Raw genomic sequence first — 57,004 nt, forward strand, 5'->3', positions numbered from 1 at the left:
GCCGCCATCCACGGACTCACGACGGACTGATCTTGAACACGGCAAAGGCCCCCGAGGTGGTCCCCGAGGGCCTTCCGCCTGAGTCGCGCGTCACGCTTCGAACAGACCTTCGATGGTCTTGTTCACGGTCTCCCGCTGCCCGTCGATGCACTTCGCGTAGACCTTCAGGAGCACGTCCACCGAGTGACCCGCACGCTCCGCGACTTCGGTAGCCGGGACGCCTCCGTTCAGCCAGAGCGACACTGCGGCGTGCCTCAGGTCGTACGGCCGTGCTGCCAGCGGAGACGCCACCTGAGCAGGTGTCAGGGCGTACTGACGGGCCTCCTCCCACACCCGGTAGTAGGTGGACGACGACACCACCCCGCCACCCAGCGACCGGAACAGCCGCCCGTCCGGGCCGACCCCATACCGGTCGAGGTGCTCACGCAGGATGCGGACGAGAACCGGCGGGATCGGCACCGGCCGCACCTCCTTCCGCCCCCGGTGCTTCAGCCCACGCCGGTCGTGAACCTCCCCGGAGTCCGTCCACCGCTTCCCAGCCGCCGGCCGCGACTCACCGAGCATCAGGAGGCCCCACCCGTCCTGAGGCAGGGTGCAGTCATCCTCTCGGAGCGCCAGGCCCTCAGCGGGCCGAGCAGCGGCGTAGTAGCCGGTGGCGAAGAAGGCCGCCAGGTGCGCGCCCCGGTCCAGGTTCCGCCGCCCGACGTAGGTCACCGCCGTCAACAGCCGCGCCACCTGACCAGGGTTCGCCACCACTCGGGGGTCAACCTGTTCGACCACCTTCGCGGCCTTCCGCTTCACCCTGGTCAGCGGGTTGTCCGGGATCAACTCCCGCTCGACCGCGTAAGACAGCAGGTTGAACAGCACAGCCCGTTTCCGCTGGTAGACCGTGGCCGCAGCCGCCTTGCCGTCCAGCTTCGACGCCAGCGCGTCCAGCAGCCCCCGCAACAGGACAGCGTCCGTCACCTCGAACAACGGCCGCGAGTTCCGCACGAGCCAGTCAACGATCTCCCGCTCCTCCCCCGACAACTCAAGATCACGAGTCGTCGGAGGCAACAGGTTCCGCGACAGCACACCCCGCAGCTCCGTGACCGCAGGCCGCCCGACGCCGTCCTTCACGAACGCAGCAGCCGCAGTCGCCAGCGCTTCCACGGTGCTACCCCGAGTCGTAGCGGCAGAATCCGGCCACTTCAGATCCATGTAGGACTGCGAGAACTCCAAGAACGACAACGAGTTTCGCCGTCGAAGCTCCGAGACGGGAAGCCCTGTCTCCACATCGAACGGTTCGCCCGCACGCGCAGCACGCATCAACTCGGACAGCCGTCCAGTGGCCAACGGCTTGTTGGCGTACCACTCGGAGTGTTCCTGCTTGTCCGTGAGCCACCGGACTCCCCACGGCCGCTTGCGCCCAGCCCGCTTCTTGATCTCCCAGAAGGTGACCTTGAACGTCGTTGTCATGCCGCCGCCCCGTACAGCGACTCCAGCCAGGCCACGAAGTCCACTCGTCGGCACCGCAGCTCCCCGTTCGGGAGCGAGAAGCAGCGCGGCCCCTTCCCGGTCTGCCGCCACTTGTAGAACGTGTCCCGCGAGACCCCACCTAGGGCCTCCAACATCTCCGGAACGGTCATCAACTGCCCCAGCTCACGCCCCTTGCCGTTCATCCCATCCCCCTGTTTACGCAGCTTGCGGAGTCGCCGAACGATCTGGCGGATTGGCCGAGGCGAGCAGCGCCGCCGTGTATTCGGCCTTCCATCGACGCCTCTCCGCGACCGCCCGCAACAGCAGGTGTGGCCTTGTGGGCACGTTCGGGTCACCGGGCTGCACGTTGTTCCAGACGACCCGTTTGGGCTGGTCGTCCCCGGTGATCCCCACGTCGGCAAGCAGTTGCCGAACGAATTCCTTGCGGTCGTGCTTGTGGTCCGCCAGCGACTTCCCGGACCACTTCCGCGACACCAACACCCGCCGCCCAGCAACGCCGAGCGTGGACCGCTTGTGCGCCTTCCCCTTGCACTTCCCAGGCTCCATCGAGACCCGAGCCCCACGCGGCTGAACCCCGTAGAGCAGCCACACCGGGCACTGCGGCGAGCACGGCGTGACAGCCAGCTCCGCACAGAGCCGCTCGGCGTGCTCCTCCTGCCGGGCCGTCTGGGCGTCGAAGCACTCGCCGATGCTCTTGGTCAGGTACTTCGTCAGGTACCCGATGTGCCGGCCAGCCTCGTCAGTCCCACCGAGGATGCCCTTGGAGTGCACCTGCACCCCGAACCTCGCGACGTGAGCGGGCGCATCCACCTGGTCCAACGCCTGCTCCCACGTGGGCAACGGCTCCCTCGTGGCCGGGTCCACGAACCCCTTGACCCGTGCATCCCACATCGGCAGCCGATCCCCGCCGTACTTCATCTCGTCGTGGCGGGGCCACCACACCTGGTGGTACGTGGCCTCAGCGACCGCCCGCAGCTCCGCCCGCGAGATGGACCCCCGGATAGCCGCGTGCCAGTGCGGCGCCAGCCGACGCTGAGGCTCGACGGTGGAGAAGTACTGGACATCCCACCCGACGCACCGCCGCAGGTTCTGCACGAACCGGTCCAGCAGCGCCGCGAAGTGCACCGCATCCCGAGCCGCCCGCCGGTAGTCGTAGGTCTTCGGGTCAACCGGCGTGCCATCGCTGCGCACCTTGCCGTAGCTGTCCAGCGTTAGCGTGAGGAAGGTCGAGGGCTGGTACTTGCCCCCGAACACCCGCCCGACCGTGCGCTTCTGCACGGGCCGCCGAGGCAGGTTCGGCGCATCCTGCCGCCGCCGAGTAGACCGCTTCCGCACAGCCCGAGGCCGAGCATCCAGCGCCGGAAGCTTCCCGCGGACTCCCATCAGCCGCAGCTCAGCATCAACCCCGGCAACCTCCTCCCGAACCTCCTCCGCTCCGACTTCGTCGTCCTCTTCGACGGCCTGGCGGTACGCCTTGACCAAGTCGGCCCGATAGGCCGTCATCGCCCGCTGATCCTCGCTGGGAGCATCCGGCGTGAAGTCGGGTTCCTCGGTGAGGTGCCAGCCCTCCCGACACTGGGCCATCCGCAGCCGCCGGTTCTTCTCCGCGCACGTGGGGCACACGCTGGCCACGGTCGAGCCGCACGCGACGGGCACGATGTCCACCCGCCCCGTGTCCAGGTCAACCCGCTCCTTGGCCAACGGCCGGACACACACGCCGTGCTCCTCAGCCACGGCCCGAGCCACATCCAGCGCCGCCGGCTGCTTCATGCGGTCCGCACGAGTCAGGTACTCACTCATGCCGCCGCCTCCCCCGCACCGTCCGGCCGAGTCGGGAAGTCGTGCACGGTCGCCGGGGCGAGGAACAAGCCCAGCTCGACCAGGTCCGCGTCCGTGACGTGGAAGGCCCGAGCCCGGTCCGGCTCCCGCTGCCCATCCACTTTGACCCAGGCCACACCGGGCGTGTTCTCGCTGATCTCGTGCGCCGCCGCGCCACGCTGCCGAACGCCGTCCCCCAGCACCATGTCCACCTGTTGCGGCTCGTCCAGCCGCAGCGCCACCCGAGTGGTGAACAGGTGCCGGAAGCTCACGACCTCCTTGCGCGGGTCTTGCACCAGCCCCACGACCGCGTATCCCGGTGCACGGCCCTGCGAGGTGATCGTCTGGATAGCCCGAGCCGCCCGCTCCCGGAGCTGCTTGTCGGGCTGGTAGGCGATCAGGTCCGCCAGCTCGTCCACCACCAGGACCGTGAACGGCTCCCCGGTGGACCGTGCCCACAAGCGTCGGATGCCCCGGTAGCGGGTGGCTCGTTCCTTGACCTCAGCGGCGATCTCTTCCAGCAGGGCGACGGCGTCCGGTCCGTTGTCGTAGACGACCCGGTCGAAGGCGTCCGGGCACTGCCCGAGTTCCATCCCGCCCTTGGGGTCAATCCCGACGAGTCGCACCAGCCCGGCCCTGACCGCCGGGGCGAGCTGCCACACCAGCGACCACAACACCGAGCCCTTGCCCGCGCCCGGCACTCCGACCACGAGCACCTGCGAGCCGAGCAGCCGCAGCCGCCACGGCTTGCCATTCTCCGTCCGGCCGACCGTGACGCGCCGAAGGTCCACGTCCGCCGAGTCCGCCAAGGCCGGGACCGGCAGGGGCCGCAGCAGCGGGTCACGGTGGACAAAGTCCAGCTCAACGACCCTCGGACGCAGCACCCGCACCCGGCACGACCGAGCCCCGAACGAGTGCGCCAACCCGTCCCGCCGCAGCTCCCACGCTTCCGGCGACTGGGCCGGGATCATCCGCACCCGAACCCGGTCCCGCCACCCCTCCGACCGCACCCGCCGCAGCGCCGGGCGGTGCTCACGACCCCTCGCGTCCTTGGACAGCTCAGCCAGCCGCACCACGGTCCGCCAACGAGGCACGTACACGGTCGCCCGCCGCCACTCGGTGAGCAGCCGATACCAGCAGTGCCGCAGGAACGACTCCCGCGCCAGCCCGTACCACACCGTCAGGGCACAGACCAGCGACAACAACGCCAGCACCAGCGGCGAGAGCCCGAACCGCAACCAGCACCAGGCCGCCAACCCCGGCACCAATGTGGCCACCGGGTACCGGACGACGACGAGCACCAGGCGCACGACCAACGCGACCGCCAGCCACACCAGCGCCAGCACGCCCGCGAGCCACTTCACCCTGCCCGGCAACAACATCCACCACGGCACCCGAGGCCGAGCACCCTCGAACGGAGCCGGGTCCACCCACTTCCCGCCGTTCATCGGACACCGCCGAAGTCCAGCTCCAGCGCCCCGACACAGCGGTCGCACTCCGTCTGCCCCACCAGCAACCGCGCGAACCTCTTGCACTTCGCGCACCGCATACGGGTGACCCACTCTGGCGCACGCTTGCGCCCATGCTTTACCGTCATCGCTGTTCACTCCGAGTCGGTGTGGACAACGCAGGAGCGGCAAGGTTGGTAGCCGGTGTCCGCTCCTGCGCCTCACGAAACCATTGCGCCGCAACAAGACGTGCGGCATCGCCACGTGACCCAGCAAGATCACGCGTGGTGTCCAAATAGGACTAGAGAACGTCACTCAGTCGGGAGCGCTTCCCCCTTCTCACGCTCACGCTTCGCCCAGTACAACGCCTCGTGGTGATGCCCCCGGTCGATCTCCGCGACCTGCCGGTACACCTCCGCCGACCGCAGGTAGAAGACCCGCCACCGCGACAGCGCAGCATCCGGCGCAGGCATGACCTTCCCCAACGCCTCGTGCGCGTCCTTGAGCGTCCGTACCGCGAAGGCGGCTTCCCAGGCGTCAGACTTCTTCCGCTGCTTCATCACCCGTCCCCTCCGCCAGTGCGTGACGCCCACCAGCCGACTCCAACCGATCGGCCACCTTCCACGCCTCCCGCGACAGCTCCCGACAGAGCCGCGCCAGAACCTCCCGCCCGCCGGGAAACGGCGGAATCTGCACCGTCAGGTTCACCGGGTCGAGGTAGATCACCAGGGCAGGGAGGTCCCCAACCGTGACGAGGGCAGCCGCGGCTTCCCTACCGGGGGTGCACGTCATGTTGAGCCCCATCAGCGAGCACCCCCACGGCGAGGAGCCGCGTCGAGCGCAGCTTGTCCTTCCGCGATCGCTTCGGCCAGGCGAGGCAGCGCCTCGCCATCCACCACCAGCACGGCCGGGAAGGCATTGCCAAGCCGGAACTCGACCCGCCCCGCGAATGCCAACGGCTCGACTCGGATTGGCAGGTCAGCGGTCACATGGAGCCGCACCATGTCCGCCACCTGGTCACGCGGCCTTGGTCGTCGCCTTGGCGACAACCGGCTTCATGCTCGACGCCCGCAGGCTGTAGCCGAGCTTCGCCCGGCACCGGTGGCGCTCACCCCCGTGGCTGCCCCGGCACGCCTTGTCGTCGATCCACGGCGTGACCGTCAGCCCCTCGAATACGACCGGCCGGACGTCCGTCCCCGGAATCGCCTCCGGTGGAACCGGCTGGTGCGGAGCCGCGATCTTCACCGTGACCACCGCGTCAGCCTTCCGCTCCGCCGCCTGGTCGATCACCAGCACCGACCACACCAACAGCCCGGACTCCTTGTCGGTCTCCTGCTGCACCGGCAAGCCCTTGGCCCGGTCCTCGGCCGACTGGAACTTGAGCACCGGCTCAACGCCCATCACCAGCGCGCCACGCGGGAAGACGAAGTCGTGCGACGTGGGGAGCCTGCTCCCGCCCGTGATCGCCATTGCCGTTCTCCTGTCGTCAGCGTCGGTCGGACGGTTCGTCCGACATCTCGACACCAACCACTTTCGGCAAAAAGCGGGGACGTCAGCACCGCATGGCCGGACATCTGAAGACGTCCTTGGTACCGTGAAGACGTCCCCAGTTGTACCGAAAGGGTGAACCATGCCGAACCAGCGCCTACGAGAGTCGTTGCTGCGCAACGGTTTTGACTTCACACAGGTGGCCAAGGCGACCGGCGTGGACCCGAAGACGGTCGAGCGCTGGATTACGCAGAACCGGACGCCGTACCCGCGCCACCGCCGAGCCATCGCGGCGATGGTGCGCGAGGACGAGAGCTACCTGTGGCCGGACGCGCTAGCCCCGGACACCAAGAAGGAGATCACCAAGTCCGAGGTGGTGCAGGTCTACCCGCACCGCCACTCGGTGCCCCAGGAGGTGTGGGCACACCTACTCGACCAGGCCCGGCTGAACATCTCGATCCTGGTCTACGCGGGCATGTTCCTCACCGACAACCCGAGCCTTATCAAGCTCCTGCGCAGAAAGGCCGAGGACGGCGTGAAGATCCGCCTGCTCCTGGGCGATCCCGCCAGTCGGGAGGTAGCCCGCCGCAGCGAGGAGGAGGGTATTGGCAAGGGCACCCTCGCGGCCAAAGTCCGCAACGCCCTGGCGTTCTTCAAGCCGCTAGCGGACGGCTCACATGCCGAGATCCGCTGCCACAAGACCACGCTCTACAACTCGATCTACAGGTTCGATGACGAGATGCTGGTCAACACGCACGTACACGGCTTCATGGCAGCTCACGCCCCGGTGTTGCACCTACGCCGCTTGTCCGGCGGAGACCTGTTCGAGACGTACGCGGAGAGCTTCCAGGGCGTGTGGGACGACGCCAAGCCACCCAAGTGGTAGGCAAGTAGTCATGGCGCGTACCGACCACTACAACGACCCCAACGCCCCGAAGGCGACCAACATCGTGGTCGCGGTGACCGCGTTCGTGCAGGACGAACAAGGCCGGCTACTCATGATCCGGCGGACCGACAACGACCTGTACTCCATCCCGGGCGGCGCTCAGGACGTAGGCGAGACGATCGGTCACACGGTGGTGCGCGAGGTCAAGGAGGAGACCGGGATCGACGTCGAACCGACCGATGTCATCGGCATCTACTCCGATCCTGCCCACGTCATCGCGTACACAGACGGCGAGGTGCGCCAGGAGTTCTCCATCTGCTTCCGCGCTCGACTCATCGGGGGCAAACTCCGTACAAGCAACGAGTCCAGCGAAGTTCACTGGGTTGCTCAGGAAGATCTCGCAACACTTCGAATCCATCCGTCGATCAGGCTCCGGATCGAGCATGGCTTTAGCGTGCTGCCAACGCCTTACTTCTCCAAGTGACTCACACCGGCTGCACGCATCCGCGCCTGCGTGCGCTCGACCGCTGCAACAAGCTCAGGCTCCGCCCTTTGGATAAACATCGTTACCAGATCGTCAGGCCCGTACCGCTGCTGGATCTCTGTTACCCGATCGTGGATGTTCGTCGGCTGCCCGTCGGGTGTCGTGGTCATGTCAGCCCACCACAAGGCGTCGCGCAGCTCGGTGGCTTCGTCATCCCACTCGGCAAGCTCCACAGACAGGCAGCGAAGTTCCGCCTCGATACGCGCACACGAGTGATGAGCAACCAGAGCACACAGACGTTCCGGGACACCCACGGTGCGGAGGTAGCGAGCACCGTCGAGGGAGTGGAAGCCCGTGAGCCTGACCCCAGGCGCGTAACCGATGTCATGAAGGAGTGCAGCAGCGATCAGGAGCTTGCCCTCTGGCGGGGGCAACAGCTTCGCGGCCTGTGAAGCGCGCGCTGCAACCCCCTGCACGTGGGACCACCGACGCGGTATCGCAGAGCTTAGCGTTGCTCGCGCCAGGTCCCACGCCGCAGTCGAGAGGTCCACAAGGAGACCTTAACCACCGAACGCACCATGTAGCACAGTGTCGGCCGGGCTACACTCGCCCGGTGTGGGCGGCCCAGATCCTTGATGCAGTCGAGAAGCGACTTCGCCGGAGTCACCGAGGTCGTAAGACGGTCTACCGGCGTGAGTGGCCCATCGCATCTGGTGCCACACGAGTCGACTTCGCGGCTATCAATGGAAAGATTATGGGCTGCGAGATCAAGAGTTCCCGCGACAACTTCTCCCGCCTAGCCTCACAAGTTTCCCTTTACAGCGCCGTGCTCGACGTTGCAGTGCTCGTGGTAGAAGGAGACTCCGCCACGCGTCGAGCCGAGTCAGCAGTTCCGGGATGGTGGGGGATATGGCAGGCAGCAGAATCGGGACAGGGTGTTGACTTGCATGTCGTTCGAACCCCAAGCGCAAACCCGTGCCCCGACCCACTTTCCCTGGCTCAATTGGTTCTGCGAGATGAAGCCTACGCGATTCTGAAGAAGCACAATCTCGCCACCGGCCTCCGCACCGCCACCAGATGGCAGCTATGGAATAGGCTTGCGGATGAAATTCCACTTCAAAGGCTTCAGTACGATATCAGGGAAGCTATCAAGGCTCGCCAAGGGTCGTGAGCCGACGCACGACGAAGTCGAGGTGATGAGTCGTGCCCATCTCACGCCACGTTGCACCGTTCCCAGGACCACCGAATGAGCGGGGATCAGCAATCCGCGCATCTGCAGCACCCAACGCTGCACCTGCAAACTGCGGGTGGCTGGCGATTTTCTCGCACACTTCGTAGAACTGCTCGTTACCTCGTGGATCGCTTCGCTTTCCCTTTAGCACAAGCCAACTGTCGGAGACAGTGTAACGCAACTGCGGGGCAGGCGGGAACGGAGGCCCGCTCGACAACAGAGGGTAGGACACAGCGTAATCTCCGAAAACCGGCAGGCGCGGTAGGCGACGACGCCCTCTCACTGCATCCCACAAAGCAGCATCGTATCGAGGAAAATCACCAATGGTGCGAGGGGCAATCGTGGACAGGTCCACCGGGAAAGCCCCCGCAGTGACGACGACATGTCGCCACTCATCGACCCCGTCCGTGTCCCTGAGCACGTCAGCGACCATACGTGCACCGGCCCTGACGGCAATATCCCCCTGAACCACAGCAAGGTCCAAGATCAACACGGCGTCTGGCCGGGCGATATTCAGATCACCGAGGAGCGCGGAAACCGCATCGTTGACATCGTCCGGATCCTCATCCATGTCTTCGACATTGAGCCGGATAGCTATCCCGCTCCCATAATTCAGGTGCGTATCACGCGCGTCCGCACGAGCCAGCTCGCCATCCGCGAGTCGGACAACCGGAATAGCGCCGATTCCAAGCTCGCGCACCTTAGAGAGGGCATAGGCGACCACACCTTGGTCGCCCTGGACAGGGCCTGCAGCACCAAGCAGGCCAGTATCGACCATAAGCCTTTCCCCACCCCAAGGAGTCAGCTTCTTCGCAGTGCGTTCGATGGTGCGTTGGATCGCGTCAGGATCATCGGGTTCCGAGGGGACTATCTCAAGCAAGGGGAGCACGGAGGCCCGCGTAATAGGTTGAATCTTCCCGAGGGCTGACAACTCGCCCTGCCGCGCCTTTAGCACCGGCACGTACAAGGACTCAGGCACGACGCCTCCCGCCCTTCACCCTTTTCCTCGGCAGTGAAACTACGTCATCGATGAATCTAGACTGCCTTGCGGGACCGAGCCTCACTTCTCCAGGAGCGAGTGAGTCCGCTCCCATACGAAAAACCGGAGCCGAATCAGAAACCGCAGAATCCTTAGCCGCGTCCAGCTTCTCTATAACCCACTGCCTAATCAAGGCACTAGGTGGCACGTCCAAGCTTTCAGCAAGCTCTCGCAATTCGTTGATACGGGACACCGGAATGCGCACTGCGTACACTTGGGAAGGGTCTTCAGCTCGCTTACGGCCACGCTGTCCCCGAGGAGGAGCGACTTCCCCTCGCTCCTCCGCTTCTGCTTGCGCCTTGGCCTCGGCGGCCTCACGCGCCAGCATGTCTCGCACGCTCTCGCTCATCCGCCCTCCTCGTACTGCTCCACGTCCTTCGCGCCAGCCTTCCAGGCCGTCGCACCCCACCACCTGGTGCCGGGCGGGCTGTCTTTCGGTGCAACCACGACCGTCACAAGAAACCCAGCCGAGGCCGATCGGCCAGTGACCTTGACGGTCATCCCAGACTGACTGCCAGCCGAGCGCACCCACCGGCGTGGATCTTGACACGCCTCGGTCGCCCACTCCACGCGAACGTCCTGCTCTGACGTGCCCTTCCTCGCTGAACGTCGCGCCGGGTCATGATCACCCACCTCCGACCAGTCCACATCCTCGAAGACAAGATCGCCATAGGGCACACCGTCGTAGTCGTCTTCACCAGCCGGCACACCGACAGTCTAGATATCCGTAATACGGAAAACAAGTCACCCGCCCAGGCGTATTACACGGAGTCACCTCCTGCGCGAGCAGCGGTGGACCGTGCAGCCTCTGCCGAATTGAGCTCTACGGGATCAAGGCGTGCCGCCTGCGGCGGCGCGCGGCTGGGCAGTCCTCGCGTTGGCACCGACTCCCCGCATCACGGCACGCCGGGCTCCCGCTTCGCTCCGCCCGTCGGCCGTGCGCGGAGTCGGTGCACGTGGACCGGAGGCGGCGCGTGAGGGTGGCGAGCTGGATGCCGAAGAGGCTCGGAGGTCAACCGGTCGGGACGATCGCGCGGTTACCCGGCTAGCGTGGGCTGGGCACGGCGATCGGCTGCCGCGACGGCTTCGCCGCCTTGCCAACGGAACATGCGACTGGCCGGGGTGAGGTCGCCGGAAGCGGCCCGGTGCGGACTACGGACTCCTGGCGGACTCAGAGCGCGGAGCAGTGACGGCCGAAAGGTCGTCTGCGCTGGTCACGGGGTACGGGACACCGTGTGTCCCACGAGCCTTCCTAAACCGTGTGTCGCAGGTTCGAATCCTGCCGGGGGCACTCACCTTTCGCCGGGTGAATCAGGCCCTGAGCAGCGGAAACGCGCTCGGGGCTTGATCTTTACCATCAGTCGCCGTCGGCTGGGATCTGACGACTCGTCATCTCCAAGTCCCAGACCAGCCGCGCGTCGGTGAGCCGCCGACCGACCAGGGCACGCATGCGCGCCGCGTGCGTCATGGCGTCAGCGACGCCGTTGCCCCAGGCGCCTTCTGGGGAGTGGCGTCGGGCGGGGTTTGGTCCTCAGTGGTGGGTGGGGTGGTGTGGAGGATGGCTCTGGCTTGTTCGGCGGCTCTGGTGATGCTTTCCGAGACGAAGTCCACGAAGCGGGCGATGTTTTGCAGGCGGGTGCCGGCTGGGGTGGTTTGGCCTAGAACATGGACGCCTTGGCGGGCTGTTTCCGCCAGGCGCGTGGTGGCTTGGGCGCTGGCGATCATGGATTGGTACCAGACGTCGTCGTCCACCACGTAGCGTTCTCGGCGGCGGTCGTCGCGTTCTCGTCTCACCAAGCCTTGTTCTTCCAGGAAGGCGATGGCCTTGGAGATGGACGCCGGGCTGACCTGTAGGCGCCGCACCAGGTCCGCGGCGGTCAGGCTGCCGGCGTCGGTCATGTAGAGGCAGGTCATGACCCTGGCCATCATCTTCGGCGTGCCGGTCTGGATCAGGACCGTGGTGAACAGGTCCTCGTACTCGCGCATCGCCTCCGGGTCGCGACCGTGCTCCAAGGGCACCTGGCGCGGACCCCTCGGGGACGCCTGCTTGCGGCGGCGGGCTCGGCGTTCTGTGGCGTGGTGGGCCAGGTCCGCTCGGTAGGCGGTGGGGCCGCCGTTGCGCATCACCTCTCGGGTGACGGTCGAGGTCGGACGGTCGAGGCTGCGCGCGATCTCCGCGTAGGCCAAGCCGTCGGCCAAGCCCAGCGCGATCTGCTGGCGCTCCCGTTGGGTGAGCCGTCCTCCTGGCATCCGAGCCTCCGGGCCTCGCGGGTGTCCTGTGACTGCCCCACCATAGCGTTCGTTCGGATCTCATTGCAACGTAGCGGTGGTGCCTGTTGCGTTCTATGACAGAGTCGTTGCAATGATTCGTGTGGCTTGAGCTGCTGAAATCGTGCCAGAGTGCAAAGTTGGTGTTGTTCGGAGGTGCGAACGCAACGTAGCGTTTGCTGTGTCAGAAACAGCCGGTCGAACGCCAGGAGTGAGAACGATGCAGACCTTCGCCACCCCCGCCCCCATCTCCGCCCTCCTCGACATCCCCGCCGGCCAGGTCCGGTTCATCGCCGCCGACCGGGACGACACCACCGTCGAAGTCCGGCCGGCCGACCCCGCCAAGAGCCGTGACGTCAAGGTCGCCGAGCAGACCGTGGTCGAGTACGGCGACGGCGTCCTCCAGATCACCGCCGAGGCCAAGAACCAGCTCTTCGGCGCCTCCGGGTACATCGAGGTGACCGTCCAACTGCCCGCGGGCTCCCGCGTCGAGGCCAAGGCCGCCAGTGCCGACGTCCGCGGCGTCGGGCGGCTCGGCGAGGTCGCCTTCGAGGGTTCGCACGGGTCGGTCAAGCTGGACGAAGCCGCCGGCGTCCGGCTCGCCACGCACGCCGGCGACGTCACCGTCGGCCGCCTCACCGGTCCGGCCGAGATCAGCACCGGCAAGGGCGACATCCGGATCGCCGAGGCCGTCCGCGGCACGCTCGACCTCACCACCCGGGCCGGCGACGTGACGGTGGACGCCGCCACCGGGGTCTCCGCCTCCCTGGACGCCGGCACCTCCTACGGCCGCATCCACAACGCCCTCAAGAACAGCGACGGCACGGCGGCACTGGCCATCCGCGCGACCACCTCGTACGGCGACATCACCGCCCGCAGCCTCTGACCTCGCAGCGTTCTAGAGGGCGGAACGCGCGGCCTGCCGGACCTCCTCCGCGTGGGCGATCGCCTCGGGCAACTCGTCCTCCGGGTCGTCCACGTGGTCGGTCGAGTTCTCCAGGAGGTCCATCGCGTACTCCGACAACGCGAGCGCGGTTTCCGGGAAACCCGTGTCGATCAGGTCGTCCACGTCTTCCAGCGTGTGGTGGATGTGGCTGAAATAGGCGTCTTCCGGGTTCGTCTCGACGGCGCGGCGCAGCCGGTCGCGGAGGCCTTCGGCGTTGGCGTTCATCGCGGCCACCAGTTGGTCCACGAGCCAGTTCTTCTCCTGCGCCAGGAGGAAAGTGCGCCACCGGTCGTCCGGTGGCGGTTCGGGGCTCGACTCGCGGAGCCAGTGCAGGGCGGTGGCCACGCGGTGGGCGCAGAAGGTGGCCGTGACGCCTTCCGGGCAGGTGCACCGGCCGGTCAGGCCGGAACGGGTCACCGTCAGGTCGACCCGGGTGCCACCCACGGTCGCCCGCACGGCCGTCCCCTCCACGGCCAAGTGCTCGACCCGCTCGACCAACCCCGTGCCCGTCTCGAACGACCCCGCGCCGGCCAGGGCTCGGATGGAAGCCTCGCTCACCTCTACCGCGACCATGCCCGCGGATCCTGCCAGGCCGGACCACCGCCCGAGCACATTCGATCCCGCATTCCGCAGAACTGCGGCGGAGAAACCCGGACAAGTGAGCAAGGTGCAGTTGCTCCATTTGTGGGGGTCGGTGGAACGTCGTCGTCCCGGCATCCGATCCACCGGACGTGGTCGGACCGGACCAGTGCCGGCGGGCCGTCCGGCGGGCGCGGGGAACCCACGCCCGCCGGGGTCGGGGCCGTCACTTGCTGTCGTCGCCGTTGCCGCCACCGTTCATCGCCGATCACCTCCACCCCGGTATGGCGGCCCGGAGGTGGAGCGGGCGGGTCCGTCAGGTACCGGGTGAGGGGGTGAGCAGGGTGGTCAGGCGGGATCTCAGGGCGGCGACCGCGGGGTGGTACGCCGACTCCCTGCCGTCGGTGGTCTCCTTCAGCCAGCGTTCCACCAGGCGGATCAGCTCGTCGGCCTGCGACAGCACCGGCTCGCGGTCCGGGGCCACGCCGGTTTCCACCGCCAGCAGGAGCACGGGGGCGGCGCGCAGGGCGAACAGGCAGTCGTCCAGGCGGGGGTGCAGGCGGCCGGGGGTGAAGCGCGGGTCGGCCATGACCTGTCGGACCCACGCGAACGCCTGCCCGGCCCACTCCTCCGCCTCGGCCGGCACCAGCCGCGCCAACGCGGCTGCGGCGTCCGCGGCCAGGTACAGGCTGCGCGCCAACGGGCGGAAGTCGCGGTCCCGGTTGAACAGGCGCGTCCGGCCCGGGATCACCGAGTGGGTGAACAGGTGCAGCGCCGCCCGCAGGTCCGGCTCCGAATCCTTGTTGCCGCCCAGGAAGGCGGCGTAGTTGTGCAACGGGAAGCTGATGGCGCTGTGGTCCGCGTCCGGGGCGAACAGGTCCACCTCGATGGCCTCCGCGAACGCCGCCCAGTACCGGCGCAGCGGGTCGGTCGGCTCGGCGGCGGTGAAGGCGCGCGACAGGTTCAGCTCCATGCACGTCACCGCCAGCACGTCCGCGAGGGTGCCGCGGTCGAGGGAGCCGGACGCCAGGCACGCGTCGGCGGCCTCCCGGAGCGCGGTCACGGTGGACGCGTCGGCGGTGCCGGCGTGGCGCCGCACGCCCGCCCGCTGGACGGCCAGGCGCAGGCGGGTCTCCGGGACCAGCGGGTCCGCGGGATCGACCGTCGACAGGAGCGCTTCCACCGCGTCGAGCAGGGCGGCGAACTCCGGGCCGGTCACCCACGACGACGGCGCGAGCAGACCCATCTGCCGCACGATCCCCATGGCCGCCAACACGACCGCTCTTCGCGCCAGCACGGGCAGCACGGCCACGTGAGCGGGCGAGGGCAGGCGGACCGGACGGGCGATCGCGTCGGCCAGGGCGTCGGCGAACTCGTCGGCCCGCGCCAGCAGGCCCGGTCCGTGCGCCCACGTCTCGACCAGCTCCCGCACCAGGCCGGACGACGGCACCATCGCCTCGACCACCGCCTGGCCCGGCTCGCGCTCGCTCACCCACACGTACCCGGCGCTGTCCGGCGCGCCCATGTCCACCATGAGGCTGATCAGCAGCTCCACCAACCGGTCGCCGACACCCGCGCCGCCCGCGCTCGCGCGGCCCTCGGCGGAGGGCAGGGCGCCGGTCGCGTTCAGCCGGGCCACCGCGACGCCGTCGAGGAAGTCCAGGTCGCGCGGCCTGGTCACCGGATCGCCGGACCCGGGCGGCGCGGCGCCGATCTCGCAGCGCGCCTTCGGCCGGGACGCCAGGCGGTCGGCCCACGGGAACAGCGGCGCGCTGAGCGACTCGCGCTGGATCGCCCGCGCCTTGATCGCCGCGACGACCAGCGCCGGCTGCGACCGGTAGACCTCCACGGCGGTGGCGGCCCACGCCGCGATCCACTGCACGGTCGGCAGCTCGCCGCCGTCGCCCGCGCGCAGCAGCGGCAGGGCGGTCGTGATGGCCTCGGTGACCGGCGCGAGCAGGACGTTGGTCGCGGTCAGCACCACGGCGGCCTTGGTGTCCGGCCCGAACCGGTTGACCGTCGCCGGGACGATCTCGTTGGGCAGCGCCCGGCCCGACGTCGGCACCACCGCCCGGTCGTGCACGACCCACTCGCCGTCGTGCTCCCGCTCGCGCAGCTCGGCCTGGGCCGCCCGGGTGGGCAGCGGCGCGCCGCGGGCGATCTCCGACGCGGTGATCGTGGTGAAGTCGCAGACCCAGGTCAGCGGCCGGAACGGGTTCTGCTCGGACGGCACGCCGAACAGCGGGGCCACCTTCCGGGCCAGCCGCGCGGGCACCAGCTCCGACCGCTTCTCGACCACCAGGGGCACGACCGCGGGCAGCAACGCCATCCGTCCCTCCAACTCCAGTGCCGACTACATCACGGTTCCATATCGCACTCACATAAGATCCTATGTAAGAGTAGAAAACTACCTATGAGTCTGCGGCAGAACTCACTCCTCTCGCCCGAAGTCGTCACCGCCGCCCTGGCCGAGCTGCGCGGGTCCAGGGCCGCCCTCCACCGCAGCCACCTGGTCGCCCGCTGCGACCTGGGGCTCGCCATGCCCGGCCTGCGGTTCGGGCACGCCGCGCCGGCGTCCGGGTTCGTGCTCTCCGGTGACTGCGTCTGCCGCGACCTGGTGGCCGACGTCCTGCACATCGTCTCGGTGTTCCTGACGGAGCACGGGACGGACCGCACCAACCCGGCGGGAGCCGTCCGCGCGCACGTCCGCAAGCGGGTCGTCGACGTGTTCCGCGCCTACCGGGCCGACCGCGGCGCGCAGGTCAAGCCCAAGCAGGTCCGGCAGAACCGCTTCGGCCGCGCCTTACCCGACGAGGAGCACCGCGCCGTGCTCGGCCACCTGGCCGACGAGGCGGGCTACTCCGCGCCCCTGCCCGGCCACGGGTACCTCCTGCGCAGGCTCGCCGAGCGCTGTGCCGCCGAGTTCGGCGAGCCGGTGCCGTACTACCTCGAACGCATGCCGAACATCCTGCGCACCGTCAAGCAGGTGTGCAGCGCCGGGACCCGGGTCAACGTCGGCACCCGGACCGCCCCCGAGTACGTGACCTGGTACGACGCGTACATCGAACGGCCGCTGGGCCGCCGGCCGGACGCCGCCGCCCGCAGCCTGTCCGACGACGCCGCCTGGGCCGCCGTCGCCGACCCGGGCGCGGCCCGCGCGTTCGACGCCGTCACCGAGGCCGAGCCGGACCCCGACGCCGCCGTGGTCGCCACCGTCGTGGACCGGGTCGCGGCCGTCGCGCCCGCCGACCAGCCCCGGACCGTCCGCACGGCCGTCCGCGTCCTGGCCGACCGGGGGCTGCTGCCGCCGGACCGGGCCGCCGCCCTGCTGGCCGACCCGGACCGCCTGGACGACGTGCTGTCCCGGGCCCGCGAGGTCGTCGTCGCCGGAGGCCGTCGTGGCTGACCGGGACCCCGCGGCGGACGAGGCGCTGCACGAGCGCGCGCTGTACCTGGCCGGCGCGATCGAGGTGCACGCCGACCGCGTGGACCCCGCCGAGGCCGGCTCGACCGGGTTCGCCCACCTCGACCGGTTCACCGGGGGCGGCGCCACGCCCGAGGCCGCCGAACTGGGCGTGCTGCTGCTGGAGTTCGCCCTCGACCGCCTCCCCGACCACCCGGAGGCCGCCCACTGGCACTACCGCGCCGGCGACGCGCTGAGCTTCCTGGCCGAGGAGACCGACTCGACCGCCCGGCTGGACGCGGCCCTGGTCCACCTGACCGCCGCCGCGACGACCGCGACCGGCGACCTGGCCGGGTGGGCCGCCGCCGAGACCGCCGCGCTGACCGCGACCCGGCTGGCCGCCGCCGCGCGCGACGAGGACCTGTCCCCCGAGGAGGTCCGCCGGCTGACCGACGTCCTGGACGCGCTGGACCCCGGCGAGGCCGACCGCGTCGACTTCCTGCTCGAACGCGCGCACGCCCACCGCTGGGCCTACGTGCGCACCCTCGACCCCGCTGACCTCGACCACGTGGTGACCGGGATGGCCGCCGCGCTGCCCGGGATCGAGGACGTCGTGGCACGCGTGGAGGCGTTGGAGTCGCTCATCGCCGTGCACGAGGAGCGCTTCCTGCTGACCCGGTCGCTCGACGCGCTGGAGGAGGCCCTCGCGGCGGCCGTCGAGGCCCGGGCGCTGGTCGCCGACGACCCGGACCGGTCGCCGTGGGCGCGGGTCGCCGTCGCCGCGCTGAAGTCCGCCCGCTACTGGAACACCGAGGACAAGGACGACGCCGACCGCGACGAGGCCATCGCCGAGTACACCGCCGTGGACGCCGACGTCGGCCTGGAGGACCGGCACGCCCGCGACTACGGGTTCCTGCTGTGCTTCCGCGGCGGCGTCACGGGCGACGCCGAGGACATCAAGGCGGGCATCGACGTCCTGGGCAGCGTGCCCGAGGACTGGACGGTCGCCGGCGCCATCGCCGAGGCGCACGAGTTCCTCGTGCCGCTGGACGGGACGCACCACCTGTGGGACGCGATCGACTGGTGCACGCGCGCCCTGGCGCACCCCGAACCGGACACCGACGACGTGCTGGACGTCCGGACCCGGCGGCTGGAGGCGGTCGAGGTCGCGGCCCGCGAGTTCGGCATCGGCGCGGTGCTGCAACGCGACGACGTCCGCGCCATGCTCGCCGACGCCGAGACCGCCGTGCGCACCGCGCCCGCCGACGTGAGCCCGCGGGCCCGCGCGCGGCTGGCGATGCGGACGGTCGTGGTGCGGACGCAGTGGATGGCCGAGTTCCTGCCGGTCGGCGACACCGACGGGCTGCGGGCGGCCGTCGAGGCGCAGATCGACCTGCTGGACGGGGTCAAGGCGGCGGTCCCGGCGGCGGACCACGGTGTCGTGGAGGCGCTGTCGAGCCTGATCGGCATGATGCGGCACGCGTTCATCGGCGGGTCCGGCGGTCTCGCGGGCGACTTCGACAGCCTGGTGGACACGATGCTGCCGAAGTCGGACCCGGCCGCCCCGCCGACGCCCGAGGCCGCGGCGGAGCAGGCCATGACCGCCTACCTGCGCCGGACCTACGAGCGGGTCGCGGCGGGCCGGGACCCGCGGGAACTGGTCGGCGACCTCACCGCGCTGGTGTGGCAGGTCGACGCGCTGCCGCCGTCGGAGCAGCGGGACACGATGGAGCAGATCCTGCGGACGCTGACCCGCGTCGCCGGGCCGCAGGGCTTCGCCGACCCGGCGCTGCCCCGGCTCGGCGACTCCGAGGACGGCGAGGTGGCCCGGCTGTTCGGGACGGCCACCGACTGGCGGGCGGCGCTGGACGCCGGGGACCCGCGGCAGGCGCTGTGGGCGTACGAAGCGGTCGAACGGGCCGCCGCCGGGGTGCGGCCGAACGCGGTGATGGAGTTCGCGGCGCAGATGGTGCGCGGGATGACCAAGGCGCGGCTGTCCGCCGTGGTGCCGACCGACCCGGCCGCGCTGGACGCCTCGATCGCCGAGCTGGAGACGGCCTGGCGGGACGGGGGCGGGCTGGGCGCGGCGGCCGACCTGGGGTCGCGGCTGCGGTTGCGCGACCGGGAGGGGGACCGGGCGGCGAGCCGGAGGACGGCGGCGGAAGCCCTGGTCGCGGAGGTCGGCCGGGTCGCCGCGCGGTTCGGCACGGACGGCGCGGGGTCCGCGGGCGGTGCTGGCTCGGCGGGCGGGGCGGGCTCTGGGCAGGGGTCGGACGAGTCGCTGGTGGTCGCGGAGCACCTGACCGCCTGGTGCCTGGACGACGACGCGCCCGACGACCTGGTGCGGGTGCTCGAAGGGCGGCGGGCGCTGGCCCTGGCGGCCGGGGGTGGGCGGGACGACGCGGTCGTCACCGGGCCGGACGACGTGCGGCAGGCGTTGCGGGCGGCGGGTGCGGGCGTGCTCGTCTACCTGGTGCCGGAGTGCGCGGCGCACCGCGGGGTGGCGGTGGTGGTGCCGGTGGACGGGCCGGTCCGGGTGGTCGCCCTGCCGGAGTTGACGACCGGTCCACTCGCCCGGTTCGCGGCCACCCGCGACGCCCGGTACGCCAACCCCACGCCGACGACCGTGCGGGCCTGGCGGGCATCGCTGGCCGACGTCTGCGCGTGGGCGTGGCGGGCCGCCGGCGCGGAACTGGTCGAGGCGGCCGGCGCCGAACGGCTGGTGCTCGTGCCGGTGGGACCGCTGGGCCTGGTGCCGTGGGTGGCCGCGTGGCGCGAGGTCGACGGGCGGCGGCGGTACCTCGTCGAGGACGTGGACGTGTCGTTGGCGCCGTCCGGCCGGGTGCTGGCGTCGGCCGCCGCACGGCCCGCCGGCTCGGGAACGGTGTTCGTCGGCAACCCGGACCGGGACGACGCGTCGGCCGCGGTGGTCGCGGAAGGGCTGCGGGACACGTTCCACCCGGATGGCCGGTTCCTCGGCGGGCACGGGCAGCCGCCCCGGCCGTGGCGGGTGTCCGACGACGGCGCGGGCACGCCGGCCGAGATCCGCGCGGCGCTGGCCGACGGGCTCTCCGTGCTGCACCTGGGGTGCCGCGCGGTGTCGGACGTCGAGGCGCCGCACCGGTCCCGCGTCACCCTGCACGACGGCGCGCCGCTGCCGCTCACCGAACCGGTCGACGCCGACCTGGTCACCCTGGCCGGCCACACGGCCACCGACGGGTCGCACGACGACGCCCGGACACTGCCGTCGGTGTTCCTGACGCTCGGGGCGCGGTCCGTGCTGGCCACCCGGTGGCCCGCGCCGACCGCCCACCTCGTGCACCTGGTCCACCAGCACTGGCACGGCTCCCCCGGCACCGCCCTGCGCGCCGCGCAGCTGCGCGTGCTGGACCCGCGGTTCGACCGGACGCACCTGCCCGCGCACCTGTGGGACCTGGTCCCGACCGACCCGGCCGAGATCGAGAACTGGGCGGCGCTCGCCCACTTCGGGCGGTGACTCGTGAGTCCACTGTGGACCGTGAGGGCCGGCCGTCCGTCAAGTACGGGTGTGGTGGGGAACGTGCTGTGGGCGCTCGCGGGGGCGTTGGCCGTCGCGCTGGCGGTCACCGCGTGGACGTGGCCGGTCGCGGTCCGGCGCAGGCGGGCGCACGCGGCGCTGGTGCGCGACGCCGTGGCCCGGATGTGCGCGCAGGGCGACCGGCCCACCCGGTTGGGCCGGCTCGCCCGGGACGTCGTGGACGTGCTGCTGCGCCAGGACGAGGGCGCGGCGGTGCTCGGGCGGACGCCGGGCGCGGACGTGGACCGGCTGGCCGACCGGCCGGAGGACGCGGCGCTGCTGGTGTCGGCCGAGGCCGTCACCGCGCCGCACCCGTTGGGGCGCCGGGACGAGCCGGTGGACGACAGCGCGTGGCGGGTGCCCGGCCGGGCGCCGCGGGTCGCCGACCACCCCGAGCCCGCCGACCTGTGCGCGCGGGCGCGGCGGACGGCGCAGCGGCGGATCGCGCGGGCCCGGCTCGTGCTCGCGCAGGCCGACCGGCTCGGCGACGACGCGGAGCGGGAGTGCCGGGAGCGGTTGCGCGCGGCGTTCGACCGCGCCGAGGACCAGGTCCGGGCCGCCGGTGCGCAGGCGGACGCGCTCGCCGCGCTGCGGGCGCTGACGCGGGTGGAGCTGCCGGTGCCGGAGGACGGCGTGCCGGGGCAGGCCGACGCGCCGGACCTGCGGGCGCAGGTGAACGCGCTGGCCCGGCTCGCGCTGCGGCACCGGGCGGCGGTCGCGGCCCACCGCGGCACCCCGCAGGTGATCACCGGCCACGCCACACCAGCCGGCGGAACCGACCGCGCCACACCGGCCGGCGGGGAGGAGGGGGCGTGAGCGACGTCGACGAGCTGCCCTACCGGCGGCGGGAGCGGTTCGTGGACCGGTGGCGGGGGCGGCGGGACGGGCGGCGGCGGCAGCCGGCGTTCGGGGACCTCGTCGAGGCGACCGCCGACGGCGGCATGGTCACCGCCCAGCACCCGGAGAACCTGATCTGGCAGTCCGTCGGCCGCATCGAGCAGGAGAAGCTGCGGTTCGAGGCCCGCACCGCCGCGGACCGCGCCGCGCTGGCCCGGTTGCGCGAGGAGTTGGACGCCGCCGTCGTCGGGCTGGACCGAAGCACCGCCGCCCTCGCCGCCGCCGAGGCCGAGCTGGACGAAGCCGAGCTGCGGCCACGCAACCACGCCGAGCTGCTGCCGGAGAACCGGGCCGTCCTCCTGAGCCGGCGCGACGACATGCGCAACCGGCGCATCGCGGCGGCCCGCGGCGACGAGGCCGCCCAGTTCGCCGCCGTCAACGCCGTCACCAGCCGGATCGCCGCGGTCAAGGAGCAGATCCGGACCGAGTTCGTCCGCACCCAGGACCTCGCCCGGCGGGAAGGCGCGCGTTGCGCCGTCCGGGTCGCGACCTACTGGGAGAACGTCGTCCTGGTGCACCCCGAGGGCACGCACCTCGCGCCGGTGCTGCGGTTCGCCGCGCAGGCCCTGCCCTCCTGGGTGACCGACCCGCCCGACGGCGACCCCGCCGAACTGGGGCGCGGCCCGGTGGACCTGCACCGCGTCGCCCAGAACCTGGAGCGCCTGCCCAGCCGCGACCACCGCCGCAGCCGACCGGCCACGCACGCCCGCCCCGAGCACACCCAGAACACCGAGCACACCCAGAACACCGAGCGCACCGAGGACACCGCATGAAATCGCTGCACATGCTGCGGGCGTCCCTCGCCCTGCGCAAGGTCCGAGCCCGCCTGCCGCGGCTGCGCGGCACGCCCGAACCCGAGCTGGACCTCACCCCCGTGCGCGCCCGGCTGGACGAGATGCTCGCCCGGGTCACCCCCGCCACCGCCTGGCAGGCCGGCCGCGTCCTGGAGTCCTATGTGGACAACCACCTCACGGAGTGGCTCGCGAAGGTCGCGCTGCACCACGAGACCGTGGCCACCGAGGTGGACCTGCTCGCCGCCCGCGTCGCCGAGGTGCGCGCGCTCTACGAGGTCCACCACGACCACCAGTCCGGCGTGCTGGACCACCTGGAGGGCGCGGTGTCGCACGCGCTGGAGCGGGTCAGCGACCCCGACTCCCCCTACTACCAACCCGAACCCCGCCTCCGGCGCAGGAAGGGGAACCGATGACGACACCGGGCGTGGTCCGGCGCCGGCCGGTGATCCACGGCGACCCGTCGCAGATCGTCGGCCCGCCGTGGACCGCCGGGCTGTACTACTTCGTCCTGCTCGCCGCCGCCGGCGTGGACGTCGTGACCTTCCACCAGGTGCTGATGGCGGCCGTGGACGAGGAGGAAGTGTTCCTCTGGGTCATGGTCGTCGGGTTCACCGTGGTGTGCCTGGCCCTGTCGCACACGGTCGGCCAGCAGGCCCGGCAGGCCGTCGCGACCCGGCACGTGGTGGGCGCGCGCACGACCGCGTTGCTGTGCCTGGTGGGCTGGGTGGCGCTGGGCCTGGCCGCGTTCGTGTTCCGGTGGAACTACGCGGGCGCGGACGTCGCCTCCTCGATCCCGATCGTGATCGACGGCCGGGAGTCCGTCGGGGACGCGGACGCCGGCGCGCGGGAGCGGCACCTGTCCGCGATGTTGTTCCTCAGCCTGTACGTGGCCACCGGGCTGGTGTCCGGCGTCGCCGGCTACCTGCGGCACAACCCGGCCGCCCGCCAGTACGCGCGGGCGCTGTCGCGGCGGTCCAAGGCGGCGGCCAAGCAGGCCCGGATCGAGTCCCGGCTCACCGCGGCCACCGAGCTGGCCGAGGCCGTCGAGCGCGTCCGGCGGCAACGCGAGGCCGACTGGGCCGCGCTGGAGGGGCGCTGCCGGTCGGCGGTCGAGAAGTTGAAGAACGAGACCAGGCTCGCGCTGCTGGAGAAGGCCGGACCGCCGCGGCTCCCGGCGCCGGACCGGGGAGAGGACCCGCGATGACCCACCGCCTGACCCGTGCGCTGGCCGGCTGCCTGACCCTGGCCGCGCTCGCCGCGTGCTCGGCCACCGAGACGCCCGCCCCGAAGCTGCCCGACGGCGGCTGCCCGGCCGACGGCGGGCAGGCGTTGACGCTCGTCGTCGGCGCGCGCATGGGCAGCCCGCGCCCGACCCTGCCCGGCGAGGTCGAGGGCCTGGTGCGGACGGCCGCCCGCGACAACCGCAAGGTGCAGGTCGTGCGCGTGGACGGGCAGCCGACCGTGGCGCTGGCCGCGGACGTCCAGATCACCGGCAAGAACGAGACCCAGCGCGAGAAGCAGGTCGCGGAGCTGGTCGGCCGGGTCAAGACCTTCGTCGAGCAGTTGGAGCCCAAGCAGGCGGAGGCCGACGTGCTGGGCGCGCTGTCCGAGGCGGCGCGGGTGACGCCGGAGGGCGGGACGCTGGTCCTGGTGGACTCCGGGCTGGCGACGGCCGGCGCGGTGTCGTTCCGCGAGGCGGGCATGTGGGGCGCGAACCCCGGCGAGGTGGCCGACTTCCTCGCCGCCCAGCGGCTGCTGCCCGCGCTGACCGGGCGGTCGGTGCTGCTGGTGGGCCTCGGCGGCACCGCCGACCCGCAGCCCGCGCTGAACGAGGACCTGCGCGGGCGGGTCGGCAGGCTGTGGGAGGCGGTGGTGAAGAAGGCCGGCGCGGCGTGCGCGGGCGTGCTGGCCGTCGCGTCGCGGCGCGACGCGTTCCCGACGACCGTGCCGGTGACCGTGGTGGCGTTGCCCGAGGAGCCCAAGCCCGTCCCGTGCGGCACGACCAAGCTGGAGGACAGCGGGTCGGTCGGGTTCGTGCCGGACACCGCCGACCTGCGCGACCCGGCCGCCGCGGACCGGACCCTCCAGGCGCTGGCCGGGGTGGTCGCGGGCGGGGCGCAGCGGGTGACGCTGGTCGGCAACACCGCGGGCGGCGGACCGGCCGCGGGCCACGTCGAGCTGTCCACGCGGCGGGCCGAGGCGGTGAAGTCGATCCTGGTGCGGCTGGGCGTGCCGGCCGACCGGATCGCGACCCGCGGCGACGGCAACTCCGGGCCGTACCACGAGAACGACCTCGGGCCGGACGGGGTGCTGATCCCGGCGGCGGCGGCGCGCAACCGGTCGGTCGTGGTCGAGCTGAGCTGCCCGCGGTGACCCGGGCCGCCGCGTGACCGCGCCCGCCGACCTGCCCACCGCGCTCGACCCCGGCCGGGCGCGGCACGACGACGAGCCCGACACCGTCCTCGACCCGGGCCGCACGCCCATCGGCACCGGGTGGGCGCGCGTGCTGCCCGCCCGGCTGGCCGAGCGGTTCGAGGTGGTGCGGGACCTGACCGGGTCCGGGCGGCAGGGCGACGTCTACCTGGTCCGGGTCCGCGACAGCGACGAGCAGGTGGTGCTCAAGGCGCACCGGCCCGGCTGGCGGCTGGACGACCGGGTGGTGGACCTGCTGGTGCACGGCCGCCCGAGCCGGCACGTCGTGGCGGTGCACGAGGTCGGCGAGGAGGAGGGCCGCTGGTACGAGGTCATGGAGCACCTCGCCGGCGGGACGCTGGCCGAGTGGCGGCGGCGGCAACCGTCCGGTGTGGACGGCGCGGTGCTGGTGGAGGTGGTGCGGCAGCTCGCCGAGGGCCTCGACGCGCTGCACCGGGCGGGCGTGGTGCACCGGGACGTAAAGCCCGCCAACCTGCTGATCCGCGCGCTGGGCCCGTTGGAGGTGGTGATCGCCGACCTGGGCATCAGCCGGCACCTGCCCGACGGCGAGGCGTTCACCGCGACCAACGAGGTCGGGACCGTGCCGTACGTGCCGCCGGAGTTCATCAGCGGCGGGCGGGTCCTGCCCGCGTTCGACTGGTGGTCCCTGGGCGTCACCGTGCTGGAGCTGGCGACCGGGCAGCGGCTGTTCGAGGGCATCGACGACGTGCCGCTGCTGCGGTCGCGCATCGGCACCCGGCCGATCCGGGTGGACGTGCCCGACGAGCGGGTGCGGCTGCTGTGCTCGGGCCTGCTGGCGATGGCGCCGGAGGACCGGTGGGGCGCCGAGCAGGTCGGCGAGTGGCTGCGCGGCGGGTCGCCGCCGGTCGCGGCGTTGCCCGCGGTGGGCGAGGAGGAGGTCGCCGAGCCGTACGTGTTCCTGGGCGCGGAGTACCGGGCGCGGGACCTGCTGGCCGCCACCATGACCGAGAACTGGGGCGCCGCGCGGGCGTGGCTGTTCGCCGAGGACCACCGGCCGCTGCGCCGGCTGCACCGGTGGCTGGAGCAGTTCCCGGGGCTGCCGCCACGCCGGCGGGCGGGCCGCCGGGAGACCGACGACGTCAAGCTGCTGCACGAGTTGCGCGCCGTGGACCCGGCCCACCCGCCGTGGTACCGGGGCTGGAACATCACCCCGGCGCGGCTGCCCGAGCTGGCCGACGAGGGCGTGCGGGGCGTGGGCGCGGCGGGCGAGGTGGTGACCGACCTGTGGCGGGCGGACCTGCTGCCGCTGCTGGCCACCGGGCGGCCGGGGTCGGGCGCGGGCGGCGGCGACGGGCTGGCCGGGGTGCGGGAGCGGTGGCGCCGCGAGGAGGGCCGGCTGCGGGCGCTGGCGGCGTCGTTGCCGGACCCGGGCGCGCGGGAGGAGGCGCAGCGGATCCTGCGCCAGGACCGGGACTACGCGCTGTCGTTGGCGTTGTTGGCCGCCACCGCGACCGGCGCGCACCGGCTGGAGCTGCGCCGCACGTTGGACGAGCGGGACCGTGCGCTGCGGCTGCCCTGGTTCTCCGACCTGGTGGCGCGCACCGAGTACCAGTGGCTCGCGTTCGCGCTCGTCCCGCACGCGACGCGGGAGGCGGCGCGGGTCGAAGCCGAGGAACGGGCCCGCCGGGCGCACGAGGCGTGGCTGCGGCGCACCGAGCGGCAGCGGGAGTGGTCGCGGCGGCAGAACCGGCCCCAGGCGCTGGGGTACGCGGTGACCGGCGTGGCGGTGGTCGCGGTGGCGTTGTTCGCGCTGGTCGGGTTGAGCGACGCGGCCGGGGTGGCGACCGACGCGCAGGTGTTCGACGCGTGGTTCGCGGTGGTGGCGGCGTTGGCGGTGGTGCTGACGGCGGAGTCGCTGCTGGCGTGGTCCGCCGGGGGCCGGTTCCACCCGGCGTACTCGTTGCTGGGGGCGGGGGCGATCGTGCTCGGACGGGTGGCGCGGAACCTGCTCGCGCGGCGGGTCGCGGTGCCGGTGGTGTTGGCGTGCCTGGTGGCGTTGGGCGTGGCGGCCGTGGTGTCGCCGGTGGTGGTGCCGTGCGCGGTGGCGGCGGTGACGGCGGCGTGGGCGGTCGGGCGGCACCTGGCGTGGCGGGCGCAGGACCGGCGGGAGCGCGAGATCGCCGCGGCGCCCGGGTGAGCCGGGTGCGGCCCGGGTGGAGGCGTGCCCGGGTGAGCGCGGGTTGGTCCGTCAGTAGTCGGCGAGGGAGGAAGCGATGAGTTCAGGTGGGATCGTCCTCGCGCCGGTCGCGTTGCCCGTCGTGGCGGCGGGGGCGGTCGTGGTGGTCGGCGCGGTGGCGGTGGGCGCGGGGGCCGTGCTGCTGGCGCGGGCCGCGAACGCCGCCGTCGAGGGGTCGGTGCGCGCCCTCGGTGAGCACGGCGCGCGGCTGGAGGCGGAGGTCGCGGGGCTGGAGGCCGCGGCGGCCGACGCGCGCCGCTGGGAGGTGGCCGCCGCCGACGTGGTGGCCGTCAACGCCCGCATCCGCCTGCTGCGCGACCGGGCCGCGACCGCCGGCGCGACCGTCGCCGTCCCCGCCCCGCTCACGTTGACCGCCGGTCGCGACCCGGCCGAGCTGGCCCGCTGGGTCCGGCAGGCCCAAGTGGACCTGGCCCGCGCCCAGGAAGCGCTGGACGCGCGGGTCCCCGCGCCGGCGCTCGCGATCGGCAAGTCCACTGTGGACACGAAGATGGCCGACGCGCTCGCGGGCCACCGGGAAGCCCTGCGCCGCCGGTACGCCACGGCCGTCGCCGCCGCGCCCGAACCGGTCTCCCCCGGCGAGGTGGAACGGGTCCTGGCCCTGCTCGACCCGGACGCGACCACCGACGAACGGGCCGCCGCGCTGACCGCCGCCGCCCTGGTCGCCGCGCACCCCGAGGAGAAGCACGTCTACCTGGCCGCCCTGCGCCGCCGGATCACCGCCGAGATCAACCCGCGCGCCGCGCGCCGCCGGCTGGCCGCGAGCTGGGTGCAGGTGCTGGAGGACGGCCCGCTGACCGAGGCGCTGGCCGGCGCCCAACCGCCGCCCGACCTCGCCGACACCGCCGACCGGCTGCGCGCGGTCGTCGCCGGGACGCACGACCTGACCGCGCGGCTGCGCACCGAGGCCGCCCGGTTGCTGGAGTGGGCCGAGGAGACCGCCCAGCGGTTCTTCGTGTGCGAACTGGTCAAGCACCACCTCACCGACCTGGGCTACCGGGTCGAGGACACCTTCGACGCGGGCGGCTCCGCCGGCCTGCGGCTGGCCCGCGCGGACTGGTCCGGCGAGCACACCGCCGACGTGTGGGTGGACGCGCACGCCACCGTCCACGGCCGGGTCGTCCGCGAGGTCGCCGCCGCCGGCGACGACGCCCGGATCACCGACCTGGAGCGCTGCGACACCTTCGCCGACGACCTCGCGGCCGTGGCCGCGCTGATGCCCGAGGCCCAGGCCGTCGTGGACCGCACGGCCGCGCCGGAGGTCCGCGCGGCGGCCGACGACCGGTCCGGCACGGCCACGACCGACCGGCGGCGGGAGCGGCGATGACCCGGGACACCGCCCCGCGCTCCGGCCGCTTCCTGCCGGAGTTCCCCGCGTTCGTCAACGAGGTCGCCGGGACGCTCGCCGTGCACGCCCAGTACGTCCTGCACGGCAACCTGCGCGACCAGTTCCTGGTGACCCCGCCCGGCGGGCACCCGGAGATCGTCACGCTGCTGCCCCTGCTGTGGCGGGCGTTGCGCCCCTTGGGGTTCGAGGCGCTGATCACCTACGACCAGGTGGCCGGCGTGGGCGTTTTCCCCGACGAACCCGCCGCGCACCAGGCCGTCGAACGGGTCCTGGGCGGCGGCGTGGTCGGGCGGCGGCCGTCGCTGGAACGCCTGCGCACCCACCTGGCCAAGGTGGTCGGCGTGCCCGAGCAACCGCCGGCGGAGGGCGACGGCTCCCGCGCGCACCGGCCGCCGGCGGAGGGCGACAGCTCACGCGCGCACCGGCCCCCGGCGGAGAGCGAGGGGTCCCGCGCGCACCGGTCCGCGGCGACCAAGCCCGCCGCCCGGGTCGCCGTGGTCGTCGACCACGCCTCCCGGCTGACCCGCGTGCCCGGCCAGCTCGACCCGAACGAGCTGGGCTTCTTCCTGTACTGCCAGAAGCTCGCGCTCACCGCCCAGCCGCTGTCGTTCGGCGGCGACCGCCCGGCGGAGCTGCACAACCCGGTGCTCTGGCTGGTCGAGGGCGAACGCGACCTGCCCGCCTGGCTCACCGCGGGCGTCGAGCCGGTGCGCACGGTCGCCGTCGGCCTGCCCACCCTGGACAACCGGCTGGACATGGCCCGGCTCCTGGTCCCCGTCTTCCCGCCGGCCGCGGTGGACGGGCCGACCCGGGTGGACCCGGCCGAGGAGTTCGCCAACCGCACCGACGGCCTGACCCTGGAGTCCATGCTGCGCATCGCCCGCCTGGCCCGCGACCGCGGGCTGGGCCTGGACCGGATCGCCGACGCCACCCGCGTCTACAAGCTGGGCGTGGACGACAACCTGTGGCGGCGCGGCAGCGTCCGGGCGCAGATCACCAAGGGCGAGGCGGTGATCGCCACCCGGATCAAGGGCCAGGAGCGGGCGGTGGCCAAGACCCTGGACATCCTCAAGCGCGCCGCGCTGGGCCTGTCCGGCGCGCAGGCGAGCACCCCCGGGTCCCGGCCGCGTGGCGTGCTGTTCTTCGCCGGGCCCACCGGCGTCGGCAAGACCGAGCTGGCCAAGCAGGTCGCCGAGGTGCTGTTCGGCGACGCCGGCGCCTACCTGCGGTTCGACATGAGCGAGTTCGCCGCCGAGCAGGCCGCCGACCGGCTCATCGGCGCGCCGCCCGGCTACGTCGGGTTCGAGGCGGGCGGCGAGCTGACCGGCGCGGTGCGCCGCCGGCCGTTCCAGGTGGTGCTGTTCGACGAGATCGAGAAGGCGCACCCGCTGGTGCTGGACAAGTTCCTGCAGATCCTGGAGGACGGCCGGCTCACCGACGGGCAGGGCGTGACCACGTACTTCTCCGAGTGCGTCCTGATCTTCACGTCCAACCTGGGCATCATCGTCACCGACCCGGAGACCGGCGCGCGGCGGCGGATCGTGGACCCCGGCATGCCGTACGCCGAGCTGGAGGCGACGGTCAAGGCGGCCATCCGCGACCACTTCACCACCAGGCTGGCCCGACCCGAGCTGCTCAACCGGTTCGGCGACAACATCGTGGTGTTCGACTTCATCGGCCCGGAGACCGCCGCCGGGATCTTCGCCGCGCAGCTGGACAACATCGCCGCCCGCGTCCACTCGGAACTGGGGCTGCGGCTGGAGTTCACCGACACCGCCCGCGCGCAGCTGGCCGCCGCGTGCACCGCCGACCCGGAGAACGGGGGCCGCGGCATCGGCAACCTGCTGGAGAGCAACCTGGTCAACCCGCTGGCGCGGGTGCTGTTCGACCAGGACGTCCAGCCCGGCGCGCGGGTCGAGGTCACCGGGCTGCGCACCGGGGACCGGGGTCCGGAGCTGTCCGCCCGGGTCGGTGCGCCGTGACCAAGCGGTGCCCGGTCGACCCGGACGAGGTGTTCGAGGACGCGGAAACCCTGTGCCGGGCGCACATCCGGCCGCTGGTGGTGGTCGCGGACGAGCCCGAGCCGGTCGTCGCCGCCCCGGCCGGGGCGCAGCCGCGCGAGCCGTGGTCGCTGGACGCGTGCTGGCACTGCGGGACGCCCTCGCCGCACCCGGACAACCGGTCGTGCCTGCGCCCGGACTGCCGCCGCGCGCTGACCCCGCCCGCGCTGCACGTCCGGTTCCGCGACGGCGAGGTGGAGCTGGACCCGGGCGAGCGCGCCGAGCTGGGGCGGCACGGCCCGCACGGGCGGGCGTTCCGCGGGTTCCCCAACGTGTCGCGCCGGCACGCCGTGGTCGGCGTGGACCCCGACGGGCGGGCGTGGATCGAGCCGCTGCCCACGCCCAACGGGACGTTCCTCAACGGCGTCGAGCTGCCCGAGTCGGTCGGCCGGACGCTGTTGTCCGGCGACACCGTCCGGCTCGCGCTGCACGCCGAGGGCGCGGTCACGTTGTACGACCGCACGACGGGAGGACCGCGGTGAGCGTCCTGTCCACGTGGCTGCGGGCCCGCACGCCGGTCGGCCCGGAACTCCCCCGGCCGGTCGTGGAGCCCCGCACGCCCGCCGCCCTGCTCATCACGCAGGCCGAGGCCCAGGGCGCCGCCGACGCGCGGCGGCACGTCCGGGACGGCTGGTCGTTCGGCGGTCCCGACGACGGGCCGTCGGAGGCGTTCGACCCCGAGTACGTGAAGGGCCTGCGGCGGCTGTGCGACGCGGCCGTGCACTCGGCGCTGGAGCGGCACGCCCTGGCCCGCGAGCGGACGGCGCACCTGCGGGCGCGGGCCGACGAGGCGAACCGGTCGATGGTGGCCGCGCGGTCCCAGATGGACCGGCTCGCCACCGACGCCGCCCGGCGGGTGACCGCCGGCGAGACCCCGGCGGAGGACGTTGCCGACGACGACCCGGTGTGGGAGGGCGAGACCGTCGCGCTGCCCCCGGTGTGGCGGCTGGTGATCCTGCTCGGGCTGGTGGTCGCGCAGGTCCCGGTGCACTACCTGGTGTTCCGGCACTTCCTGGCGGGCCGCGTGGAGGCCGGCGCGATCTGGGCGGTGTGCGGGTCGATGGCGGTGTTCCTGGTGGCCGCGCCGCACGTCGCCGCGCTGCTGGTGCGGGCGCGGCAGGCCACCGGCACCGAGCGCCGGCTGACCGCCGTCGTGCTGGTGACCGGGGTGTTCTGGGCGTTGGTGGTGGGGGTGCTGGGCGTGCTGTGCGGAGGCGTGCTGGAGCTGAGCCGGGAGCGGTTGGCGCCGCTGAACCTCACGTCCACGACGTTGGTGCTGATGTTCGTCGGCGGGCTGGTGGTGGCCGGGGCGATGGCGTTCATGCTCGGCCTGTCCCGGCGGCACCCGTTCCAGGAGGCCTACGCCCGGCACCGGCGGCGGCGCGACCGGGCGGAGGCCGCCCGGCGGGCGCTGGTGGACCGGCTCAACCCCGAGCACGTCGAGGACGGCGGGCCGGAGGCGCTGGTCCAGGCCGTGCGGGCGGCCTACGCGGCGGCGGAGGAGGCGTACTTCGCGGCGTTGACGCAGGCGGTCGGGGACCCGGCCTTCACCGAGGCCGTGCAGCACCGGCGCGGCCTGCGCCCGGCGGGTGCGCCGTGAGCGTGTTGCGGGTCAGCCGGACGCACTTCCCCGTCACGGCGTTGGGTCCGGGGGCGCGGCTGGGCGTGTGGGTGCAGGGGTGTTCGTTGGCGTGCAAGGGGTGCATGTCGCAGGACACGTGGAGTCCGGGCGGTGGCGTGGACGTCCCGGTCGCGGACCTGGTCGCGCTGTGGCGGGAGGCGGCCGGGCGGGGCGCGGACGGCGTGACGGTGAGCGGCGGCGAACCATTGCAGCAGCCCGAGGCCCTGCGCGAGTTCCTCGCCGGGGTGCACGCCGAACGCGGCGCGGCCGACATCCTCGTCTACACCGGGTACGAGGAATCGGAACTCGACGAGCGGCGCCGGAACGCGGTCGAATTCGCCGACGTGCTGGTGACCGGCCGTTTCGACATCACCCGGCCGACGGCCTTGATCTGGCGCGGGTCGGCGAACCAGCGGATGGTCCCGCGAACGGACCTGGGCCGCCGCCGGTACGCACAGCACGTGGACCACGAGCCCGAGCGCCCACCGCTCCAGGTGCGGGCCGACGGCAGCGGGATCTGGCTGATCGGGACGCCCCGACAAGGCGGTTTGGCCGCGTTGGAGCGCGGGCTGCGGGCGAGCGGACTGCCGGTCGAGAGCGCCACCTGGCGGTTGAGATCACCGGGTCAAAGCGGTTGAGATGGCCGGTTCAGGCCATTTCCCCTAGTCACTGTCAATGAGATCCGAGTCTATTAATAGGCTTTACCCCGTGTGCGCTCATAGCTTCGGGCACATCCAATTCAGATGTGCACGGGGGTGGCGCGATGGACGTTCGGGAAATGGCCCGCAGCGGCGAGTTGGCCGCTTATGCGGGCGCTGTGACCGGGGAGGCGCGGCGGCGGCTGCGGGCCGCGACCTACGAGGTCGTGCAGCCGGTGGTGTTCCACCAGTTGACCCGCCGGCTGGAGCTCAACCGCGGCCACCGGGCGTGCGCGGTCGCGGTGTCCCGGCTGGAGGACCCCTGCCTGGACCGGTTCCACGACGACATGGACGCGGTGATCGAGGACGTGTTCCGCAACGCCCGCGTCCCCGTCCACAACCTGGAGGGCTGGGTGAGCAGGCGGCTCACGCTCGCGACCGTCAACGGCTACCGCCGCCGGCGGGGCGAGCGCGGCGCGTTGCAGCGGCCCCGGGTGCCCCGGTGGCTGGCCGCCCGGCTCGGCGGGGACCCGGCGCTGACCGCGCTGGCCGTGGAGGTGCTGGAGTTCGTCGGCAACGACGCGACCGCCGGGCCGCGGGTGTGGCCCACCGAGCGCTGGGCGGAGCGCCGGGCGGCCGGCGACGGGTGGGAGGCCGCGCACCGGGCGGTGCTGCGCGACCTGGACACCGTGCTGGGCGCGATGCGCGCCCGGCCGGCCTGGTTCGAGGCCTACGTGGAGCGTCCGCTGGGGCGCAAGCCGCACGCGGCGGCGCCGTTGCCGCCCGGCGAGGTCCCCCTGCCGGTGGTCGCGGAGACCGACGGGCTGCTGGTGGAGTTGGCGGGGCTCGCCGTGGACTCCATCGAGGACCGCCTCGCCCGCGGCGAGAACCCGCGGCGCGCGGTGGTGGACGTGGTGACCGCGGTCTTCGGCCCCGGCGCGGCGCCGTCCGGGCCCGCCGTCGAACGGGTCCTCGCGGTGCTGGGAACCCGCGGCTGAGCCGTCCGTCAGAAAGGGGCGGGACGGCGTGACGAGGAGGGGCTGGATGGGGATCGAGGACGTCCTCGCGCGGTGCCGGGCGACCGCGGACCGCGCGGCGGCCGGCGGCGTCGGGCCGGCGGAGGTGGCGACGCTGGTCGCGGACCTGGCGACGCTGCCCGCGGACCACCCGGAACGCAGCCGGCTCGCGGTCACCGCGGTCCTCGCGCTCACCAAGGGCGGCGGCGCGGCCCCCGCGCAGGTGGGCGGTTACCTCAACGACCTCCTGGAGCTGGTGGACCACGTGCCGGCGACACTGGTGGCGTGGCCGCAGGTGCGCGCCTCGGCCCGTGCCCAGCACTTCATGCACTCCGCCGTCCACGGCATACCGATCGACCTGCCCGCCGCCGAACGGGAACTCGCCGAGCTGGCCGAGGCCATGTGGGACGTGCCCAGGGTCAAGTTGCTGGTGGAGTCGGCCAAGCGGGTGATCGGCACGGTGGCCGCCGGGCACGAGGGCGACGGGCGGGCCATGGCGCAGATGCTCGACTCGCTGGGCCCCCAGTTCGACAAGCTCGGCGACGACCCGGGCGTGCGCGGCATGCGCTCGTTCATGGAGGTCGCCCAGCGGGCCATGGTGGCCCAGCAGTCCGGCGACCTGGACGAGGTCATGGCGGCGTTCCGCGAGATGCAGCGGGTCAGCGCCGACCTGCCCGCCGACACCGGGATCCACGAGGTGCTCGCGCAGACGTCCGCCGAGCTGGACGTGCTGATGTCGTCGTTGCGGGGCCAGGCGCCCGGCGGCGACGACCCAGTGGCGACCGCCGACGACATCGCGCGGTCGCTGGCCGACGACGACGCCCCGCTCGCCGAACGGGTGCGCGCCCGGCTGCTCGCGGCCTCCGCGCTGATGCGGGGCGGCGAGGAGACCGACCTGGCCCGGGTGGACGCGGCGGTGGACCAGTACCGCGCGGCGCTGGCGATGGGCCGCGACCACGCGCAGTACGAGTTCGCCCTGACCGGGCTGGCCGTGGCGCTGTACCGGCGGTCGGAGGTCGCGGGCACCACCGACGGGCTGGACGAGGCCGAGGAGCTCCTGACGCGGGCGCTGGAGCTGTTCGGCGGGCCGCGGCACCGGCAGTGGTCGATGGCCAACGGGTTGCTCGCGAACATCCGGCAGCGGCTGGGCGACCTCGCGGCGTCGGGCGAGTTCGGGCTGGCGGCGCAGCGCAGCTACGCGTGGCGGGCGCTGTTGGAGCCCGACCCGGCCGACGCCCGGCTGGCCATCAAGGACGCCGTGCACGACGCGGTCGAGCTGGCCCGGACCTGCCTGCGCGCCAACAACATCGCCGACGCCCTGCGCGCGTTGGACACGTGCCGCGGCCTGATGCTGTTCGCCGAGGTCGAGCTGCGGGACGTGCGCGAGAAGCTCGTCGCGGCGGGTCGGGCGGACCTGGCGGAGCGGTGGGTGCACGAGGGCCGCGACTCCGAGGGGCTGCGGCGCGAGGTGGTGGCCGCCCTGGTGGACGCCGGCGCCACCCGCAACCTGCTCGACCCGCCCAGCCTGGCCGACATCCGGCGCGCGCTGGCGGACTCCGGGGCCGACGCGCTGGTGTACCTGGTGCCGGGCAGCGGCCTCGCGCCCGGGGTGGCGGTGATCGCGCCGCGCGAGGGGCCGCCGGCGTACATGGCGTTGCAGCACCTGGTGGTCGAGGGCGACGCGGACATCGAGCGGTACCTGACGGCCCTGGCCCACCGGTCCCGCGCGGGCGAACCGAACCGCACGATGCCGACCCTGGAGACCGAGACCGAGACCGAGACCGGGACTGGGGCCGGGGCCGCCTCCGCCGAGCCGGGGAGCGCCGGGGCCGGGTCGGGCAGCGCTGGGGCCGGGTCGGGCAGCGCCGGGGCCGAGGGGTTCGCGCGGGAGATCGCGGCCGAGAGCGGGCCGTCGTTCGGCGACAGCGTCGACGCGTTGTGCGGGTGGGCGTGGCGCGCGGCGATGGGGCCGTTGCTGGAGCGGTACTTCGCGCGGACCGCCGCCGGGCGGGTGCCGCGGATCGTGCTGATCCCGATGGGCGACCTCGCGCGCGTCCCGTGGCAGGCCGCGCGGCGGCCCGACGGCACGTACGCCGTGGAGCTCGCCGCGTTCTCGCAGGCCGTCTCCGCCCGGCTGTTCTGCGACAACGCCGCCCGGCGTCCGGTGCGGCCCGGCTCGACCGGGCTGGTCGTGGGCGACCCGGACACCGAGGGCGCGGCCGTCGCCCTGCACGCCGCCCGCGAGGAGGCCCACGCGGTGCGGCAGGCGTTCTACCGCAGCGCGCGGTACGTCGGGCGGCGGCCGGACGGGTCGACCAGCCCGTCCGGCCGGGGCACCGCCGCGGAGGTCCGGGAGTGGCTCGCCGACACCGCGCCGCACGCGGGCGGCACGCTGCACCTGGCCTGCCACGGCTCCTACACCACCAAGGACGGCAAGGCGACCGCCGCGCTGCTGCTCGCGCCCGACGAGCCCGGCGGCGCGCCCGGCGAGCTGGGCACCGACGAGATCGTGCGCGTGCTGCGGGCCGTGCCGGAGCGCCGGATCGGCCTGGTGGTCATGGCCGCCTGCCACACCGGCCGGTCCATCCACGGCTACGACGAGGCCTACAGCCTGGGCACCGCGTTCCTCGCGGGCGGGGTGCGGACCGTGCTGTCCACGCACTGGGCCATCCCCGACAAGGCGACCTCGGCGCTGATGTACGTGTTCCACCACCACCTGCGCGAGGACCGCATGGCGCCGTGGGAGGCGTTGCGCGCGGCGCAGATGTGGATGCTGCGGCCCGACCGGGAGCCGCCGCCGGGGATGCCCGAGCGGCTGCGGTCGGTGACCGCGGGCCACGACCACGCGCACGTCGTCGCGTGGGCCGGGTTCGTGCATGGTGGTCGGTGAAGACCTGTCGGGAGAGGGAGACCGGATGTCCTCGGTGGACGACGTCATCGCGCGGCTGCGCGCCGAAGCGGCGGGCCTGACCGGGACCGCGCGCGTGGAGCCGCTCAGCCGCCTGGGGCAGGCGCTGCTACAGCGGTTCTCGCAGCTGGGCCCGGGCGCGCCGACCGCCCTGGCCGACCTCAACGGCGCGGTCGACGCGTTCGAGGAGGTGCTGGGCCACGTCGGCGAGGGCGACCCGCTGCGGGTGAACGTGGCGCTGTTGCTCGGTTTCGCGCTCAGCGCCCGCAACAACTACATGACCGACGACAAGGACATCTCCGCGTCGATCGAGCACCTGTCCGCGGCGCTGGAGTCCGACCGCGTCCCGCCCGCCTCCGCGGCCGGCGCGCGGATGATGCTGGGCCAGCAGTACCTGACGCGGGCCATGTCCCGGGTCGCGCTGGGCCAGTCGGCGATCGGCATGCTGACCGCCACCTCGAACCAGAGCGAGGTCCCCGAGGTCGACCGCGCGGTCGAGTGCTTCCGGGCGGTCGTGGACGGGCCGTTCATCAGCGACGACTTCCGGGACATGGCGCAGATGTCGCTGGAGATGAGCGAAGCCGTGCGGGCGGTCCTGGGCGGGTCGCCGGGCGGGTTCAACTTCCAGAACATGATGGCCGCCATGGCGAAGCTCCAGGAGATGCAGCAGCGGTACGCGTCCGGGGAGAAGCCGGGCTACGGGCCGTTCAAGTTCACCGACGTGTTCAACTTCGCCAACGTGGGCCAACTGGTCAACATGGACCCGATGGACCACCCGGTGGCGGTCGTGCACGGCGAGGTGGACGACGCGCCGGCGACGGCGCTGCCGGTCGAGCCGGAGCCCGAGCCCGTGGACCTGCGCGGGTCGCTGCGCAAGCGGCTGGGGCTGGCCGAGCCGGTGTGGGAGTCGGCGGCGCGGTTGCTGGTCGCCGACCCGCCGGCGGTGGCCGTGGTGGACGAGGTCGTCGCGATGGCGGGGACGGTGGTGGACGAGGACGAGGACGCCGACGTGGTGGACTGGTTCCTGGTGGCCGTCACGCTGCACCTGCGGCACCGGCTGGACCCCGGCGGCGACGACCGGCGGGCCGGCGCGGACGCGTTGCTGACCGCCGCCCGCAGGTCGCCCGTGGACCACCCCGCGCTGCCGGTGGTGCTGCGGTCGCTGGGCGCGTTCCTCGCCGTGGACGAGCCGTTGGGCGGGGTGTTGGACGCGGTGGCGGCGGGGTTCGCGGGGCGGTTCGACGCGGTGCTGGCCGGCGGCGGGGTGACCGACCCGGACGAGTGGGCGGACCTGCACGCGCTGCGGTGCGTGTGCCGGGCGGCTTGGGCGGTGGCGGAGGCCGGGCGGGCGGTCGAGCGGCTGTCGGCGGACTACCCGTGGCCCGGCCCGCTCAAGGCCGCGGCGCGGCCGTGACATGGCGTCGTTCATCGGGCGCGACACCGAGATGGCGGTGCTGACCGGGCTCCTGGCGCAGGTCGCCGAGCACCGGCCGGCGGTGGTCGTGCTGGACGGCGAGGCCGGGGTCGGCAAGACCCGGCTGGTGGCGGAGTTCTCGGCGGCGGCGCGGGCGGCGGGCGCGGAGGTGCTGTCCGGCGGGTGCCTGGAGCTGGCGGGCGGGGCGATCCCGTACGGGCCGCTGATCGAGGCGTTGCGGCGGCTGGTGCGGCAGCACGGCGAGGCGGAGGCACGCCTGCTGGCGGGCCCGGCGTGGGCGGAGCTGTCCGGCCTCATCGCGGACTTCACCGGCACCCCTGCCCACGCCACCCCGCCAACCCACGCCACCCCGCCAACCCACGCCGCGCCGCCAACCCACGCCGCGCCCCACCACGCCCCGCCCGCCCACGCCGCGCCCCACCACGCCCCGCCCGCCCACGCCGCGCCCCACCACGCCCCGCTCGCCCAAGCCCCGCCCGCCCTGGGCGCGCAGACCCGGGTGTTCGGCGCGGTGTCGCGGTTGTTGGACCACATCGGCGAGCACCAGCCGCTCGTGCTGGTCTTCGAGGACGTGCACTGGGCCGACACCGCGACCCTCGACCTCATCGCCTACCTCGCCCTCACCGCGACCGACCAGCGGCTGATGCTGCTGTGCAGCTACCGGTCCGGGCTGCGGCTCGGCCACCCGCTGCGCGCCCGCCTCGCCGAACCCGAGTTCACCCGCCGCACGCACCGGATCAGCCTCGCCCCCTTCACCACCCGCGAGCTGCGCGCGTTCGTCGCCGCGCTGACCGGCGCGGACGTCAGCCCCGAGCGCGCCGACCGGTACTTCGCGCTGTCCGAGGGCAACCCGTACTTCACCGAGCAGCTCGTCGCCGCCGGGCCCGACCCGCGCGTCCCCGACTCGATCGGCGACCTCATGCTCGCCCGCCTCGCCCAGCTCGGCCCGGACGCGGCGACCGTCGTGCGGGTCGCGGCGGTGGCCGGGCGGCGGGTGTCCGACGCCCTGCTGGCCCGGGTCGCCGGGCTGGACGAGCCCGCGCTGGACGCCGCGCTCACCGAGTGCCTGGCCCACCGGGTGCTGGTCGAGGACCGGGTGGACGAGTCCTACAGCTTCCAGCACGCGCTGCTGCGCGAGACCGCCTACGAGACGGTCCGGCCGCGTGAACGGCGGCGGCTGCACGGGGTGCTGGCCGAGGCGTTGGCCGAGGAGGTCGACGGCAACCCGCACGTGCTGCCCGAGCTGGCCCACCACTGGACCGCGGCGGACCGGGTGCCCGAGGCGCTGTGGGCGGCGATCGGGGCGGGCGACCTCGCGGTGCGGGTGCGGGCGTTCCCGGAGGCGGAGGTCCAGTACCGGACCGCCCTCGACCTGTGGTCGCGCGTGCCGGGGACCGACGACGCGGCGCGGGTCCGGGTGCTGACCGCCGCCGCCGACGCCGCTCGCTGGGCCGGGCACCTGCGGCAGGCCGTGGCGTGGGCGGAGGAGGCCGTGGCCCGCGCCGGGACCGCCGACCCCGCGCTGCTGGGCGAGCTGCACGAACGGCTGGGCAGCTACCGGTGGGAGGCCGGGTTCGACGACGACGCCGTGGCCGCCTACCGCGCCGCCCGCGCGCTGCTCGACACCGCGCCGCCCAGCGCCGCCGGCGCCCGCACGAGCGCCGCTCTGTCCACAGTGGACATCAAACGCGGCGACTACACCGGGGCGCTCGCCCTGGCCCGCGCGGCCGAGGACGAGGCGCGGGCCGCCGGCGCGACCGCCGAGATCGGCCGGGCCCGCAACAGCTCCGGCCTGGCCCTGACCCTGCTCGGCAAGCACGCCGAGGGCATCGCCGACCTGCGCGAGGCGCTGCGCGTCGCCACCGAGGTGGACCACCTGGAGGACATGCTGCGCGCCTACGGCAACCTGGGCGTGTGCCTGGAGCGCGCGGGCCGGGTCGCCGAGGCCGTCGAGGTCTTCCAGCGGGGCCTGGACAAGAGCCGCGAACTGGGCCTGCTCGGCGCGCGGCAGGCCGGGCTGCTGGCCAACAACGCCTGCGCCACGCTGTTCCTGCTGGGCCGGTGGGCCGAGGCGGACGTCCTGATCACCGAGGTCCTGCGGTACTACCCGGCGCGCGAGACCACGTTCCAGCGGCTCACCAAGGCCGAGATCGACCTCGCCACCGGCCGCCTGGACGACGCCGAGCACCTGCTGGAGAGCGTCCGCACCCAGCCCAGCGCGCAGCCGCGCTTCCTCAGCCCGCTCTACCGGTGCCTGGCCGAACTCGCCGCCCACCGCGGCGACGCGGAGGCCGCGCTGGACACCGTGCGGCACGGCGTGAAGGCCATCGCCGACGCCGAGGACCACCTGCTGGTGCTGCAACTGTGCGCGTTCGGCCTGCGGGTCGCCGCCGACCACGCCACCCCGGCCCCCGACCTGGTCGAGTGGGCCCGGACGGCGGGTCGCGGCGCGGACGACGCCGAGTCCGCCGTGCTGGCCGCGCAGAGCGACACCGAGCACCACCGGGTCACCGGCGCCGACACCGCCGCCGAGTGGGACGCCGTCGCGCGGGCGTGGCGCTCCCTCGACCGGCCCTACCCGGTGGCCTACGCGTTGTCCCGGCTGGCCGCCGCCGCCGCCCGCGAGGGTGACCGGGGAGCCGCGTCGGCCGCCGCCGCGGAGGCCGCCGACATCGCCGAACGGCTGGGCGCCGCGCCGCTGCTGGACGCCGTGACCCGGCTCGCCCGCTCCCACCGGCTGTCCCGGCGGGTCGAGCCGAGGGGCGGGGTCCCGTTCCACCTCACCGCCCGCGAACTGGAGGTACTGCGCGAACTCGCGGGCGGCCTCACCAACCGGCAGATCGGGACCCGGCTGTCGATCACCAAGGAGACCGTCGGCACCCACCTGTCCAACGCCTACCGCAAGCTCGGCGTGGACAACAAGGTCTCCGCCCTGGCGAAGGCGCGCGACGCCGGACTGCTCCGCTAGCTCAACCCTGGAGGACCCCATGGCCCGCAAGGCCCTGCTCATCGGCGCGCAGACCGGTGGCCTGACCGGCGTCGCCAACGACGTCGCCGCGATGGCGGACGCCCTGACCCCCTGGGGCTTCCAGAGCACCCGGTGCGAACGGCAGAACGCGAGCCGCGCGGGCATCCTGGACGCCTACGAGCGGCTCATCGCCCAGGCCCGGCCGGACGACGCGGTGGTCGTCTACTACAGCGGCCACGGCGCCTACTCCCCCGACCCGGACCGCGGCTGGGGCACACCCGGCCACCGCGTGCTCCAGCTGATCGAGCCCACCGACTTCGCCGCCTCGACCGAGGAGGACTTCCGCGGCATCACCGCGCTGGAGCTGTCCGTGCTGCTGGCGCGGCTGACCGAGCGGACCCGCAACGTCACCGTGGTGCTGGACTGCTGCCACGCCTCCCACATGTCCCGCGACCGCGACCCGGTCGTGAAGGCCCGGTCCCGCCCGGTCCCGGCCAGGCTCATCCGCGCGCACCTCGACACGTTGCGCCGCGAGGGCCTCCCGGTGGACCTGTGGGAGCCGACCGGCAACCCGCACGCCGTGCGGATCGCGGCGTGCGGCCCGGAGCAGCTGGCCGGCGAGGCGGCCAACGCCGACGGCGTGCGGATGGGCTACCTCACCGACGCGCTCACCCGGTCGCTGGCCGAGCTGCGGGACAGCGGCCTGGCGCTGTCGTGGGCGACCGTCGTGGACCGGGTGCGGCAGCGGGTCCTCGCCGCGTGGCCCGCGCAGCGGCCGGAGGTCGAGGGCCCGGCGCGCCGGGTCGTGTTCGACACCGCCGAGGCCGACCCGGTGGCCACCTTCCCGGTGAGCCCGGTGCGCGACCGGGTGCGGATCGCGGGCGCGCCGCTGTTCGGGGTGCGGCCCGGCGACGAGTTCGTGGTGATGCCCGACGACTCGCCGGAGGCCGACGACGACCGCAAGCTCGGCGACGTGCTGGTGGAGAAGATCGACGCCCAGGCCGCGTACGGCGTGCTGTCCAGCGGCAAGGCGGTGCCGTTGGGCGCTCGGGCGCACCTGGTGCGCGCCGCGCTGCCCGCGCTGCCGGTGCGGATCACCGGTGACGACCCGCGCCTGTCCGCGGTGGCCCGGCTGGTGGAGCCGGTCCCGATCGTGCGGGCGGTCGAGGACGCGGAGGTCCGCGTCGAGGCCGAGGCGGGTGGCCTGGTGGTCCACGACGCGTTCGGGCCCCTGCACGTCCCGCAGGGCGTCGACGCCGTGGTGGCCAACCTCAAGCGGGTGGCGCAGGCGAGGGCGCTGCGGTGCCTGACCGAGGACCCGTGGCTGGCGCTGCCGACGCCGGTGACCATCGGGTTCGCCCGGGTGGTGGACGGGGAGGCGGTGCCAATGCCCCGGTCCGGCGCGGTGGTGCACTCCGGGGAGTCGATCTGCGTGGAGGTGCGCAACGAGGGCGCCCAGACCGTGTACGTGTCGCTGCTGGACATCGGGGTGTCCCAGAAGATCTCGGTGCTCAACCCGTCCGCGCCCAGCGGGGTGCGGCTGGACGCGGGCCGCTCCTACACGTTCGGCGGCAACGACTACACGGGCGCGCTGGCGGGCCTCGCGGTGAGCTGGCCGTCGTCGGTGCCCGCCGGGGAGCCCCGCCCGGAGACCATCGTGGTGCTGGTCAGCGCCGAACCCACCGACACCAGGGTGCTGGAGCAGTCTGGGGTGCGCGGCGGCGGTCTGTCCCGCTTGGAGCGCCACCTCGGGCAACTGGGCGCGGCGGGCGTGCGGGAGACCGCGCCGGAGGCCGCCCGCCCGGTGCGCTTCGCCGTGCACACCATCGACTTCGACCTGGTCCCGACGCCCGCGCCGGCGCCGGAGACGGCCGTGTTCCAGGTGGACGACCGCCCGGCGACGCCGCCGTGGACCAGGTCCGCCAGGTCCTCGGAGGTGTCGGTGCGCCTGTCGGACCTGGTGGTCCACCACAACCGCCGCTTCCGCCGGTCCGCCGTGCGCCTGGACGCCCTGGTCGTCACCGACGGCGAGTTCCACGTGCACACCGAGACGTTCACCGACATCAAGGACGGCGAACGCCTGCCGTTGTCGGCCTGCGCTTTCAAGGGCACCGCCCGGTCCGCCTTGGACATCGCGGTCTGGGTGTCCCCGGCCGGGGGCCTCGACCTCGCGGACCGGTTGCGGTGGCCGGGCAGCGTCGCCCGGCTGGTCGACACCGCCGACGCGGTCCTGCGCCGGGAGTTGGGCGAGGCCATCGGCCTGTACCGGACGACCCTGACCGCGGCGGAGCACTTCGGACTGAGCCGCACCGCGGGCGATTGTGCCGTGCGGGCACAGGACTTCTCATTCCGCTGCGCGGTGGTCGAGCCGTCCGTCAGGGTTGGGTAGAGGGTCCGGCAGCGAAAGGGGAGAGCGGGATGAAACGAGTGATCATCGGCGACCAGTCGTGGGGCCTGGCCGACGCCGACGCGGCCCGGGTGGTGTCCGACATCGAGCAGGCGATGACGGACGGGACCGTGGTCCGGCTGCCGTTGCTGGCCGAGGGCCGGCCGGTGACCGTGTTCTTCAACGGCAAACTGGCCCTGACCGCGGTGGTGGACGACGACTCCGGCACCCGTCCCACCGAGATCTCCGGCTGACCCCGCGGCCCGGTCACGAGCGGGTGCCGGTGAAGGCGTAGTCCGGCAGGTCGATGTCCGTGGCGAACCAGTCCGTGGACTTCAGCAGCAGCTTCACCAGCACCCGCGACCGGAACACCGCGTTGCGCAGGGCGATCCGTCGACGCGTGGGCGGGGCCAGGAACGGTCCCGCGTTGGCCTTCGCCGCCACCTTCGCGTAACCGCGCATCAGGGATTCGTACCGCGCGAACGCCCGCGTGTGGTCGCCGCGGGCCGCGACCAGCTCGCCCGCCAGCACGTACGCGCCGACCACGGCCAGGCCGCTGCCGAAACCGCTCAACGTGTTGCCGCACGCGGAGTCGCCGAGCAGCGCCACGCGACCGGTCGAGTACGTCGGCACGTGGACGCGGCTGATGCTGTCCAGGTACAGGTTCCCGGCGTGCGGCAGGCGTTCGACCAGCTCGGGGACGCGCCAGCCGCCGCCCCGGTAGGCGTCGGCGACGATCCGCCGCTGCTGCTCGACGTCGTGGCGGTCGAAGTCGAGTTCGGGCGAGGCGAACACGAAGAACGCCGGTGACTTCGGGCCGCCGACGGCCACCATGCGGCCGGGTTCGTTGTACATCACCGGATCGGTGTCCAGTTCGATGTCGGCCAGGGCGTAGTGGTGGCCGAGGAAGTCGACGAACTCCTCCTCCGGTCCGAAGGCCAGTCGCCGGACCGTCGAGTGGATGCCGTCCGCGCCCACCACCAGGTCGAACGTGCGCGGGGCGGCGTGGCGGAACGTCACGTGGACGCCGTCGCCGGTCTGGGTCAGGGACGTGGCGGTGTCGCCGAACACGTACTCGGCGCGGTCGGCGGTGCGGTCGTGCAGCAGGGCGGCCAGGTCGCCGCGCGGGATCTCGACCGCGCCGCCGGTGAACTCGCCGGGGATCGTGGCCAGGGCGCGGCCCCGGGCGTCGATGATCGTCTGGTCGGTCCCGCCGGTCTGGCGGCGGCGGACGTCGTCGAGGACGCCCATGCGGGAGAGCACTTCGAGGTGGGTCGCGCCCTTGAAGTCGACGGCTTGGCCGCCGGGTCGGGGCGCGGGGGCGCGTTCCACGACGGTGACGGCGCAGCCGGCCAGGGTGAGCCAGTGGGCGAGGGCCGGGCCCGCGATGCCGGCGCCGGAGATGAGCACGTTCTTCATGGTGGTCAGCGTGCGGGCGGGCGCTGACAGGTCACCGCCGGTCCGCTGACAGCGCCGTCAGCGCCTGCTGCCGGGTCTGCCCCGCGCCCCGCGCGTACGCCTCGGCGAAGGCGTCCGGGCCGACGGCGTCCCGCGCCCGTTCGACGGCCCGCGCCACGTCCGGGTCCCCGACCACCGCCACACCGCGCAGCGCGACCGCCGTGCCCAGCAGGAACGCCGCCCGCTCGCCGTCGTCCAGCGCGCCGGCGAGTCCTTCGACGGCGTCGGCGACCCCGCTCGCGGTGACGCTGTCCAAGGCCCGCCGGTGCAGCCGCAGCGCGTCGTCCGGCCCGGCCAGCCGCGCGGCTTCCGTGGTGATGTCGGAGCGCAGCAGCACCGCCGCCGGGTCGCCCGCGTGCACCGCCGCCACGGCCCGGTCCACCAGGCGGCGGGCCTCGGGGACGTCACCCCGCAGGCGTGCCAGCCGGGCCAGCCCGAGGTCCACCGCCGGCGCGTCCGGCCGGGCGCCCAGCTCCGCCGCCCGCCGGTAGTCGGCCTCGGCCGCCGCCCACTCCCCCTGCCGCACCAGGCACGCGGCGCGCCGGCCGAGCACGTCCGCGGACTCCAGCCGCGCCCCCAACGCGGCCAGCAGGTCCAACGCCTCCCGCCACAGCTCGTGCGCCCGCGCCCACTCGCCCCGCAGGCCCGCCGCGAACGCCAGCCAGTCCAACGCCTGCGCGACGCCCCAGCGCTCGCCCAGCCGCCGGAAGCGCGCCAGCACGTCGGCCAGGGACCGCTCGCCGGCCGCCGGGTGCCCGTCGAGCAGCTCGACCAGCGCCTCGCCCAGCCGTTCCAGGGCGGTGTTCCACGGGTCGTCGCGCAGCAGCAGCGCGGGCAGGCGCGGACCGGGGCCGCGGGTCATCGCCCACACCGCCGCGCCGAACGGGTGCCGCAACGGCCGGTCCAGGCAGCGCAGCACCTCGGTCGCCCGCGCGCGGTGCTCCTCGGTCGCGTGGGAACCGGCGTGCGCCACGCAGCTGACGTATTCCTCCTCCAGCCCGTCCGGGACGTCGTCCAGCAGCGTCGCCGCGACCTCGGCCACCTCGTCGCGCCGCCCGCTCAGCCACCAGTACGCCGCCGCCGCGGTCACCAGGCGCATCGCCGTCGGCCGGTCGTGGCGGGCGGACCAGCGCAGGGCGGCCACCAGGTTGTCGTGCTCGGCGGACAGCTCGGCCAGCCGGTCCAGCTGCCCCGCGCGCCGCAGGTCCGGGTCGGCCCGCTGGACCAGGTCGAGGAAGTAGCGGGCGTGCGCGTGCCGCAGCTCCGGTTCCTCCTGCGAATCAGCAAGCTCTTCCTTGCAGTACAACAAGATTGTGTCGAGCATGCGGTAGCGCCCGGCCCGGACCCGCAGCAGCGACCGGTCCACCAGGTCGGCCAGCGCGTCGTCCGACCCGCACACCGCCGCCACCGCGTCGGCCGTCGCGCCGCCGGTGAACACGGCGAACCGCCGCGCCAGGGCCTGCTCGTCGGGCCGCAGCAGGTGCCAGCTCCAGGCGACGACGGCGCGCAGCGTGCGGTGCCGCCGCGCCGCCGTCCGGTCGCCCCGCGACAGCAGCCGGAAGTGCTCCTGGTTCTCCAGTTGAGCGGCCAGCTCGGCGACGTCGAACTGGCGCAGCCGCACCGCCGCCAGCTCGATCGCCAGCGGCAGCCCGTCCAGCAGCCGGCACACCCGCGCGACCTCCGGCCCGGCCGCGAACCCCGGCCGCACGGCGGCGGCCCGTTCGGCGAACAACGCCACCGCCGGCCCCTCGGGCAACGGCTCCAGCGGCACCAGCAGCTCACCGGTCAGCCCGAGCGGCTCGCGGCTGGTGGCCAGCACGGCCAGCCGGGGGCACGCCGAGAGCAGCCGCCGGACCAGGTCGGCGACGGCGTCCAGCACCTGCTCGCAGTTGTCCAGCAGCAGCACGGTGTCCTGGTCGCGCAGCTCGGCGAGCAGCCGGTCCACCGGGTCGGTCCGGGCGAACCCGGGCTCGCGCACGCCGAGCGCGCCCAGCACCGCGTGCGGCACCTGCGTGCCGTCGGTCAGGGGCGACAGGTCGACGAAGCACACGTCCCGCGCCCACCGCCCGGCCGCCTCGACGGCGAGCCGCGTCTTGCCGATCCCGCCGGGCCCGGTGACGGTGGCCAGCCGGACCGGGTCGGCCAGCCGCGCCAGCTCGTCGTCCCGGCCGACGATCCGGGTGAGCTGCGCGGCGAGCCCGCGGCGGGGCGGCCGTTCGGCGCGCAGCAGCGCCAGGTGCACGGCGGACAGCTCGTCGGACGGGTCGACGCCCAGCTCGTCGCGCAGCAGCCGGCGGGCGCGGTCGAACTCGGCCAGGGCGTCGGCGGTGCGCCCGTCGTCGTGCAGGGCCCGCATGAGCTGCCCCCGCAACCGCTCGCGGAACGGGTGCGCGTCCACCAGCTCGCGCAGCCGCCCGACCGACGTGCCGGAGGTCGCCAGTTCCGCCTCGACCAGGTCCTCGGTCGCGGCCAGCCGGGCCTCCTCCAGCCGCGCGACCCGCGCCCGCGCGCCCGGCAGGTCCACCAACGCCGGCCCGCGCCACAACCCGAGCGCCTCCCGCAACGCCCCCGCGGCCCGCTGCGCCGCACCGGCCACGAGCAACCGCCGCCCTTCCGCGGCGAGCCGCTCGAACCGGTGCACGTCCACGTCGTCGGGATCGACCACGATCCGGTACCCGCCCCCGGTGGACTCGATGAGCCCGTCCGGCAACCCGCGCCGCAACCGCGACACCCGGGCCTGCACGGCGTTGGCGCTCTCGCCCCGGAAGTCCACCACGCGTCCGACGTCGAGCAGGAGCGCGGTCAGCAGGGCCCGGGGCTTCGGCCCGCCGACCGCGACCACCTCACCGGCGTCGGTCCACACTTCGAGTGGCCCAAGGATCCCGAACCGCATGCGCCGATTCTGCCCACCGGGGCGTCACTCGCACGCGATGCCGTCACCGTCGCGGTCGAGGTCGTAGATGTCGTCACCGATCACCTGGACGGGTCCGCGCACGTAGGCGGGGCCGTTGCCGCTGCCGCCGGCGCAGTCCACGTCGCTCGCGACGGGCACGCAGCCGCTGTAGTTGGGGTCGCACTGCTGCGCGGGAGGCGGCGGCGGGGCCTGGGTGGTCGGCTTGGGCGCCGGCGGTTGCGTGACCGGCGGCTGGGGTGCGGGCGGCGGGGGCGGCGGCGCGACGGTCGTCGTCGTCGTGGTCGTGGTTGTCGTCGTGGTCGTGGCACTCGTCGTGGTCGACGTGGTGGTCGACGTGGTCGTGGCGGTCACCAGGTCGGGCGCGCCGGGCTTGGCGCTCGTGCCGCACGCCGTGGTGACCAACAACAGGACGCCGAACACGCCCGTGGCAACGCGGTACCGGCCTAACGCTCTCTCCACCATGACGACTCCCGCACTCCGACTGACGTATGCGCTGAGCATCGGAGAAAAGGAGCATCCGTTACGGGTCAAGGCGAGCGGCACCCAAACAGTCCACTATGGAGGGTCTGCGGATACACCGAAGGCCCCTGGGGTGTCCAGGGGCCTTCGGCCCAGGCCTGTCCGCAATTCTCGGGGACTCAGCCGGCGCGCCAGAGGGCGGGCGTGTTCGGCGGTTCCCAGCCCGGTTGGGCGGTGTGGGTTTGCAGGCACACGTAGCCCGCGCCGCTGTAGGTGACGCGCGCCCCCGTCGAGTACGTGGTGCCGACCGTCCACGTCGTCCCGCCGGGCGGGGTGGTCGTGGTCGTGGTCGGGCCGGTGGGCGACGTGGTCGGGTTCTGCGGCACGTTGAGCACGAAGTCGTACAGGCCCTCGCGGCCGGTGCCGACGTTGCGCACCGTCATCAGCAGGCGCGGGTCGAAGATCGTGTCCGTGTTGTTGCGCGGCTCGTTCGGGAAGTAGAGCTGCGTGGTCAGGATCCGACCGCCGGGGTTCTGCACCTTCACGTGGATGTGCCGCGTGCGCCCCGGGTACAGGCCCGGGACGATGGTCTGCAACGTGAACTTGCCGTCCGGGCCGGTGAACTGGTGGCCGCGGAAGCGGAAGCCCGTGTTGTCGTAGACGCCGTTGTTGTCGCACTGCCAGAAGTCCAGCAGCGCGTTGGCGATCGGGACGCACGCCAGGCCGAAGACGTACCCGCTGACGGTCAGGCGGGTGCCGACGGTGCCGGCGTCGACCAGCGACGTGCGGCGCGGCGAGTTGGGCTTGAAGTACGGGCCCTCGGTCTGCGGCGGGGTCGGGTCGTCGCCGTCGTCGCACTCCGGGGTCAGCTCCAGCGTGCCGCCGGTGCTCGGGACGGTGCGGGCCAGCGCGGGCACGCCCATCAGCGCGGCGGGCACCGCGACGCCCGCGGCGATGGCCGCGCGCAGCACGGGTCGGCGGCTGACGTGGCGGGATCCGGTCTCGTCCTGGAGGGCGCCCTCGGTGGGGCGGTCGCCGTCCATAGGCGTGTCCATGCCTGCTCCTCGTGGGGATGGCTCGGGAATTCATCTCGAACCTATGGAGGCGCGGTGGTGGCGACGATGGACTGGACCGGTTGGTCGTGGTGTATCTCGCGGGCGGCCATCACTGTGAACGCCGCACCGCCCGGACGTCGCCCCGGCGGCGGAAGTCGCCCGGGCTCACGCCGGTCTCGCGCCGGAAGAAGCGGCAGAAGTAGGCCGGGTCGCCGAACCCGACGCGTCCGGCGATCTGCCGCACGGTCAGGTCCGTCCGGGCCAGCAGCCGCTTGGCCTCGCCGGCGCGGGCCTCGCGCACCAGTTGGGAGGGCGTGCGGCCGGTCGCCGCCTTGACCGCCTCGGTGAGGTAGCCGGGGGTCACGCCGATCCGCTCGGCGTAGGCGCTCACCGACCACAGCCCGAGGTCGGGCCGCGCGGCGAGGCGGGCGAACTCCTCGGCGACGGCGCCGGGCCGGGCGGGCGGCACGGCGGACGCGGTCTGCGGCAGCCGGGCCGCGCGCACCACCAGGACGTGCAGCAACGCCCGCAGCACGGACTCGACGCCGCGCGCCCCGGCCCGGTACTCCTCGTCCAGCTCGGCGATCAGCCGGCCCATCCGGGCGTGGGTGGGCCCGTCGAGGGTCAGCCAGGGGCGTTCGGACAGCCGGCGCAGCAGCTCGCGGTCGCCGGGGTGGTCGAGCAGGAAGTCGTCGGTGAACAGGACGACGTGGCCGGACAGGTCCCGGGCGTCCCAGTGGTGCACCTGGCCGGGGGCGATGACGCACAGGTGGGGCGGCCGGAGCTCCCAACGCGCCAGGTCCACGACGTGCGTCCCGGTGCCGCCGGTGACGTAGACGATCTCGTGGAAGGTGTGGCGGTGCGGGAACGTCGCCCGCGACATCGGGCCGATGGCGTCGAACGTGCCGATGGCGAACGGCAGCGCGTTGAGCACCGGCACCTCCAGCCGGTGCATGGGCAGCTCACCGCCGTTCTGGACCTGGCAGGGCGTCCCGGGTAACACGGTCGTGCCGCGCATGTGGTGATTCCTCTCGCAGGGGTGGACCCGGCCCGGGTGACAGGGAGGGCGAAGGTCCAGACCAATCACTGTTCACCATGACACGGCCGGCGATCCCGCGGAACTGCTCCGAACGAGGGTGACCGACCGGGCGAACGGGCGACACGCGCCCAACTCCAAGTGGTCGATTACCGGGAGATGCGGTCGAACGCCGTTTCCGAATACTGCACCGAGACCCGTCCAATTCTGTTACCGACGCGTGTGTCCCAGCTCACCACCGTATCGCGCCGAAGACGCCGACCAGCCGGGTTACACCGGCTCTGACCTGCGACCGAAGCCAGGTTTTCACAGTCGAGAAGAATGCCGAGAGCGCATTCGGTAATCGGCTGTTAACGTCGGCCGAGGTGCCGGGACATGGCACCGGGGGTAGTCGAATCCGACATTCTGGAGCAATCGACATGAAGAAGTTCGCGCGCGTTCTCACCACGGCCGCGGCCGGCGCCGCAGCCGCTCTCGCGCTCACGGCGGGTGCGGCCCAGGCGGCCCCGAGCAGCTCGGTGTACCTCTACACGGGGACGAACGCGCACTGCACGTTCAGCGGGGACAACGGCGTGGCCGGCGGCGTCTTCTCGGGCTACGAGTGCCGCAACGGGGTGGCCGGCTACAGCGTGCTGGTGGACGCGACCGGCGGCTCGTTCAGCGACGTCTACATCAACACCTTCGACACGCTCGCGAACTGCACGTTCGCCGGCGACAACGGCACGTCCGGCGGGGTGTGGAACTCCTACTACTGCCAGTCGGGCTTCGCGGGCTACAGCCTGAAGGTCAGCGCCTGACCGGGCGGCCCGGGGCGCACCCCGCCCCGGGCCGTTCGAACGCCTGTTCGACCGATCCACAGGTGTGGACAAGCCTGTGGACAACCCGCCTAGGCGAACCGGTCCGCGGCGGCGAGCAGTTCGTCCACCGTCCACTGGTCGTAGGCGTGGACACCCCGCTTCTCCGCGACGACCCGGCCGTCCGGCGCGATGAGGAAGTCGGCGGGCAGCCCCAACCGCCCGCCCGACCCCGTGGGCAGCGGACGACGGCCGCGCAGGAACGGCCCCAGGTCGCGGACGAGCCCGCGGACGATCGCGCCCCACGCCCGCGGGTCCAGCACGGACCGCGGAGCCGCCTCCACGCCGAACTCCACGTAGAGGCGCTTGTCCGGGTCGGCGACCACCGCGAAGGGGAAGTCCGCCACGTGCCGCCGGAGTTCGTCCGCGGGCGAGTGGAAGACGACCACCTCGGCGATGCCGCGGGCCTCGATCTCGGCGTGCCGCGTGACGATCGTCCGCAGGTGCAGGTTGCACACGGGACAGCCGGCGAACCGGCGGAACTGCAGGTGCACCAGGCGGTCCGGGTCGGGCACCCGGACCGGGCCGCCCAGCACCGATTCCCACTCTCGCGTCGTGATCACGGTCGTCCCCCAGTCCGATGAGCGTGCGATGTACGCCTACGACGTTATGAGCGTATGCCGTACGCTGTCAAGCGCCATGCCACGACCCAGGTCGCTCACCCCGGAAGCCCTCGCCGCCGCCGCGCTCGCCGTGGTGGACCGCGACGGGCTGCCCGCCCTGTCCATGCGCGCGGTCGCGCAGGAGCTGGGCATGGGCACGATGTCCCTCTACCGGTACGTGCGGGAGAAGACCGAGCTGGAAGCGCTCGTCGTCGACCTCATCCTGTCCACAGTGGACGTCGAGCCGCCGGAAGCGCCGTGGCTCGACCAGATCACCGCGCTGATGGGGCGCGTGCGGCACGCGGTCGCCGCCCACCCGAACGCGGTCGTCCTGACGATGACCCACCGGCACCGCTCGCCCGCGCTGAGCCGGTGGTCGGAGGCGGTGCTGGGGGTGTTGGCCGCCAACGGGTTCGAGGGACCGCGGCGGGTGGTGGCCCTGCGGTGCCTGCTCGGCTACCTCATCGGCGCGGTGCAGTTGGAGCACCTGGGGCCGCTGTCCGGGCCGGGGACCGCCGTGCTGGCCGGGAAGTCGGAGTTCCCGCTGCTGGCCGAGACCGCGCGGGCGGCGTCCGAAGTGGACGACGGGTTCGCGGGCGGACTGGAGATCGTGTTGCGGGGACTGGCGTCCCGCTGAGGCGTTCAGGTTGACGCGGAGGTCGAGTGGGCGCCGACCTCCGCGTCAGACCGTGACGAACACGGAGTTCCGCTTCGAGCGTCACGGAACCGACAAGGGCGCGAAGCCGGTTCCCGCTGCGTCTCCAGGTCAGGTTCGTCGTGGAGGGGCCACGTGCCCGCCCCTGTCCCGTTCGGCGCGAACGGGGAGCTTCACCTCAGGCGATGCGGTCGTCGGGCAGTTCGAGCAGCTCTTCCAGCACGCTCGTCGCCGGACCGCGCCTGCGCCAGGAGAACCGGGACGGAGCCAGGACGTTCACCTCGTCCGCCGGCATCCGCATGGCCACCGCGTCGTCCTCCGTGTGCAACCGGACGACGTCGATGACGGCGTCGTGCGCGCGGACCCCGACCACGGCGGCCAGCTCACCGCGCGCGTCGCGCGGGTGCAGGAACTGGAACCCGCGCGCGATGAGCTGACGCAGTTGGAGCGTCGTGCGCTCGTCAGTCGACGAGGTCATCGAACTCCCCGTCCCTGGCACCGGCCACGAAGGCCGCCATCTCCGCCCTGGTGTAGACCAACGCGGGACCGTCCGGGAACCGGGAGTTGCGGACCGCGACGTCGCCGCCGTCCAGCACCGCTACTTCGACGCAGTTGCCGTACTGGCCGCTGCGTGCGCTCTTCCGCCAGGTCACGTCCCGCAAAGCCGCAGCGGACATGCCGTTGTGAGCCTTGCCGGCCATCGACACCACCTACCCAACGACGACGGAGTGCATCTGCACGTGCATTTGACTGTGCACGGACCGTAGCACTGCGTGAAGCACGGGTAAATGCACGTGCAGATGCAGATGCCGAATCTCGCCCGGACGGAGGAGTCGCTACAGGGCCGCTCGGAACTTCATGAGCATCTGTCGGCTTCGGTCCGGCGTCTCCGCGTCCACCGTCAGGCGGTCGAACCGGCGGCTGTAGAGCTCCAGCTCTTCCTGTTTGTCCAGGTAGAGGGCACCGGAGAGGTGTTCGAGGTACACGATGTCCGGCAGGTCGGGCTCACCGAAACGGAGCATCGTGAATGGTCCTTCCGCTGCGTAACCGCTCAACGGAAAGGGAACTATCTGAAGAGTGATCGGCGCGTCCTTGGTGACGGAGAGCAAATGCTCGATCTGAGCGAGCAGCACGTCGCGACCCCCGATCGGGCGATGCAGCACGGATTCGTCGATGATCGCCCACAGCCGCGGCGCGCTCGGCCGGAACATGATCTTCTGCCGCCGCATGCGCAGCGCGACCCGTCGCCTGACCTCGGGTCCGGCCAGGTCGGGACGGCCGTTGCTGGCGATCGCCATCGCGTAGGCCTCGGTCTGCAACAGGCCCGGGACGAAGTGCGTCTCGTAGGTCAGGATGCGGGTCGCCGCCTCCTCCAGGCCCACGTAGTCCTGGAACCAGTCGGGCATCAGGTCGTTGTAGCGGTGCCACCAGCCGGGCTCGTTGGACCGGCGGACCATCGCGAGGAACTTGTCCCGCGCGTCCTCGTCGGTCATCCCGTACATGGTCAGCAGGTCGGCGACGTCGCGCTCCTTCAGGCCGACCCGGCCCAGCTCCATCCGGCTGATCTTCGACTCGGAGCCGCGGATCGCGTAGCCGGCGTCGGCCCGCGTGATCTCGGCGGCCTCGCGCAGCCGCCGCAACTGCGAGCCGAGCACGATCCGCAGGGCGGTGGGACCGCTCTCCCGCTCGGCCGCCGAGTTCTCGGAGTCACCGGTGCGCATACCTGATCCTCCCGCCCGCGCCCTGTCGTGCGAACCCCCGCCACCCGAACAGCGGTTGCGTCCGAGAGGGGTGAACTCGCATCGTCACCGAACGTACACCCACGATCTTCCCCCGTCCGCCGCACACCGCTCACTCCCGCAAAGGGCGCATACTTCTACGCTCGTCGGACTGTGACGCGGTGCACAACCGCCGCCCCCTCGAACCACTCATGCGAGGTCACCAATGCCGGGCACGTCTTCGGACACCGCCATCCCCACCTACATCGACACCAGCAAGGCCAGCATCGCCAGGGTCTACGACGCCTTCCTGGAGGGCAAGGACAACTACGAGATCGACCGGGAAGTGTTGCGCCGGGTCGAGCGCGTGGCCCCCGAGGCGAAGACGCTGGCCGTGGACAACCGCTCGTTCCTGATCCGGGTCACCCGGTTCATCGCGAGCCAGACCGGCGTCACGCAGTTCCTCGACTGCGGCTCCGGTCTGCCCACCGCGGAGAACACACACCAAGTGGCGCAACGGATCCAGCCCGACGCCCGGGTCGTGTACGTGGACAACGACCCGGTGGTGCTGGCCCACGGCCGCGCGCTGCTGGAGGAGAACGACCAGACCCACTTCTCCGCGGCGGACATCTTCAAGCCGCAGGAGATCCTCAACGACGAGGTCGTGCGCCGCCACATCGACTTCGACCAGCCGATGGCCCTGTTCCAGCTGGGCACCCTGCACCACTACAACGGCGAGTCGCCCACGCCGGCCGAGATCATGGCCGAGTACATCGAGGCGCTGCCGACCGGTTCGTACGTGGCGATCAGCCACTTCCTGGACCCGCAGACCGAGGAGCACTCGGCGATCGCGCGCCGCATGGAGGAGACGTTCCTGCACTCCCCCATGGGTTCCGGCCGCTTCGCCACCCACGACGAGCTGCTCGGCATGTTCAACGGCTTGGAGCTGGTGGACCCGGGTCTGGTGATCTGCGCCGACTGGTGGCCGGACGGCCCGCGGCTCAAGGAGCTGGACGCGGTGTCGTACTGCATCGCGGGCGCGGTCGCCCGCAAGTCCTAGAAGCATTCCAGAGGGGGCTGGAAGCGCCGTGTCGCTGTGTGCGGCACGGCGCTTCCTTTTGCCTTCAGCGGCCGAAGAAATCGACCAGCACGGGCGCGGTGACCTTCGCCTTGACCATGTGGGTCTGCCCGGGGAGCACGGTCAGCTCGGCGGACGGCAGGGTCTCGGCGAGCACGGCCTGGGAGTTGCGCATGTACTCGGGGCTCTTGCCGCCCGCGATGACCAGGCCGGGGGCCCGCGCGCCGGACCACCGGTCGGCCGGCGGCTTCTGGCCGCGCTGGAGTTCGCCCACCAGCGCGAAGTCGTGCGGCAGGGTGTGGGCGACGGCCTTGAGCTTCTTCCACGGCGGCGTGACGCGCATGATCGTCGTGACGACCTTCGGCGTGCCCACGTAGTCCATGAACATCTTCACCGCGTCGGACCGCCGGTCCTCCGCCACCGCGCGCCGCACCCGGTCCGGCAGGTCGGCGGGCATCGGGGCGTGCGTGCCGTCCACCACCATCGGGGACTCGTAGATCGCGTACCGCGCGACGGGAACACCCCGGTGCACGGCCTCGGCGACCAGCGCGCCGCCGGACGACATGCCGAACAGGTGCGCCTTCCCGCCGGCCCGTTCGACCAGCGCCGCGATGTCCTCGACCTCGCGGGCCACGTCGTAGGGCGCGGTGTTCCCGCTCTCGCCGCGCCCGCGGCGGTCGTAGGTGTAGACGGTGAAGTGCGGCGCCAGGGCCTGGGCGAGCTGGGCGGCCGGGCCGAACGCGCGGTGGCACAGCGCGCCGTCCACGATGATCAGCGCCGGGCCGGAACCCGTTGTGCTGTAGGCGATGCGAGTGCCGTCCTGAGACGTGACGTATCCCATGTCCTCCACCTTCAGATCTCTGCGCGGAGCTTGAGGGCGACCGCGGACACCCACAACCAGCTGACGACGGCGACCACGTACAGGATGACGGTCGCGTATTCGGTGCCCATGAACGCCATGGGCGCGATCGACACCACACCGGCCGCGACGCACAGCCACGACCAGGGCCCGGTGAAGCGGCGGGCGAAGACGAAGCACGACGCGATCAGCGCCGGGAAGGCCGCGAAGAACGCCACGCCGTGCAGGACCCCGTGCCAGGACAACGTTTCCGGCTGACCGGCGGGCGCACCGGCCGGGTACCCGAACGCCGGGTCGGCCACGAACACGCCGCCGCCGATCATGCCCAGCGCGAAGATCCCCAGCAGGATCGGACCCCACGTGCCGGCGCGCTGCCCCTTGAGCGCTTTCCGGACCCCGAAGGCGGAAGCGAGGAACAACAGTCCACTGAGGACGAAGTTGGCGATCTGCACCCAGCCGCCCTCGCCCAGCGACAGGAAGCTCATGGGGTGCCTGGTCAGGTCGAAGCCCTCCCGGGTGAAGGCCTGCGCGAAACCCGTGACCAGGTAGAGCGGTCCGGCGATCGCGCCGCAGCCGAGCAGCAGCTTCGTGGTGTCGTGGGTCTTGGTGAGCGTGGTCATGACAGGGTTCCCATCCAGGCGGACCACGTGCGCTCGTCGCGGTGGTCGTCGGCGAAGACGTGGTGCATGGCGATCAGGTGGCCGGTGATGCCCTGGAAGAAGCGGTAGATCGCGTCCGGGGTGCGGATGCCGATGGTCTGGGCGTTGGCGAAGTAGACGACGCCCCGCGTGCCGTCCACGTCCACCTCGTCGCCGGGGCGCGCGCCGCCGAGCTTGGTGTGCAGACGGGTCCACAGCGCCGGCCAGTCGCGGACCTCGGGGCCCCACACGGTGACCGGCTTGGCGGTCCGGCCCGCGAAGTGCGCGAGGTACTCGACCAGCGTGCGCCAGAACATCGCGCCACCGGCGGTCA

Annotated in this window: 51 protein-coding genes (1 of these 51 cut by a window edge); 26 read left to right on the forward strand and 25 right to left on the reverse strand. The window is 73.0% G+C overall.

Translation table 11 applies throughout. The features are described from left to right. Positions 1-90: 90 nt before the first annotated feature. The 8 genes from ABD126_RS06465 to ABD126_RS06500 form a co-directional block, all read right to left on the reverse strand. Positions 91-1,458: a tyrosine-type recombinase/integrase gene (locus tag ABD126_RS06465; protein WP_343932701.1), complete on the reverse strand. Its 1,368-nt coding sequence runs from the start codon at positions 1,456-1,458 to the stop codon at positions 91-93. Next, complete coding sequence (locus ABD126_RS06470; protein ID WP_343932702.1) at positions 1,455-1,661, reverse strand: helix-turn-helix transcriptional regulator; 207 nt, start codon at positions 1,659-1,661, stop codon at positions 1,455-1,457. Before ABD126_RS06470 ends, ABD126_RS06465 begins: the two co-directional genes overlap by 4 nt. A gap of 13 nt (positions 1,662-1,674) precedes the next feature. After that, complete coding sequence (locus ABD126_RS06475; protein WP_343932703.1) at positions 1,675-3,279, reverse strand: replication initiator; 1,605 nt, start codon at positions 3,277-3,279, stop codon at positions 1,675-1,677. Then, complete coding sequence (locus ABD126_RS06480) at positions 3,276-4,745, reverse strand: FtsK/SpoIIIE domain-containing protein (protein ID WP_343932704.1); 1,470 nt, start codon at positions 4,743-4,745, stop codon at positions 3,276-3,278. The genes ABD126_RS06475 and ABD126_RS06480 overlap by 4 nt, the downstream gene beginning before the upstream one ends. Positions 4,746-5,056: 311 nt before the next feature. Beyond that, a complete protein-coding gene (locus ABD126_RS06485) occupies positions 5,057-5,305 on the reverse strand; it encodes an AMED_5909 family protein (RefSeq protein WP_343932705.1) in 249 nt (82 codons plus the stop codon). Then, a complete protein-coding gene (locus tag ABD126_RS06490; RefSeq protein ID WP_343932706.1) occupies positions 5,283-5,471 on the reverse strand; it encodes a hypothetical protein in 189 nt (62 codons plus the stop codon). Before ABD126_RS06490 ends, ABD126_RS06485 begins: the two co-directional genes overlap by 23 nt. A gap of 77 nt (positions 5,472-5,548) precedes the next feature. After that, positions 5,549-5,734, reverse strand: a complete 186-nt coding sequence (locus ABD126_RS06495) for a hypothetical protein (protein ID WP_343932707.1) — start codon at positions 5,732-5,734, stop codon at positions 5,549-5,551. Positions 5,735-5,762: 28 nt separating this feature from the next. Then, positions 5,763-6,215 carry a hypothetical protein gene (locus ABD126_RS06500; RefSeq protein WP_343932708.1) on the reverse strand — a complete coding sequence of 151 codons (453 nt, stop codon included), beginning with the start codon at positions 6,213-6,215 and terminating at the stop codon, positions 5,763-5,765. 160 nt (positions 6,216-6,375) lie between these two features. Here ABD126_RS06500 and ABD126_RS06505 point away from each other — a divergent pair, with 160 nt between their 5' ends. Both ABD126_RS06505 and ABD126_RS06510 read left to right on the forward strand, forming a co-directional pair. Next, positions 6,376-7,119 (forward strand): DUF5919 domain-containing protein, encoded by a 744-nt coding sequence (locus ABD126_RS06505; protein ID WP_343932709.1) that lies wholly within the window; start codon positions 6,376-6,378, stop codon positions 7,117-7,119. A 10-nt stretch (positions 7,120-7,129) separates the two neighbouring features. After that, positions 7,130-7,603: an NUDIX hydrolase gene (locus ABD126_RS06510; protein ID WP_343932710.1), complete on the forward strand. Its 474-nt coding sequence runs from the start codon at positions 7,130-7,132 to the stop codon at positions 7,601-7,603. Here ABD126_RS06510 and ABD126_RS06515 read toward each other — a convergent pair. Continuing rightward, on the reverse strand, positions 7,588-8,154 hold the full coding sequence (locus ABD126_RS06515; RefSeq protein ID WP_343932711.1) for an HD domain-containing protein: 567 nt from the start codon (positions 8,152-8,154) through the stop codon (positions 7,588-7,590). The two genes, ABD126_RS06510 and ABD126_RS06515, sit on opposite strands and share 16 nt — an antisense overlap. Positions 8,155-8,216: 62 nt before the next feature. Here ABD126_RS06515 and ABD126_RS38770 point away from each other — a divergent pair, with 62 nt between their 5' ends. Continuing rightward, positions 8,217-8,774, forward strand: a complete 558-nt coding sequence (locus ABD126_RS38770; RefSeq protein ID WP_425542752.1) for a sce7726 family protein — start codon at positions 8,217-8,219, stop codon at positions 8,772-8,774. Here the strand turns inward: ABD126_RS38770 and ABD126_RS06520 are convergent. Continuing rightward, the gene (locus ABD126_RS06520) at positions 8,752-9,813 is read right to left on the reverse strand and encodes a beta family protein (RefSeq protein ID WP_343932712.1); all 1,062 of its coding nucleotides are present in this window, start codon (positions 9,811-9,813) and stop codon (positions 8,752-8,754) included. The two genes, ABD126_RS38770 and ABD126_RS06520, sit on opposite strands and share 23 nt — an antisense overlap. A gap of 1,524 nt (positions 9,814-11,337) precedes the next feature. Then, positions 11,338-12,123: a GbsR/MarR family transcriptional regulator gene (locus tag ABD126_RS06525; protein WP_343932713.1), complete on the reverse strand. Its 786-nt coding sequence runs from the start codon at positions 12,121-12,123 to the stop codon at positions 11,338-11,340. 238 nt (positions 12,124-12,361) lie between these two features. Between ABD126_RS06525 and ABD126_RS06530 the strand changes: the two genes are divergently transcribed. Further along, on the forward strand, positions 12,362-13,027 hold the full coding sequence (locus ABD126_RS06530; protein ID WP_343932714.1) for a DUF4097 family beta strand repeat-containing protein: 666 nt from the start codon (positions 12,362-12,364) through the stop codon (positions 13,025-13,027). Between the two features lie 12 nt (positions 13,028-13,039). Here ABD126_RS06530 and ABD126_RS06535 read toward each other — a convergent pair whose 3' ends face one another. Together ABD126_RS06535 and ABD126_RS06540 are read right to left on the reverse strand one after the other, a co-directional pair. Next, positions 13,040-13,660 carry an SWIM zinc finger family protein gene (locus ABD126_RS06535; RefSeq protein ID WP_343932715.1) on the reverse strand — a complete coding sequence of 207 codons (621 nt, stop codon included), beginning with the start codon at positions 13,658-13,660 and terminating at the stop codon, positions 13,040-13,042. Between the two features lie 322 nt (positions 13,661-13,982). Continuing rightward, positions 13,983-15,995 carry a hypothetical protein gene (locus ABD126_RS06540; protein WP_343932716.1) on the reverse strand — a complete coding sequence of 671 codons (2,013 nt, stop codon included), beginning with the start codon at positions 15,993-15,995 and terminating at the stop codon, positions 13,983-13,985. 84 nt (positions 15,996-16,079) lie between these two features. On the opposite strand from ABD126_RS06540, the gene ABD126_RS06545 reads away from it, so the two are divergent. The 19 genes from ABD126_RS06545 (at position 16,080) to ABD126_RS06635 (ending at position 43,598) form a co-directional block, all read left to right on the forward strand. Beyond that, positions 16,080-17,072: a hypothetical protein gene (locus tag ABD126_RS06545; RefSeq protein WP_343932717.1), complete on the forward strand. Its 993-nt coding sequence runs from the start codon at positions 16,080-16,082 to the stop codon at positions 17,070-17,072. Then, on the forward strand, positions 17,065-20,565 hold the full coding sequence (locus tag ABD126_RS06550) for a CHAT domain-containing protein (RefSeq protein ID WP_343932718.1): 3,501 nt from the start codon (positions 17,065-17,067) through the stop codon (positions 20,563-20,565). Before ABD126_RS06545 ends, ABD126_RS06550 begins: the two co-directional genes overlap by 8 nt. A gap of 54 nt (positions 20,566-20,619) precedes the next feature. After that, complete coding sequence (locus ABD126_RS06555; RefSeq protein ID WP_343932719.1) at positions 20,620-21,441, forward strand: hypothetical protein; 822 nt, start codon at positions 20,620-20,622, stop codon at positions 21,439-21,441. Next, the gene (locus ABD126_RS06560; RefSeq protein ID WP_343932720.1) at positions 21,438-22,295 is read left to right on the forward strand and encodes a hypothetical protein; all 858 of its coding nucleotides are present in this window, start codon (positions 21,438-21,440) and stop codon (positions 22,293-22,295) included. Before ABD126_RS06555 ends, ABD126_RS06560 begins: the two co-directional genes overlap by 4 nt. Further along, positions 22,292-22,729: a hypothetical protein gene (locus ABD126_RS06565; protein WP_343932722.1), complete on the forward strand. Its 438-nt coding sequence runs from the start codon at positions 22,292-22,294 to the stop codon at positions 22,727-22,729. The genes ABD126_RS06560 and ABD126_RS06565 overlap by 4 nt, the downstream gene beginning before the upstream one ends. Continuing rightward, positions 22,726-23,520, forward strand: coding sequence for a hypothetical protein (locus tag ABD126_RS06570; protein ID WP_343932723.1), 795 nt, complete (start codon positions 22,726-22,728; stop codon positions 23,518-23,520). Before ABD126_RS06565 ends, ABD126_RS06570 begins: the two co-directional genes overlap by 4 nt. Next, positions 23,517-24,689 carry an OmpA family protein gene (locus ABD126_RS06575; protein ID WP_343932724.1) on the forward strand — a complete coding sequence of 391 codons (1,173 nt, stop codon included), beginning with the start codon at positions 23,517-23,519 and terminating at the stop codon, positions 24,687-24,689. The genes ABD126_RS06570 and ABD126_RS06575 overlap by 4 nt, the downstream gene beginning before the upstream one ends. A 13-nt stretch (positions 24,690-24,702) precedes the next feature. Continuing rightward, positions 24,703-26,907 carry a protein kinase domain-containing protein gene (locus ABD126_RS06580; RefSeq protein ID WP_343932725.1) on the forward strand — a complete coding sequence of 735 codons (2,205 nt, stop codon included), beginning with the start codon at positions 24,703-24,705 and terminating at the stop codon, positions 26,905-26,907. 76 nt (positions 26,908-26,983) lie between these two features. After that, positions 26,984-28,291: a hypothetical protein gene (locus ABD126_RS06585; RefSeq protein ID WP_343932726.1), complete on the forward strand. Its 1,308-nt coding sequence runs from the start codon at positions 26,984-26,986 to the stop codon at positions 28,289-28,291. Further along, on the forward strand, positions 28,288-30,294 hold the full coding sequence (locus tag ABD126_RS06590; RefSeq protein ID WP_343932727.1) for an AAA family ATPase: 2,007 nt from the start codon (positions 28,288-28,290) through the stop codon (positions 30,292-30,294). Before ABD126_RS06585 ends, ABD126_RS06590 begins: the two co-directional genes overlap by 4 nt. Next, on the forward strand, positions 30,291-30,854 hold the full coding sequence (locus ABD126_RS06595) for an FHA domain-containing protein (RefSeq protein WP_343932728.1): 564 nt from the start codon (positions 30,291-30,293) through the stop codon (positions 30,852-30,854). The genes ABD126_RS06590 and ABD126_RS06595 overlap by 4 nt, the downstream gene beginning before the upstream one ends. Next, positions 30,851-31,972 carry a hypothetical protein gene (locus ABD126_RS06600; RefSeq protein WP_343932729.1) on the forward strand — a complete coding sequence of 374 codons (1,122 nt, stop codon included), beginning with the start codon at positions 30,851-30,853 and terminating at the stop codon, positions 31,970-31,972. Before ABD126_RS06595 ends, ABD126_RS06600 begins: the two co-directional genes overlap by 4 nt. Next, entirely contained in the window at positions 31,969-32,631 is a 663-nt protein-coding gene (locus ABD126_RS06605) for a 4Fe-4S single cluster domain-containing protein (RefSeq protein ID WP_343932730.1), read from the forward strand. The genes ABD126_RS06600 and ABD126_RS06605 overlap by 4 nt, the downstream gene beginning before the upstream one ends. Positions 32,632-32,756: 125 nt before the next feature. Then, a complete protein-coding gene (locus ABD126_RS06610; protein WP_343932731.1) occupies positions 32,757-33,629 on the forward strand; it encodes a hypothetical protein in 873 nt (290 codons plus the stop codon). A gap of 46 nt (positions 33,630-33,675) precedes the next feature. Next, entirely contained in the window at positions 33,676-36,537 is a 2,862-nt protein-coding gene (locus tag ABD126_RS06615) for a CHAT domain-containing protein (protein WP_343932732.1), read from the forward strand. Between the two features lie 25 nt (positions 36,538-36,562). Continuing rightward, complete coding sequence (locus ABD126_RS06620) at positions 36,563-37,969, forward strand: hypothetical protein (protein ID WP_343932733.1); 1,407 nt, start codon at positions 36,563-36,565, stop codon at positions 37,967-37,969. A gap of 1 nt (position 37,970) precedes the next feature. After that, positions 37,971-40,958, forward strand: a complete 2,988-nt coding sequence (locus ABD126_RS06625; protein WP_343932734.1) for an ATP-binding protein — start codon at positions 37,971-37,973, stop codon at positions 40,956-40,958. 19 nt (positions 40,959-40,977) lie between these two features. Then, entirely contained in the window at positions 40,978-43,347 is a 2,370-nt protein-coding gene (locus tag ABD126_RS06630) for a caspase family protein (RefSeq protein WP_343932735.1), read from the forward strand. 29 nt (positions 43,348-43,376) lie between these two features. Next, positions 43,377-43,598: a hypothetical protein gene (locus ABD126_RS06635; RefSeq protein WP_343932736.1), complete on the forward strand. Its 222-nt coding sequence runs from the start codon at positions 43,377-43,379 to the stop codon at positions 43,596-43,598. 13 nt (positions 43,599-43,611) lie between these two features. Here the strand turns inward: ABD126_RS06635 and ABD126_RS06640 are convergent, their stop codons facing one another. The 5 genes from ABD126_RS06640 to ABD126_RS06660 all read right to left on the reverse strand — a co-directional run bounded on the left by ABD126_RS06640 (position 43,612) and on the right by ABD126_RS06660 (position 50,248). Further along, a complete protein-coding gene (locus ABD126_RS06640; RefSeq protein ID WP_343932737.1) occupies positions 43,612-44,763 on the reverse strand; it encodes an FAD-dependent monooxygenase in 1,152 nt (383 codons plus the stop codon). 31 nt (positions 44,764-44,794) lie between these two features. Further along, positions 44,795-47,695 carry an ATP-binding protein gene (locus ABD126_RS06645; RefSeq protein WP_343932738.1) on the reverse strand — a complete coding sequence of 967 codons (2,901 nt, stop codon included), beginning with the start codon at positions 47,693-47,695 and terminating at the stop codon, positions 44,795-44,797. A 24-nt stretch (positions 47,696-47,719) separates the two neighbouring features. After that, a complete protein-coding gene (locus tag ABD126_RS06650) occupies positions 47,720-48,178 on the reverse strand; it encodes a hypothetical protein (RefSeq protein ID WP_343932739.1) in 459 nt (152 codons plus the stop codon). 176 nt (positions 48,179-48,354) lie between these two features. Then, positions 48,355-49,218, reverse strand: a complete 864-nt coding sequence (locus ABD126_RS06655) for a dioxygenase family protein (protein WP_343932962.1) — start codon at positions 49,216-49,218, stop codon at positions 48,355-48,357. A gap of 121 nt (positions 49,219-49,339) precedes the next feature. Continuing rightward, positions 49,340-50,248 carry a helix-turn-helix domain-containing protein gene (locus ABD126_RS06660; protein ID WP_343932740.1) on the reverse strand — a complete coding sequence of 303 codons (909 nt, stop codon included), beginning with the start codon at positions 50,246-50,248 and terminating at the stop codon, positions 49,340-49,342. 437 nt (positions 50,249-50,685) lie between these two features. Between ABD126_RS06660 and ABD126_RS06665 the strand changes: the two genes are divergently transcribed. Next, complete coding sequence (locus tag ABD126_RS06665) at positions 50,686-51,063, forward strand: hypothetical protein (RefSeq protein ID WP_343932741.1); 378 nt, start codon at positions 50,686-50,688, stop codon at positions 51,061-51,063. Positions 51,064-51,152: 89 nt separating this feature from the next. Here the strand turns inward: ABD126_RS06665 and ABD126_RS06670 are convergent, their stop codons facing one another. Beyond that, positions 51,153-51,683, reverse strand: a complete 531-nt coding sequence (locus tag ABD126_RS06670) for a peroxiredoxin-like family protein (RefSeq protein WP_343932742.1) — start codon at positions 51,681-51,683, stop codon at positions 51,153-51,155. A 76-nt stretch (positions 51,684-51,759) separates the two neighbouring features. Here ABD126_RS06670 and ABD126_RS06675 point away from each other — a divergent pair, with 76 nt between their 5' ends. Beyond that, positions 51,760-52,359: a TetR/AcrR family transcriptional regulator gene (locus tag ABD126_RS06675; protein WP_343932743.1), complete on the forward strand. Its 600-nt coding sequence runs from the start codon at positions 51,760-51,762 to the stop codon at positions 52,357-52,359. Positions 52,360-52,555: 196 nt separating this feature from the next. Here the strand turns inward: ABD126_RS06675 and ABD126_RS06680 are convergent, their stop codons facing one another. The 3 genes from ABD126_RS06680 to ABD126_RS06690 all read right to left on the reverse strand — a co-directional run bounded on the left by ABD126_RS06680 (position 52,556) and on the right by ABD126_RS06690 (position 54,098). Beyond that, complete coding sequence (locus ABD126_RS06680; RefSeq protein WP_343932744.1) at positions 52,556-52,855, reverse strand: hypothetical protein; 300 nt, start codon at positions 52,853-52,855, stop codon at positions 52,556-52,558. Then, on the reverse strand, positions 52,839-53,078 hold the full coding sequence (locus ABD126_RS06685; protein ID WP_337723708.1) for a DUF397 domain-containing protein: 240 nt from the start codon (positions 53,076-53,078) through the stop codon (positions 52,839-52,841). The genes ABD126_RS06680 and ABD126_RS06685 overlap by 17 nt, the downstream gene beginning before the upstream one ends. Positions 53,079-53,213: 135 nt before the next feature. Continuing rightward, positions 53,214-54,098 (reverse strand): helix-turn-helix domain-containing protein, encoded by an 885-nt coding sequence (locus tag ABD126_RS06690; protein WP_343932745.1) that lies wholly within the window; start codon positions 54,096-54,098, stop codon positions 53,214-53,216. A gap of 223 nt (positions 54,099-54,321) precedes the next feature. Here ABD126_RS06690 and ABD126_RS06695 point away from each other — a divergent pair, with 223 nt between their 5' ends. Further along, on the forward strand, positions 54,322-55,155 hold the full coding sequence (locus ABD126_RS06695; RefSeq protein WP_343932746.1) for an SAM-dependent methyltransferase: 834 nt from the start codon (positions 54,322-54,324) through the stop codon (positions 55,153-55,155). Positions 55,156-55,219: 64 nt separating this feature from the next. Here ABD126_RS06695 and ABD126_RS06700 read toward each other — a convergent pair whose 3' ends face one another. The 3 genes in view from ABD126_RS06700 to ABD126_RS06710 are tightly spaced (at most 11 nt apart) and all read right to left on the reverse strand, a layout consistent with a single transcriptional unit that may run on beyond the window. Continuing rightward, positions 55,220-56,014: an alpha/beta fold hydrolase gene (locus tag ABD126_RS06700; protein WP_343932747.1), complete on the reverse strand. Its 795-nt coding sequence runs from the start codon at positions 56,012-56,014 to the stop codon at positions 55,220-55,222. Positions 56,015-56,025: 11 nt separating this feature from the next. Beyond that, a complete protein-coding gene (locus ABD126_RS06705) occupies positions 56,026-56,652 on the reverse strand; it encodes a DUF998 domain-containing protein (protein WP_343932748.1) in 627 nt (208 codons plus the stop codon). Next, on the reverse strand, positions 56,649-57,004 hold the 3' portion of the coding sequence (locus ABD126_RS06710) for an SRPBCC family protein (RefSeq protein WP_343932749.1). The gene runs 352 nt beyond the window's last position; 356 of the gene's 708 nt are visible here — the last part of the coding sequence; its start codon lies off the right edge, out of view — the gene reads right to left on this strand; the stop codon is at positions 56,649-56,651. The genes ABD126_RS06705 and ABD126_RS06710 overlap by 4 nt, the downstream gene beginning before the upstream one ends.

The sequence above is a fragment of the Saccharothrix mutabilis subsp. mutabilis genome (assembly GCF_039521145.1).
GTDB lineage: Bacteria > Actinomycetota > Actinomycetes > Mycobacteriales > Pseudonocardiaceae > Actinosynnema > Actinosynnema mutabilis.

Coding starts and splice junctions, on each gene's coding strand:
- ABD126_RS06660 (WP_343932740.1), bottom strand. CDS start 50,248: ATGCGCGGCACGACCGTGTTACCCGGGACGCCCTGCCAGGTCCAGAAC.
- ABD126_RS06675 (WP_343932743.1), top strand. CDS start 51,760: ATGCCACGACCCAGGTCGCTCACCCCGGAAGCCCTCGCCGCCGCCGCG.
- ABD126_RS06590 (WP_343932727.1), top strand. CDS start 28,288: ATGACCCGGGACACCGCCCCGCGCTCCGGCCGCTTCCTGCCGGAGTTC.
- ABD126_RS06620 (WP_343932733.1), top strand. CDS start 36,563: ATGTCCTCGGTGGACGACGTCATCGCGCGGCTGCGCGCCGAAGCGGCG.
- ABD126_RS06505 (WP_343932709.1), top strand. CDS start 6,376: ATGCCGAACCAGCGCCTACGAGAGTCGTTGCTGCGCAACGGTTTTGAC.
- ABD126_RS06680 (WP_343932744.1), bottom strand. CDS start 52,855: ATGACCTCGTCGACTGACGAGCGCACGACGCTCCAACTGCGTCAGCTC.
- ABD126_RS06655 (WP_343932962.1), bottom strand. CDS start 49,218: ATGGACGGCGACCGCCCCACCGAGGGCGCCCTCCAGGACGAGACCGGA.
- ABD126_RS06470 (WP_343932702.1), bottom strand. CDS start 1,661: ATGAACGGCAAGGGGCGTGAGCTGGGGCAGTTGATGACCGTTCCGGAG.
- ABD126_RS06480 (WP_343932704.1), bottom strand. CDS start 4,745: ATGAACGGCGGGAAGTGGGTGGACCCGGCTCCGTTCGAGGGTGCTCGG.
- ABD126_RS06530 (WP_343932714.1), top strand. CDS start 12,362: ATGCAGACCTTCGCCACCCCCGCCCCCATCTCCGCCCTCCTCGACATC.
- ABD126_RS06625 (WP_343932734.1), top strand. CDS start 37,971: ATGGCGTCGTTCATCGGGCGCGACACCGAGATGGCGGTGCTGACCGGG.
- ABD126_RS06510 (WP_343932710.1), top strand. CDS start 7,130: ATGGCGCGTACCGACCACTACAACGACCCCAACGCCCCGAAGGCGACC.
- ABD126_RS06690 (WP_343932745.1), bottom strand. CDS start 54,098: ATGCGCACCGGTGACTCCGAGAACTCGGCGGCCGAGCGGGAGAGCGGT.
- ABD126_RS06565 (WP_343932722.1), top strand. CDS start 22,292: ATGAAATCGCTGCACATGCTGCGGGCGTCCCTCGCCCTGCGCAAGGTC.
- ABD126_RS06615 (WP_343932732.1), top strand. CDS start 33,676: ATGGGGATCGAGGACGTCCTCGCGCGGTGCCGGGCGACCGCGGACCGC.
- ABD126_RS06630 (WP_343932735.1), top strand. CDS start 40,978: ATGGCCCGCAAGGCCCTGCTCATCGGCGCGCAGACCGGTGGCCTGACC.
- ABD126_RS06545 (WP_343932717.1), top strand. CDS start 16,080: ATGAGTCTGCGGCAGAACTCACTCCTCTCGCCCGAAGTCGTCACCGCC.
- ABD126_RS06640 (WP_343932737.1), bottom strand. CDS start 44,763: ATGAAGAACGTGCTCATCTCCGGCGCCGGCATCGCGGGCCCGGCCCTC.
- ABD126_RS06705 (WP_343932748.1), bottom strand. CDS start 56,652: ATGACCACGCTCACCAAGACCCACGACACCACGAAGCTGCTGCTCGGC.
- ABD126_RS06635 (WP_343932736.1), top strand. CDS start 43,377: ATGAAACGAGTGATCATCGGCGACCAGTCGTGGGGCCTGGCCGACGCC.
- ABD126_RS06695 (WP_343932746.1), top strand. CDS start 54,322: ATGCCGGGCACGTCTTCGGACACCGCCATCCCCACCTACATCGACACC.
- ABD126_RS06665 (WP_343932741.1), top strand. CDS start 50,686: ATGAAGAAGTTCGCGCGCGTTCTCACCACGGCCGCGGCCGGCGCCGCA.
- ABD126_RS06645 (WP_343932738.1), bottom strand. CDS start 47,695: ATGCGGTTCGGGATCCTTGGGCCACTCGAAGTGTGGACCGACGCCGGT.
- ABD126_RS06650 (WP_343932739.1), bottom strand. CDS start 48,178: ATGGTGGAGAGAGCGTTAGGCCGGTACCGCGTTGCCACGGGCGTGTTC.
- ABD126_RS06540 (WP_343932716.1), bottom strand. CDS start 15,995: ATGGCGTTGCTGCCCGCGGTCGTGCCCCTGGTGGTCGAGAAGCGGTCG.
- ABD126_RS06525 (WP_343932713.1), bottom strand. CDS start 12,123: ATGCCAGGAGGACGGCTCACCCAACGGGAGCGCCAGCAGATCGCGCTG.
- ABD126_RS06585 (WP_343932726.1), top strand. CDS start 26,984: ATGAGTTCAGGTGGGATCGTCCTCGCGCCGGTCGCGTTGCCCGTCGTG.
- ABD126_RS06700 (WP_343932747.1), bottom strand. CDS start 56,014: ATGGGATACGTCACGTCTCAGGACGGCACTCGCATCGCCTACAGCACA.
- ABD126_RS06500 (WP_343932708.1), bottom strand. CDS start 6,215: ATGGCGATCACGGGCGGGAGCAGGCTCCCCACGTCGCACGACTTCGTC.
- ABD126_RS06535 (WP_343932715.1), bottom strand. CDS start 13,660: ATGGTCGCGGTAGAGGTGAGCGAGGCTTCCATCCGAGCCCTGGCCGGC.
- ABD126_RS06685 (WP_337723708.1), bottom strand. CDS start 53,078: ATGGCCGGCAAGGCTCACAACGGCATGTCCGCTGCGGCTTTGCGGGAC.
- ABD126_RS06475 (WP_343932703.1), bottom strand. CDS start 3,279: ATGAGTGAGTACCTGACTCGTGCGGACCGCATGAAGCAGCCGGCGGCG.
- ABD126_RS06610 (WP_343932731.1), top strand. CDS start 32,757: ATGGACGTTCGGGAAATGGCCCGCAGCGGCGAGTTGGCCGCTTATGCG.
- ABD126_RS06575 (WP_343932724.1), top strand. CDS start 23,517: ATGACCCACCGCCTGACCCGTGCGCTGGCCGGCTGCCTGACCCTGGCC.
- ABD126_RS06465 (WP_343932701.1), bottom strand. CDS start 1,458: ATGACAACGACGTTCAAGGTCACCTTCTGGGAGATCAAGAAGCGGGCT.
- ABD126_RS06570 (WP_343932723.1), top strand. CDS start 22,726: ATGACGACACCGGGCGTGGTCCGGCGCCGGCCGGTGATCCACGGCGAC.
- ABD126_RS06485 (WP_343932705.1), bottom strand. CDS start 5,305: ATGAAGCAGCGGAAGAAGTCTGACGCCTGGGAAGCCGCCTTCGCGGTA.